Source organism: Novosphingobium sp. TCA1, from assembly GCF_009811895.1.
GTDB classification, from domain to species: domain Bacteria; phylum Pseudomonadota; class Alphaproteobacteria; order Sphingomonadales; family Sphingomonadaceae; genus Novosphingobium; species Novosphingobium panipatense_A.
Genome location: NZ_BLJH01000031.1, coordinates 1 through 45,805 on the forward strand (window position 1 = coordinate 1; position 45,805 = coordinate 45,805).

Below are 45,805 nucleotides of genomic sequence, written 5' to 3' on the forward strand. Positions count from 1 at the left end.
CACGAAAAGCGGCGCTGGCGCGGCCGCCCACAACATAATCGGACGCTCAACATACTACGGGCTGGCCGATCTCGGTTTCGGCTATCCGGAACTCGGCATCTTCTCGCTGCGCGAGATCGAGGCCATCGACCTGCCGCTTGGGCTGAAGATCGCGCGCGATCTCGCCTTCACTACCCGGCACCGCCTGTCGGTCTGGGCCGAGGCATCGCGGCTTGCCGGGTCGATCCCCGATGCCGCTGATCTCTTGAACCGCCTGACCCGCGAGGATCCGGGCGCCATCAGGCTTCTGCCCCGCTGAGGGGCCGATGACGCGGGCAGGCGTTTTCCTGCCCATCTGAAAGCCGGTCCACCATATCCCATCACGAACGGGTGGACCGGCACTCTCTTGAGGAGTGCTATCCATGAAACTCGAATTCATAGCCCTTGGCAACCTGTCGGTCAGCAAATCCAATATGCGTTACGCGCGCAAGGCTCCGGATGTTTCCGACATCCTGCCGACCGTGCGGGCGCGCGGCGTCCTCCAGCCGATCCTCGTGCGGCCCAGCAACCAGCCCGGCGAAGAAGGGCAGTGTTATGAAATCGTCGCCGGGTGCCGCCGCTTCCATGCGGCCCGCATTGTCGCCGCCGAGCGGGAGGAAGCCCGCATCGGGGCAGGGGAGCTGGACGAGCCGGGTGGGCCTGACGGGCCGGATTCCGGTGCAGCCATGTTGCCATGTGCCGTGCTCGACGAGACGGACGATGCCAGCGCGGTAGAGGCCTCGCTGATCGAGAACATCGCCCGGCTCGATCCGGACGAAGTCTCGCGCTGGGCCTGCTTCACCCGGCTGGTGAAGGAAGGGCGCAGCATTGCCGAGATCGGTTCGACCTTCGGCCTGCCCGATCTGGCGGTGCGCCGCGCGCTGGCGCTCGGCAACCTCCTGCCGCGCATCCGCGAGATGTACCGGCGCGAGGAAATCGATGCCGTGACCATCCGCCATCTGACGCTGGCCTCGAAGAGCCGGCAGAAGGCCTGGCTCGCGCTCGTCGATGATCCTGATGCCTATGCGCCGCGCGGGCATCAGTTGAAATCGTGGCTGTTCAATGGGGCGTCGATTCCCGCGCGGCATGCCCTTTTCGATCTCGCGGCCAGCGGACTTGCGACAGTGTCCGACCTGTTCGGGGAGGATGCCTATTTCGCGGAAAGCGAGGCCTTCTGGGCCTTGCAGAATGCCGCCATCGCGGAGCGCCGGGCGGCCTTGATCGACGCGGGCTGGTCCGATGCGGTGATCGTCTCTGCGGACGAGCACTTCCATTCGTGGGAATACGAGAAGACCGCCAAGCGCAAGGGCGGGCGGGTCTATCTCGATGTGCGCGGGAACGGTGAAGTCGTCGTCCACGAGGGCTATCTCTCGCGCAAGGAAGAGGCGCGCCTCGCCAAGGGCGGGAACGCGGGACCGGAGGGCGAAGGCGACAAGCCGGTGCGCGCCGAACTGACCTCGCTCACCCAGACTTACGTGGATCTCCACCGCCATGCCACCGTGCGGACGGAACTGCTCGCCAGCCCGCGTCTCGCCCTGCGGCTGATGGTGGCGCATGTGATCGCCGGGTCGCCGCTGTGGCGCGTTCAGCCCGAGCCGCAGGCGGTGAAGAGCGATGCCGTGCGGCAGAGCCTCGACGAGTGCCGCGCGGAAAGCGTGTTCGACGCGCGGCGGCGTGAGGTTCTCGCCGCGCTGGGCCTCGGCGGTGACGATGCCACCGTGACGGGAAGCGGCTACGGCGCGCCGGGCCGGAATGTCCGCAGCCTGCTCGCCCGCATCGTGCAACTGCCCGATGCCGAGGTGCTCGATGTTCTTGCTCTCGTCATGGGCGAGACGCTTGCCGCCGGAACGCCCGAAATCGAAGTGCTAGGTCCCATGCTGGGGCTCTCGATGGCCGACTGGTGGGAGGCGGACGATGCCTTCCTTGATGGCCTGCACGACCGCGAAGTGCTGCTCGCGATGGTCGCGGAAGTGGCGGGGGAACAGATCGCTGCCGCCAATGCCAAGGAAAAAGGCAAGACCCTGAAAGCGATCATCCGCGCGCATCTTGCAGGCGAAGGCGGGCGGACGAAGAAGGAAGGCTGGGTGCCGCGCTGGATGGCTTTCCCGCCGTCGGCATATACGCTGCGCGGCGGTGTCGGCACGGTGGCGGCGCATGCGCGGGCCATGACGGCGATGGAGGACGTCGGAAAAGACGCCGGGGAAAGCGATGGCTGCGAGAGGGCTTCCGATCCGACCGATGCTGCGCTGGATGCAGAAGTGCCCGTCGAACTGGTCGGTGCTGACGGATCCCCGTCGGATCAGGTGACCACGCAGCAGGCTGCGTGACCACGACGCCCGGCAGGACCACTTAATCCTGCCGGGCGTTCCTTTTGCCCGCCGGATCAGGTCGGGTGATGACCCGGTCGGGGCAGGATCGCTGGCAACGGTGACCCGCCATGGGCGCAGGGAAATTGGGCAGGGGAAAATTCCGGCGCGCCCGCACGCCTTGCGGCGCACGGGCGCGTGCCGGGAGGCGCATGGATCTCCTGCCGATTGCACCGCAGCCTTTCAGGTGGCACGGACCAGGGCATGGATGAAGTCCCCGAAATCACGGCAGTAATCGAACGCCGCGCGGTGCGCGCCATCCTGCTGACGCCGGATCGGGAAGTGCTGCTTATCCGTATCCAGCCGCCCGAAGGGGCGGCGTTCTGGGTCATGCCGGGCGGCGGCATCGAGCCGGGCGAGGACCCGGCAGCTGCCTTGCGGCGGGAGCTGTGTGAGGAACTCGGTCTTGCGCAGTGCGAACCCGGCCGGGTGGTCTGGCTGCGCCATCACACCTTCGACTGGGATGGCAGGCGTCTTTCGCAGCGCGAGGAATATCGCATCGTGCCGATCCAGCGGTTCGACGCGCGCATGCTGGATGCCGACGAAGCTCGATTTGTCACCGAATTGAAGTGGTGGAAAGTGGCCGATCTCGCCCGCGCCGCCGAACGGCTGACGCCGCTCGCCGTCGCGGACATCGTGCAGGGGTATCTGGCAAATGGCGCACTCGACCCGCTGCCGCCAGAGGAAGTCCTGATCGACTAAGGTTTACTCCTTCCCGGCAAATCCCCGCGCCCGAAGGCAGGGGGCGGCGTATCAGTCTGCCGGGACCAGTGTGGGCACGCATCTTCATCGCCCGGGGAGGCAGCGCGGGAAAGGATGTGGTTAGACACCGGGGCCCGAATTCCGGGGCGGCAAGGCTCGCGGGTAGCAGCGCAGCACGTTTCGCTGCGGCGGATCCGGCCTGCCCCAGGCGGTGCCGAGGGCGGTGTCGGTATCCGGGCTGGGCGTCGCCCGACCTGGCGGGGCAAGGGCATTTCGATGGACGGCGCGGACCAAGCGGGTGCAGTTCGCCCAGCATCGAAACCGCGGCCATCGCGGCCGGCATATCGAGGCGGGCAAGTCCGTCTCCTGTTGGAAAGCGGATCGCAAGCGAGCCATTTCCGGCTGCAAGGGGCATCGACCTGGAACGGTCGCGGCCATCCGAAACCATCGATCCTGCCCTTATTTCCCCGCCTGCCCAGGGCAGGCTCCTCGCGGCCGCTTCGCTGCAAATAAGGGCCGGTCTCCGGTCCTGCGCTGATGCTACGGCCTGGCGGTTCGGATGCCCGCTGCAACCGTTCCCGAAGGTCTGCCCATCGCCCGGAAATGGCTCTGCGGCGAATGCTTCAAGGAGACGAAAGATGCCCGCAATCGGATATGTCACCCGCGATGGCCGCAGCTTCAAGGGCCAGCTTCGCACCCTCTCGATCCGCGCCGAGATCGAGATCACCCCCAATACCGCCAAGTCCGCCGACACCCAGCCCGACTACCGCGTCACCTGCGGCGGCGCCGAAGTCGGGGCAGGCTGGATCCGCCGCAGCGAAGCCTCCGGCAACGACTACGTGTCGCTGAGCCTCGCCGCCCCGGAATTCGGACCCCGGAGGCTCTACGCCAACCTCGGCCGCGCCGCTGGCCGTGACGATGAGGACAGCTTCGCCATCATCTGGAATCCGGCGGACTGACCCGCCGCACCCCGCGCCTTCGGGCGCGGGGTTTCGCCGTCCGGCCCTGCTGTACCGACCCGGATTCAATGTCGGCGGCGGCATCGAATCCCAAGCTGGATGCGCTCTCCCGTCTTTTGAATCGGGGAGGAACGTTGCACACGTTTGCGCCGGGACCGCGTGAAGAGAACGGTTGTCCCCGGCCCGAACTCGTCTAGAATCAGGCGATTATGAAGACCGATCTCGACCATTTGCCGGAGCAGAAACGCGCCGATCTGAAGCGCGCGGTCGAGATCATCTTTGCCGAATTCGAGGACGTGCTGGCGCTCGCCACCCAGGGGTGGAAGCGCCACGGCCGGATCATGAAAGTGATCCTCTATGGCTCCTATGCGCGCGGCGACTGGGTGTCCGATCCGGTCGGCGGCTACTTCTCCGACTACGACATTCTCGTGGTGGTCAACGACGAACGTCTTGCCGACGAGGCAGAATATTGGGGCAGGGCCAAGGACCACCTCAATCGCGAATACGATATCGCGAAAAAGCTATCCGCGCCGGTCGGCCTGGTCGTCCATTCGATGAAGGACGTGAACTTCCAGCTGTCGCGCGGACGGCCCTTCTTTGTCGACGTGGTGCGCGAGGGCATCGTGCTCTACGAACTTGCCGCGGAACAGTTCGAAGTGCCCAAGCCGCTCGATACCGGCCTCGCCCACGTCGAGGCGGAGACTTACTTCAAGCAGTGGTTTGAAAGCGGCACAGAGTTTCTCGAGTTCGCCAAATTCGGCATGTCGAAAGGCTATCATAACCGAACAGTTTTCCAGCTGCATCAAGCGACCGAACATTTCTACCACATGGTCCTGCTCGTCCTGAAACTGTACTCGCCCAAATCGCATAACATCAATTTCTTGCGCAATCGGGCTGAAGATGTTGCCCGTGATCTGATCACTGTATGGCCGCGCGACACCAAGTTCACCCGGCGCTGCTACGAACTTTTGCAGCAGGCCTATGTAAAGGGCCGCTACTCTCCGCACTATGTCATTCGCGACGTCGAACTGGAATGGCTGCTCGAGCGCGTCGAACTGCTTCAGGAAGAGGTCAAAGCGGTCGCTGAGCGTCGACTTGACCGCAGGTAAGGGTGATGCCTCCGATGTGGCGATATCACTCGCCAATGGGGCATTCGTCGTCCGTGAGTACGCGTCTCAGGCAGTGACCGTAATCCGAGTTGCCGAGCCGGTCGATCACACCTTCGATCTATCTTGCATCGATGAAGCAGAGAACGGTTGTTCGCGGCCCGAACTCGTCTAGAATCAGGCGATTATGAAAACCGATCTCGACCATTTGCCGGAGCAGAAACGCGCCGATCTGAAGCGTGCGGTCGAGATCATCTTTTCCGAATTCGAGGACGTTCTGGCGCTCGCGACCCAGGGGTGGAAACGCCAGGGCCGGATCATGAAAGTGATCCTCTACGGCTCCTATGCGCGCGGCGACTGGGTGTCCGATCCGGTCGGCGGCTACTTCTCCGACTACGACATTCTCGTGGTGGTCAACGACGAGCGTCTTGCCGACGAGGCGGAATATTGGGGCAGGGCCAAGGACCACCTCAATCGCGAATACGATATCGCGAAAAGGCTATCCGCGCCGGTCGGCCTGGTTGTCCATTCGATGAAGGACGTGAACTTCCAGCTGTCGCGCGGGCGTCCCTTCTTCGTCGACGTGGTGCGCGAGGGCATCGTGCTCTACGAACTGGCCGCGGAACAGTTCGAAGCGCCCAAGCCGCTCGATACCGGCCTCGCACATGTCGAGGCGGAGAACTATTTCAATAAGTGGTTTAATAGTTCTGCAGCATATCTGCGAGGCGCAAAGTTTTTTATCTCGGAGGGTTCGAGAAACGAAGCTGCATTCCTTCTTCATCAATCGACAGAGCATTTCTATCACACGATTTTGCTCGTGATGAAGTTGTACTCGCCCAAATCGCATAACATAAAATTTTTGCGGGGACGAGCTGAGGACGTTGCTCGCGATCTCATCTCAGTTTGGCCGCGAAACACCAAGTTTGGACAGCGATGTTTTGAGCTCCTTTATCAAGCCTATGTGAAGGGAAGATACTCGGAGCATTATGTCATTCGCGACGTCGAACTGGAGTGGTTGCTTGAACGCGTTGAGTTGCTTCAGGCAGAGGTCAAAGCCGTTGCCGAGCGCCGCTTGAGCCGCACGTAACGCGCAGAGTCCACAAGCAGACTGCAGGCCGCGTCAACCCCTATTTTCCGGGCGACTGACCTTGGTCAGCCCGTAGTTTGCGAATTCCAGTCAGCCGTTCAGGCATCGAACCTCAAGGGGGGTCGGAAACGGCTATAGCCGTTTCCGACCCTGTCTGACTGCCCCATTCTGCCTCAGATCGAGTGTCCCTCGCGGACGGCACGGTGCCGCCGCGCGCAACGAGGCAGGGACATCATGAAAAGATCGAACGAAATCGACAGGGCGCAGCGCGCGAAGAGCGGTTCGCCCTTCCTCAATACAGATCAGGCGGCCGCCTATCTCAAGATATCGAACCGCCTTCTCAGGCAGCTTCGCCGCAACGGAGGCGGTCCGATCTTTCGGTATCACTGCCGCTTCATCCAGTACCACATCGACGATCTCGATGCCTGGAGCGAGGCCAATTCCGGCCGGGCGTTTCGGCGATGAGTTTGCACCGGACTTCCGCGACCGAGGCGCCGTTGCGCGCCTTCGGCGAGGCGCTTCGTCAGGCAGGGCGGCGCCGTGATCGGAACCGGCGCGTTTTACTGGCAGCAGGCGCAGCCCTATGCGCGGTCGGCCTCACGCTGGCCTTTCCACCGGCGCCTCGCCTGGTGTGGAATGCAAGTCCCAGTGCTCGGTTAGGCCTGTATCTAGTGGAGCCCGGTGGGCGCGTCACCGCCGGGGAAACGGTGATCGCAAGGCTTCCCGCCCCTTGGCGCGGCTTTGCCGCTGGCCGGCGCTATCTGCCCGAACGGGTTCCGCTCGTGAAGCGCATTGCCGCCGGTCCGGGCGATGAAGTCTGCGCACTTGGTCCCCGTCTCTTCGTGAACGGGGAGCCGGTCGTCCACCGGTTGAGGCGCGATGGCAAGGCGCGCCTGCTCCCGTGGTGGGAAGGATGCCGTCGGCTTCGTGGCAGTGAGTATTTCCTGCTCATGGCCGGACAACCCAAATCGTTCGACGGCCGCTATTTCGGGGTGACCAGGGCGTCGGATATCGTCGGTCCCGCGAGGCTGATATGGGCACTCTGAAGCCCATCATCGGCGCCGGGGCGGTCGTTGCCGCGCTGCTGGCTGCCGCTCCGCTCCAGGCGGACGAAGTGGACCGTTGGCGGCCACAAATATCCGAGGCCTCAGTTCGCTTCGGCGTACCTGCCCACTGGATCGAGCGGGTGATGCGCGCGGAAAGCCGGGGTAGAACCCGGCTTTCCGGCCGCCCGATTCGAAGTCCGAAAGGCGCGATCGGCCTCATGCAGCTTATGCCGGGCACATGGGCGGAAATACGCGATCGGCTGGCGCTCGGCAGCGATCCGGACGACCCGCGCGACAATATACTGGCGGGGACATTCTACTTGCGCCAGCTCTATGATCGCTTCGGTTATCCGGGACTTTTCGCGGCCTACAACGCCGGGCCGGGGCGCTATGAAAAGTACCTTGCCGGGCGACCGCTGCCCTCCGAAACGGTGGCATATCTTGCGGAAATAACCGGCGCGGGGACGACTAAGGTGCCGCGGAAATCTACTCCGCTTTTTGCAGATGGGGCGGCGTCCGAGCAGCTGCGGGAAACGGGAGAGGCGGCAGTGCAGGAACCCCGGACCGGTTCTCTCTTTGCCATCCGGCGAAATGTTCCCTGAGTGCATGAAGAGTGGGGCGCTGGTGAAGCGCGGAAGCGGAAAGCCAAAGGGGCTGTGCCGTGTGTGCAGCCCCGGTTTTTAAGGCTGCGGGAGAATTCGGGCAGGTCGGGGGCGGAGTGCAAGATAGAAGCAGTGCCTCCCGCCACAGCTTTTTTCCTGTCTGCACATCAGCTTAGCGGGAGGCATGTGTTTTCCCGGATAGCGTGATCGGAGCATTGCGGTTCGGAGGCGTGGAAATGGCGAAGGACGACGAATTCGAGCCCAGGCTGGGGCGGCAGCGCGGTACGGGCGGGAGGACCCCTGATCGCTATGCCTCCCGTGTCGCCCATGCTGCCGGTTTGCTCGGGAAGGCGCGGAGATCGGGGAACCGGGGCTACGACGGCAGCAGGATCGGTCGCGGTGCGGCAACCGGGCGTCTGCTGTCGACTCGCGACAGGCTGGTTGGCCTTCGCTCGCGGCGCGTCGTGGTGAAGACCCGGCTCGCGGTACTGCGCGGCAAGGGGCTTGGAGCAGCCCGGGCTCACCTCCATTACATACAGCGAGATGGGGTTACCCGGGAAGGCAAGCCCGGAGAGCTTTACGGTCCCGCGAATGACCGCGTTGACGGGAAGTATTTTCTCGAGCGCAGCAAGGGAGATCGGCATCAGTTCCGCTTCATCGTCTCGGCAGAAGACGGCGATCGGTTCGAGGACCTCAAGCCGGTCATTCGGCGGCTGATGGAGCAGGTCGGCGATGACCTCGGTACGAAGCTCGACTGGGTTGCCGTCGATCACTTCAATACCGGCCATCCCCACACCCACGTCGTGCTGCGCGGCGTGGACGACCGGGCCCGCGATCTCGTGATTGCCCGGGAGTATATCGCCCACGGATTTCGGGAGCGAGCTGCCGAGATCGTTTCGCTTGAACTTGGCCCGCGTAGCGAACACGAAATCGAGACTCGGCTCCGTATGGAAATCGAGCAGGAGCGGCTCACCAGTCTCGATCGCCGGCTGATCGGGCGGATGAACGAGGAGCATGTTGTCGCGCCGAGTGCTGCGGACCCACTGTTCCACGCTCTGGAGACCGGGCGTCTTCAGGCATTGCGGCGCATGGGACTGGCGGAGGATCTGGGCGGCGGCCGCTGGCAGCTTGGCGAGGACATGGAGGAGACGCTCCGGACCATGGCCGAGCGCGGCGACATCATCCGCCAGATGCAGCGGGAGATATCCCGAGCAAGGCTCGATCGACCCGAGCAGAACATTTTCGTGCCGGAGAATGGACCACTCGTGGGACGTGTGGTGACCCGAGGCCTTGCCGACGAACATCGCGACCGTCATTTTCTGGTGATCGACGGCGTCGACGGTCGAGCACATTATGTGGATATCGGCGCTGCATCAGCTGTCGATCCGGTGCCGGGGAGGGCGACGGTCCGCATCGATCCTCGTGTGCCTGCGGTAAGGGCGATGGACCGGACGGTGCTGGAAGTGGCGCAAGCGAATGACGGGCGCTATTCCGTAGCTCTGCACCGGCGTCATGATACGCGCGCCAGCGAAGCGTTCGCCGAGACACATGTCAGGCGCCTCGAGGCCATGCGGCGGGCACGCGTTGATATCGAGCGCGAGGCTGACGGCACCTGGCGCATTTCACCGGACCATTTGCAGCAGGTGAAGTGTTTCGAGCACGGACTTGTTGCGGATCGTCCCGTCGACATCGAGGTTCTCTCGGCTCTACCTGTCGACAAGCTGACCGGTGTCGAAGGTGCCAGCTGGCTTGATCGCGAACTGGCATCGCCGTCCGGCCTCAACTTCCGGGATGGCGGATTTGGCGGCGAGGTGCGTGCCGCCGTAACCGCGCGTCGGCAATGGCTGGTCGAGCAGGGATTGGCCGACGGGGAAGGCGAGAGCTTCGCGTTGAAACAGAACGCATTGGCGTCACTTCAAAGGCGGGAGCTGCTGCGGATCGCGGCGGGACTTTCGGATGAGCTGGGCAAGGAATTTGCAGAGGCGCGCCATGGAGATTGGATCGAGGGCAGCGTGGCGCGGCGGGTCGAGGGCATTTCCGGCTCCTACGCCCTGATCGAAAAAAGCCGTGAATTTACGCTCGTTCCCTGGAGGCCGGTGCTGGAGAAACAGATCGGTCAGGAGGCCGGCGGCATCATGCGCGAAAACGGCATAAGCTGGCAATTCGGGAGGGGACGGGCAGGGCCGGAAATCTCCTAGAGCCTGTTCGGGAAGGCAGAACGGAAAAAGGCAGATCGGGGATCGCGGCAGCAGCGCTCAGCCGCCTCAGTGCGGGTCCAGTTCCGGCATTCGTTCCAGAATGGCGCTGGTCACTCCGTTGGTCCATCCGAAGCCGTCTTGCAGGGGATATTCGCCGCCGCCGCCGGGAAGTCGTGCCTCGACATCGTACTTTTCCAGCATCTTGCCGTTCTCGCGGTAAGTCACGTCCACCGTCCGTATCCAGCGCTTCGCGATATCTTGCGCCAGTTCCCTCTGGCCGTATCGCTCGAGGCCGTCGATCGCGACCCACTGGAGAGGCGCCCAGCCGTTCGGCGCATCCCATTGCTGATGAGGTGGATGGCTCCCGCTCACGGCATCTAAGTGCCAAGATGGGTTGCTGTCCTGCAAACCCAAGCAAAGGAGCCATCCGCCATGGAGATTACCACGATCGGCCTGGATGTGGCCAAGAATGTTTTCCAAGTTCACGGCATTAATGCGGCAGGTGAGGTGCTTGTCCGCAAAACGCTACGCCGAGCCCAGCTGTTGCCGTTCTTTGCCAAGCTTTCGCCCTGTCTCGTCGGAATTGAGGCGTGCGGCACGTCGCATCATTGGGCGCGGGAGTTGGTTGGTCTTGGACATAAGGTACGTCTAATGCCGCCAGCCTACGTCAAACCCTATGTGAAACGAGGCAAGAACGATGCTGCCGACGCCGAGGCGATCTGCGAAGCCGTAACCCGCCCGACGATGCGCTTCGTCGCTGTTAAATCTCGCGAGCAGCAGTCCGCTTTATCATTGCATCGCGCGCGGAGCTTGTTGGTGGGGCAGCGGACGCAGCTCGTGAACATGATACGCGCCACGCTTGCAGAGTTTGGCATTGCAATTCCCGAAGGTGTTGAAAAGGCGCTGTCCATGGGGCGTCAAATTGTCGATCGAGAGATTGACTTAGGCCTGCCGACAGAGGCGACGATGGTCGTCGCCATGCTGTCTCAGCAAACCCTGGACACCCATGTCCGACTTCGAGAAATCGACAAGGCGCTCACGGCTCTGCAACGCAGCGATGATGTCGCGCGGCGGTTGTCCACCATTCCGGGCATCGGACCCATCGGTGCTACAGCCCTGTCAGCGTCCGTTACCGACCCTCACCAGTTTAAATCAGGGCGTCAGTTTGCAGCCTGGCTTGGCTTGACACCGCTTCAGAACTCTACTGGCGGCAAAGAGCGTCTCGGTCGGATCACAAAAATGGGAGACAAATATCTGCGTCAGTTGCTTGTGATCGGCGCGACCGCACTGGTCCGATACGCGAAATCGAAACCGCAGACCGCAGATCCACGCCTTCTTGCTCTCTTAGCGCGAAAGCCGGCAAGAGTGGCGACCGTGGCTATGGCCAATAAGATGGCGCGCATCGTATGGGCACTCATGACACGCGGTCAGACCTACCAAGCACATCATGCCTCAGCATTAGCGGGCTAAAGGACTTAGCTGACGCAGATCAGCTTCACGATGTTGTAAGCGCGATGCGATGTGATGGCGATACCGGTAGACCGGGAGTTGGGACACCCCGAGGACTGGCGGAGGCATAATAGCCTGCAAAGCTGATTGGAACCAACTCGCGAACCCCATCAGGGCCAGCAGTCTCCACCGACTGCAAAAACAGGCCGGACAGATGACTGCAACCAACCGGGCGTCAAGCATCAATTTGTACTTGCAACGCGGGAGCCATCCACAGATGACCGGTCCGCAGCCCCGTCGTGCGCAGACCGCCCGGTGCAACCAGCTCGCCGCGCGTCGTGCGGACAACCGCTTTGCCCTGGGCGGAAGATGCCATGCCGACGAACAGCGGAAAGAGAGTTGCGCTCGAGACCACCGAGGTGGGCTTGCGGTCGGTCAGGGACCAATCGGCATAGCGGCTCTCTCTGCTGACCCAGAGGTGACCGTCAACAGACGCCTTTCGCTGGTCTGCTCGCCGGGTGAATTCGATTCGGCAGGGTGTGTCGGCGACTTGACGGCAGCCATCGGCGATACGGGTTTCCAGGCCCCAGAGCAGCGCATTGAGGTCGACCGGAACTATCGAGGTCGTCCGTATCGTCGATAGGTCCTGCGGATCGGCCAACCAGCGAGAACTGAAATCCCACCCGCTTTCCGCACCGGCACGCAAGTCGCGATAGACCGCCTCGGGGGCTCGCGCGGGAGCCTGCGCGGCTGTGTCGCGGTCTTCCGCGAAAGACTCGTCCCTCGGCGTATCGCGATCGTCCCAGTAGCGGTTCAGCAGGCTGCCGTCGGGCATCGGCACGACGCGTTCGCAAGGCTGTCTCGTTTTGCGTGCGCAGGTCTCGCCGGCCATCCAGTACGCATGTTCCCGGCGCAGCGCAGCAAGACGGCGGGCGCGGACCGCTGGATCCTTTTGTTCGGACAGGTCAACCATGAGGGCGAAAAAGGGTGGTTGCGATCGGCTGGCATAATAGGTTCGCGTGCCATTCGGAATGTGGCCGAAGCGCTCGACGAGTTCGGTGAAATTGCCGAGCATGCTCTCGACCAGATCGGCGCGCCCGTCCGCCTGCAGACCGAGCATGGTGAAATAGGAGTCCCAGTAATAGGATTCCCGAAAGCGTCCGCCGGGCACCACATAAGGGTGCATGGCGCGGATCAGCGAGGAATTCCCCACCGCAGGGGACGTGGCATCGTCGCGCGTCAATTGCGGCCATAGCCCCCTGACATGGTCACGCAGCGCAACCTTCGCGTTGTCGTTCACGCCGGGAACGGTGAAATGCTCCAGCACGAAACGTCGCAACTCGGATTTGGACTTCGGCGCCTGGGTAGCGAACAGTCGCATGATCTCCGCCGGCGCCGTCGTGGGCGACGCGTCGACGAAGGTCTTGCCGTCGCCGAAGATCCGCTGCTCCTGGACCGCGGTGAACAGGTCGCCATATTGATCGGCGGGAGTGGGCGGGCTGCCGTTCGCACACAAGGCAAGGACCAGGGCCGCGGCGCAGAGATGGCGAATGGGCGAGGGTATCATGACTGCTCCCTTCGGCATTGCTTGGTTGCATATCCCTGTCTTGATGATTGATATGTCACGCAATGGGCAACGCCTGGCATCCCTGGAAGGTGCCTGCCATGTCTATGAGTTCATCACCTGGGAGACGGAAAAATGGTCCCAACCAAAGCCGGCATTGCCCTCTGCATGCTCGTGGCGCCAATTCTGGCGCTAGCCGTTTCGTCTTCGGCATCGCACGCGACCGGGGGAGGTGAAAGTCCGACCACAGCCGATCAGACCCGCATTCTCGACAAGAGAAACACGGAGAGGCTGCTCGCCAACAAGGGCCTGACGCTCCAGTGGATAGACTGGGATCACCGCGGCACAGCGACCGTCACGCGGCGGGCCGGTGTATGGAGTCTGCATCGCCGTCAGGCGGACGTCAACGGTCCCGGACTGCTCGCGCTCGACGGCACCATCACCGAAATCGGCCCGGACTATTTCACGTTTCAGGGGAAGATCACGATCAGTAACACGCCGGATCCGGGCCGTACCTGCTCGGCGGACAAGACCTGGCATTTCGCCGTCACGCAGAACCGGCGTTACTATCGGCTGCGCGAGTTCGAGTGGTGCGACAGCTTGACGGATTACGTTGATATCTACTTCTGAGCGATACGCGGCGATGCACCTCGGTCCGGCAATGGCCCGAATGCTTGACGTGATGATCGGGCATTTTGACGATCTTTGTCAGCCTGTCGTTCGCATCCTCGGCACCGATCACCGCCCAATTCCAGCTGATGGATGCCGCGAGCGGCACGCGTACTGATTCGCACCACTCTTCGCGTTGAAACTGCAAACCGAGCCTGAGTTGCCGCAAAAACGTACCTGGGTGCCTCAGACAGGGTCTGTCGGCGGATTTGGAATTCCGGGATTGTAAGCACTGCTCCTGCGGCCATCGCTGCGACGGGCGGAGGCTTTCATGACCCCAACCAAACTCCTGATCGGCCAGATGCTGGTGGTGTTCGCCATTGTCCTGGCCGGCGTGTGGTTCGCGACCCAGTGGGCCGCGGCTGAGCTCGCCTATCAGCCTGAACTCGGCCAGCCATGGTTCTACCTTGGAATCTGGCGGGTCTACGAACCCTGGGCGCTGTTCATCTGGTGGTTCGAGTTCGATGCCTATGCTCCTGTCGTCTTCGATGAAGCCGGGGGGCTGGCCGCCGCGAGCGGGCTGATGGGTTGCGGCGCCGCGATCTTCGGTTCGGTCTGGCGCGCACGGCAGCAGCGCAATGTCACCACGTATGGGTCAGCCCGCTGGGCTGGCCGGATGGATCTTCGTAAAGGCGGTTTGCTTGCCGGACAGGGTGTGTTCCTTGGCCGGGTCGGCGGAGACTATCTTCGGCATGACGGACCGGAGCACGTCATGGCTTTTGCGCCGACGCGCTCCGGCAAAGGTGTCGGCCTCGTGGTGCCGACGCTGCTCGGTTGGCCGGGTTCGGCAGTCATCCATGACATCAAGGGAGAGAACTGGCATCTGACCGCCGGCTGGCGCTCGCTCTTTTCGCACTGCCTGCTGTTCAACCCGACAGACCCGCTCTCCGCCCGCTACAATCCGCTGCTTGAAGTGCGCCGCGGTGAGCACGAGGTGCGCGATGTCCAGAACATCGCCGACATCCTGGTCGATCCCGAAGGGGCGCTGGAGCGCCGCAATCACTGGGAAAAGACCAGTCATGCGCTGCTCGTGGGCGCGATCCTTCACGTGCTCTACGCCGAAAAGGACAAGACCCTGTCCGGTGTCGCGAAGTTCCTGTCGGATCCGGGGCGCGACTTCGAGAAGACCCTGAATGCGATGATGTCGGTCAACCACATCGGCACGCCTGAGCGGCCCATGGTCCACCCCGTGGTCGCCTCGGCTGCGCGCGAGGTCCTGAACAAGTCGGTCAACGAGCGCTCGGGCGTGCTGTCGACCGCCATGTCCTTTCTCGGGCTCTACCGTGACCCCACCGTCTCCGCCGTTACGGCAGTTTCGGACTGGCGGATTGCCGATCTGGTCGAGGGCAAGCATCCCGCCTCGCTTTACCTTGTCGTTCCGCCTTCGGACATCAGCCGGACCAAGCCGCTGATCCGCCTCATTCTCAACCAGATCGGCCGGCGGTTGACCGAGGAGCTGCACGACCACGGCGCAGGTGGAAACAGCGGTTCGAGGCGTCACAAGCTGCTCATGATGCTCGACGAGTTTCCGGCGCTCGGGCGGCTCGACTTCTTCGAGACCAGCCTTGCCTTTCTCGCAGGCTACGGGGTGCGCGCCTTTCTCATCGCCCAGAGTCTGAACCAGATCGAGAAAGCCTACGGCGAGCACAATTCAATCCTGGATAACTGCCATATCCGGGTGGCCTTCGCGACCAACGATGAGCGTACCGCCAAGCGGCTGTCCGATGCTCTGGGCACTGCGACCGAACAGCGCTCGATGCGCAATTACGCAGGCCACCGACTGGCTCCCTGGCTTTCTCATGTGATGGTCAGCCGCCAGGAGACGGCACGGCCGCTGCTTACGCCTGGTGAAGTCATGCAGCTGCCTGCGAGTGACGAACTGGTGCTTGCCTCCGGCATGCCCCCGGTTCGCGCGGCTAAGCTTCGCTATTTCGAGGAGGCGGTGTTCGCCGAGCGCATGCTGCCGGCGCCGCAGCTTTCGAAGGGCGCCTATCACGACGCGCCTCCCCCGCGGCCCGATGACTGGCAGGACCGGGTCAGGGACAGCGACTTGCGCCTGGCATCGATGATCGTCGGACCGGCACCGGAGCTGCCGCGCACGCCCGGCAAGGGAGAGAAGCAGCAGCCCGACGACACCGGCGATGCCCGAGCGCACGCCCAGCAACTCGAACTGGACATTCCCCTCACCGGGCCGGCGGCGCAGGTCCGTATCGATGAGCTCGGGTTCGAAGCGGAAGCCGACGATCCGGCTGTGGACAGGCGCGCCATGGAACTCTCGCAGCAAAGGCTCGCACGCGCGGCTTACGCGATGGGTTCGCCCGAGCATCCCGACCAGATCCAGTTGGAGGTTTGACCATGGCTCCGAAGATCCGTCACCAGTTCCTTCTGCCGAAGGCCACGAGCGACAGGCTGGTCGAGCTTGCGCGAAAGGGCGGCGTGACCAAGTCCGATATCCTGGCGCAGGCGCTTGCCTATTGGCTGGACCGCAAGGGGGTGTCCGAGCTCGACGAACGTTTCGGGCGCCGGCTCGACCGCCTTGCAGACAGCCTCGACCGGCTGGTTCGCGACAGCCACATCGAACTGGAAACGCTGGCCCTGTTCATCCGCTACGAGCTTGCGATCCATCCCCCGCTCGCGGAAAGCGATCAGGCAGGTCGGGCGGCGGGAGCATTGCGGTTTGAAGCGTTTCTCAATCAGGTTGCGCGGCAGGTCGGGAAAGGCAAGCGCACGCTCGAGGGCGGAGATGCACGTTGACCGGCGCGGAAACCAACCTGCGCAAGCGCGCCATGCTGCGCACTGCCATGGGACCCGCGATTGAAGCGGCGCTGGGCGACCCCCGCGTCATCGAGATCATGGTCAATCCCGACGGCGTGCTGCGCATCGATCTGCTGGGCGAAGGCAGGGTGGACACGCAGGTGCGGATCGCGCCGGACCAGATCGAGCGAATCATCCGCCTTGTCGCCAGCCATGTCCGCAGCGAAGTGCATGGCGACCGGCCGATCGTTTCGGCGGAGCTTCCCGCGCATGGCGAAGGGGCCGGCGAGCGGTTCGAGGGCATCCTGCCTCCCGTGGCAACGGCCCCCTGCTTCGCAATCCGAAAGCCCGCGGCCCGGATTCATTCGCTCGGCGACTACGTGGCCGACGGCATCATGAGCCGGGATGTCGCGGAACTCCTCCGGCAGGCCGTGCTCCACCGCGCCAATATCCTGGTCGCCGGGGGCACATCGTCGGGCAAGACCACCCTGGCCAATGCCCTGCTCAATGAAATGGCCGAGATAGATGAGCGTGTTGTCGTCATCGAGGATACCCGGGAGCTCCAGTGCCCGGCGGCCGATACGGTCGCCCTGCGCACCAGGGCGGGGCACGTTACGATAGGCGACCTGGTCCGATCGACGCTGCGGCTGCGGCCTGATCGCATCATCGTCGGCGAAGTGCGCGGACCCGAGGCGCTCGACATGCTGAAGGCCTGGAACACCGGGCATCCGGGCGGCATCGCAACGGTTCATGCAAACGGCGCGGCAGCGGCGCTCCATCGCCTCGAAAGTCTGGTGCAGGAAGCAGTGGTCACCGTGCCTCGCCGGCTCATCGCCGAGGCCATCGATCTCGTCGTGTTCATTTCCGGTCGAGGTCTCGCGCGCCGGATAGCGGCGGTTACGCAGCTTGACGGGCTGGACGGCGCAAGCGGCGAATACCGGCTCACGGAACTTCTGTCCCCCTCAACCCCAGAAGGAGAATGACGCCATGAAGTCACTGCCTTTCCGCCTGATCCGCTCGCCTGGGACATCGATGTCGCTGCTGGGAGCTAGCGCTGCTCTATTCCTTGCATCGCGTGCTTCGGCGTCCGGCTCAGGCATGCCGTGGGAGCAACCGCTCGAGCAGGTGCTTGAATCGGTGCAGGGACCGGTCGCCAAGATCGTGGCCGTCATCATCATTATCGCAACCGGGCTTACCCTGGCGTTCGGCGAAACGGCCGGCGGATTCCGGCGGCTCATCCAGATCGTGTTCGGCCTCTCGATCGCGTTCGCCGCGTCGAGCTTCTTCCTCTCCTTCTTCAGCTTCGGCGGCGGAGCACTGGTCGCATGAGCGGGGCCGGCCAGCACATCGATGGTTTCGAGGTCCCGATCCACGCGAGCCTCAGCACCGCGATCCTGCTCGGCGGCGCGCCGCGCGGCATTGCCATCGTCAATGGTACGCTTGCGGTGGCGGTGGGGCTCGGACTCCAGCAGTGGCTGGCCGGTCTCGTCATCTGGGCGGCGGGGCACAGCCTCGCCGTGCTCGCCGCGCGGCGCGATCCCGATTTCGCGCCGGTCCTTCTCCGCCACCTCCGCCAGAAGGGATACTACGGATGCTGAATCTTTCCGAGTATCGCAGGAAACCCGCGTGCCTTGCCGACCATCTGCCCTGGGCGGCGCTCGTCGCCCCCGGCGTGATGTTGAACAAGGACGGTTCTTTCCTCCGGGTGCTTTCCTTCCGGGGGCCGGATCTCGAATCCTCGACGTCCGGCGGCCTTATCTCGATCGCAGCGCGGGCCAATAATGTACTGCGGCGGTTCGGCTCGGGCTGGGCGCTGTTCTTCGAAGCGGAGCGCCGCAAGGCAACGGCCTATCCGGACGATGCCTTTCCCGATCCTGCCAGCTGGCTCGTCGAGCGCGAGCGGCGCGAAGCCTTCCTGGCCGAAGGAACGCATTTCGAAAGTGCCTTCTACCTGACCCTCACCTGGTTGCCGCCGGCCGACAGCCAGGACGCTGCGGGACGCCGTCTCGTCGAGCGCGCGGACAATGCGAAAGGGCGCGACTGGCGGGAAGCGCTGGACGGCTTTGTTACCGAGACCGACCGCGCGCTCGATCTCATGAGCGGTTTCATGCCGGAGGTCCGCGGCCTCACCAGCGGCGAGCTACTGACTTATCTGCATGCGACCATCTCCGATTCCCGCCATCCGGTCCGGGTGCCCGACACGGCGATGTACCTCGACGGTCTCATCTTCGACACGCCGCTGACCGGGGGACTCGAGCCGCAACTCGGGGACCGGCACCTGCGCACGATCTCGGTTCTGGGTTTCCCGAACATGAGCCATCCCGGAATGCTCGATGCGCTCAACAGCCAGGATTTTCCTTATCGCTGGGTCACCCGGTTCATTGCCATGGACAAGGCCGAAGCGGTGAAGGAGCTTACCTCGCTGCGGCGCCAGTGGTTCAACAAGCGCAAGTCCCTGACGGCCATGCTGCGCGAAGTGCTCTACAACAGCCCTTCCCAGCTTCTCGACAGCGATGCCGACAACAAGGTCGCCGATGCCGACCTCGCGCTTCAGGCCCTGGGGGGCGATCATGTATCGTTCGGCTACCTCACCACGACGATCACGGTCAGCGATCCAGGCCGGGACGTGGTCGAAGGCCGCATGCGGCAGGTGGAGCGCATTCTCGGCGGCCTCGGTTTCACGACGATCCGCGAACGGGTGAACGCTGTCGAGGCCTGGCTCTCCTCGTTGCCCGGACATGTCTATGCGAATGTGCGGCAGCCGCTGGTGCATACGCTCAATCTGGCGCACCTCATGCCGCTTTCCGCGATATGGGCAGGCCCCGCGTCCAACGATCACCTTGGCGGTGCGCCGCTGCTGCATGCCAGAACATCCGGATCGACGCCGTTCCGCCTTTCGACCCATGTCGGTGATGTCGGCCATATGTTCGTGGCCGGTCCGACCGGCGCGGGCAAATCCGTGCTCCTGGCTTTGATGATCCTGCAGTTCCGGCGCTATGCGAACGCGCAGATTTTCGTGTTCGACAAAGGCCTTTCTGCGCGGGCGGCGGTGCTCGGCTGCGGCGGCGTACATCATGTGCTCGGCCTCGGCACGGACGCCGCATCCGCACTCGCGTTTCAGCCGCTCCGCGGAATCGACGATCCGGCGGAGCGGGCCTGGGCCGCAGAGTGGATCGCCGCGCTGCTGGCGCAGGAAAACATGACCGTCACTCCGGAGGTGAAGGACCAGGTCTGGTCGGCGCTGACGAGCCTTTCAACGGCGCCCGCCGCCGAGCGGACCATCACCGGGCTGACCTTGCTGCTGCAATCCAATGCCCTGCGTACCGCGCTGTCGCCTTACACGGTCGAAGGGCCTTATGGGCGGATGCTGGACGCGGCCGAGGACACGCTGCGCTTTGCGGATATTCAGTGCTTCGAAACCGAGGCGCTGATGGGGCACACGGGCGTTGTCGCGCCGGTCCTCACCTATCTTTTTCACCGCCTCGAAAAGAGCTTCGACGGCAGGCCGACGCTGTTGGTGCTCGATGAGGCCTGGATATTCCTCGACCATCCGCTGTTCGCCGCCCGCATCCGTGAGTGGCTCAAGGTTCTGCGCAAACGCAATGTCTCGGTCCTGTTCGCGACGCAGAGCCTGGCCGATATCGCGGGCTCGCCGATCGCGCCTGCAATTCTCGAAAGCTGCCCGCAGCGCATCCTCTTGCCCAACGACCGCGCGGAAGAACCGCAGACCCGCGAGATCTATGAGCGCTTCGGCCTCAATGCGCGGCAGATCGAGCTTATCAGCCGCGCCGCGCCGAAGCGGGACTATTACTTGCAATCAGCTCGGGGAAACCGGCTCTTCGAACTTGGCCTCGGGCCGCTGGCGCTCACCTTGTGTGGCGCGTCCGATCCTGCCGTCCAAGCCCGGATCGATGGGCTGCTGGCCGAGGGAGGTTCCAGCGCCTTTCTCTCCCGTTTTCTTGCCGGGACCGGAGCGGCGTGGGCGGCCGACCTGATCGGCCTGTTTCCAGGGCCGCAGGATTAGGGCCGGACGGGCAAATTCCTTTCTCATCTGACGACGAAGTTCCAATTCCAGGAGAATCGCTATGTTGAAGGTGTCCGTTTTCCGCCGCCGCCACCGCTGCGCAATTGCACAGGCTCTCCTTGCGGTCTCGGCGGTCGGCGCGGGTATCGGAGTCCATCCGGCACCCGCGCATGCGCTGGTTGTCTACGATCCCACCAACCATGCGCAGAACGTGCTGACGGCAGCCCGGGCGCTGCAGCAGGTCAACAATCAGATCCAGTCACTCCAGAACCAGGCCCAGAGCCTCGTCAACCAGGCGAGGAACCTCTCGAGCGTACGCTTTCCGGAACTCCAGGCGCTCACCGATACCCTACGCAAGATCGATGTGCTGATGGGGCAGGCCCAGGGGATCGAGTTCAAGGTTGCATCCGCGGACCAGCAGTTCGCGCAGCTCTATCCCGATGCCTATCGCCAATCGCTAAAGCTCGACGACAGGGTCGCCGCGTCACGCGCACGGATGGATGCGCAGGTCGCGGCCTACCGCAAGACCGTCACGCTCCAGGCGCAGATCGCCGAAAACGTCGCCGCCGATGCCGCGACGCTCAATTCGCTCGTCGAGCGCAGCCAGGGGGCGGAAGGCGCCCTGCAGGTCCAGCAGGCGGCCAACCAGCTGCTCGCCCTTACGGCCAAGCAGCAATTCCAGATCCAGCAGATGATGGCCGCGCAGTACCGCGCCGATGCGGTGCGCGAGAGCAACCGGGCGCAGGAAGCGGCCGAGGCCCAGGCGGCGACGACGAAGTTCCTCGGGTCCGGCAGCGCCTACACGCCGAACTAGCGGCTTCGAGCCGGTCGGCTCGATCCAGCCAGCGGCGGCGGACCGCCTCTCCCGCCGCCGCGTCGCGGGGCGCGTGCCTATCTTCCTCCGGCAGCGCGCCCCGCGACACCCCTCTTCATTGCGGCAGGAAGGCCAGCAAGCATGGGTAATCTCAACATCATCGACGCCTTTCTGGCGACGTTCATCCGCTACATAGACAGCGGGTTCGGGCTGCTCGGGGGCGATGTACGCTTCCTGACCGGCACGTTGATCGCGATTGACGTGACCCTGGCCGCGCTGTTCTGGACTTTGGCCGGAGAGGACAATGTTCTCGCCAGGTTCGTGCGCAAAATTCTGTTCGTGGGCGCCTTTGCCTTCATTATCGGTAACTTCTCCGATCTTGCCGACATCCTCTTCCGCTCCTTTTCCCAGGCGGGATTGACGGCAGGCGGCGGGGCGCTTGGACAGGACGATCTCCTGAAGCCCGGCAGGCTTGCCGGTATTGGCTTCTCGGCGTCCTGGCCGCTACTCCTGCAAGCTTCCAAGATGCTGGGCTTCACCAGCTTCTTCAACAATTTCCTGACAATCGCGATCCTGCTTCTCGCCTGGCTGCTCGTGATCCTCGCCTTCTTCGTACTCGCTGTGCAGATGTTTGTCTGTATCCTCGAGTTCAAGCTAGTGAGCCTCGCCGGCTTCATCCTGGTGCCGTTCGCGCTGTGGAACCGGACCAGTTTCCTGGCAGAGCGCGTACTCGGGCACGTCGTTGGTTCGGGCATAAAGGTCATGGTGCTGGCGGTGATCGTCGGCATCGGCTCCACGTTTTTCGACGATCTGACGCAGGCGCTGAAGGGTCAGGAGCCGGATATCGGCCAGGCCATGAGCCTCGTGCTCGCGAGCCTGTCGCTCCTCGGTCTCGGGATTTTCGCGCCTTCGGTGGCCAGCGGCCTCGCCTCCGGGGCCCCGCAACTGGGGGCAGGCGCGGTGGCCGGTACCGCCATGGCGGCCGGCGGCACGGTGATGATGGTCGGCGGAGGCGCCGTTGCCGGTGTGCGGATGGCGGGCGCCGCACTCGGCGGCATTCGGGCCGGAACCTCCATGGGAGCAGCAGCGTCATCCGGCGTCTCCAGCGCCGCGACAAGTGCCAGCTCGCAGGGCGGATCTGGTTCGGGACATGGGGGAAGTTCGTTGGCCGGTCCCGCAGCGCCTCGTGCGAGCGCGCCCGGCCAGGCGGCGGCTCCCGCGCCCGCTTCCCACGCCGATACTGCACCGCCGAACACACCGGACACGAACTCTACGTCGCCGGCTTCCGGTGGCGGAGAGACGGAACCTGCGTGGGCGAAGTCGCTGCGCAGCGAGGAGAAGGCACGCCACCGCAGGCAGCTTGCCGTTCACGCCGTCCAGCAGGGTGATCGCGGCGGTGGGTCCACCACTCCCGACATAAGCGAAAGGAACGACTGACCATGCGCTTCAAACGCAGCGTCCCGCTCTATGGACGCACCCCCGAACCGGAGACCCCGTTTCAGCGTGCCGGGCAGCTATGGGACGAGCGGATCGGATCCGCGCGGGTCCAGGCTCGGGCATGGCGGATCATGGCGTTCGGATGTCTCGGCCTGACATGCGCGGTCACGACGGGGTTCGTCTGGCTCTCCGCGCAGAGCCGCGTCGTGCCCTACGTGGTCGAAGTCGATCGCCTCGGCGCGGCACGCACAGTCAGCGAAGCGGACCGTGCCTACAAGCCGACCGACCCGCAGATTGCCTGGGCCCTTTCAAAGTACATTGCCCATGTTCGCGGCGTCTCGCTCGATCCCGTCGTCATGCGCGCAGACTGGCTCGAGGCTTACGATTTCTCGACGGAACGCGGGGGGCGTGCGCTCAGTGAGTATGCTCGGGCTTCCGGTGCACTGACCCGGATCGGCGAGCGCACCGTGTCCGTGCAGGTCACCAGTGTCGTAAGGGCGTCGGAAGCCAGCTTTCAGGTGAAGTGGACCGAACGCGCGTTCGAACGCGGCAACGCCACCGGGACAAGCCGATGGACGGCGATCCTGACGCTTGTCGAGCGGCCGCCGCGCGATGCCGAAACCCTGCGGCGCAACCCGCTCGGGATTTACGTCGATGCGATCGACTGGAGCCAGGAACTGGAGCCCGCGGGGCAGGGCGCTTCCGTCGGCCCTGAGCCGGGCTCGGCCAAACCGCCGACACCTGAGATCGGTGAAGGTGCTTCTTCCCACGAAACCGAGGAGGTATTGCCATGAGGTCACGCATCACCGCCGCTGCGGCTCTCGTTGCAGCGATGTACCCTGTCTGCGCCTTAGCCGTGAGCCTGCCGAGGCCGGTAGCCACGGAGCGGCGCGGCTGGGTGGAGCCTGCTACCGGTTTACACATCAATGCGAGGCAGGTGTTCCTGTGGTCGGACGGCGCGGTCTACCGGGTCTACACCCAGCCGGGCATGATCACCGACATTGCGCTGCAGGTCGGTGAAGCGCTGGTTTCCGTCGCGGCAGGCGATACGGCGCGCTGGGTCATCGGCGACACGACCAGCGGTAGCGGGGAGGACCGGCGCACCCATGTCCTGGTCAAACCGTTCAGTGCAGGTCTTGCCACCAACATCGTCATTACCACCGACAAGCGGGTCTATCATGTCAGCGTGTCCAGCGCGGCAAGCGGCGGAATGGCGGCGCTCTCCTGGAATTATCCGCTCGACGAGATGATCGCTCTCAAAAGGTCGGAGGCCGCGGCGAAAGCAGCCGAGCCGGTTGCGGCGGGGCTCGGTATCGAACGGCTCTATTTCGGTTACCGGATCACCGGCGATCAGCCGTCCTGGCGGCCTGTACGGGCGTTCGATGACGGTAGGCAGACCTTCATCGAGTTTCCGACATCAATCGGGGTCGACGAGGCGCCGCCGCTGTTCCTGATCGGGGTAGGGGGAGCCGCAGAGCTCGTGAATTACCGCATGCGGGACCGCTTCTATGTGGTCGATCGCATTTTCAGTGTTGCCGAACTGCGGCTTGGGACCAGAAAGCAGCAGGTGGTTCGCATCACACGCGGTCCGGCGAAAAGGGGGCGCCCATGAGCGGGCCGGAAATCCCCGCACCGAAGGCAGCGGGGCGGCAGTCGTCCGATCGGCAGGGCGCCGGTCGCACCGTTCAGGACCTGACCGGTGAAGGACCGGAGAGGCGCGGCTCTAACGCATCTCTTGGAAACTCCGCAGATACAGCTCCACCCCGAGGCGCCAAGGTCGATCCAGAAACTCTCGTAATCCGGGGCCGAGTGCCCAGAGCGATCCGGTTTCGCAAGGACATCGTCATTGCAGGATCTACGGCCGCTGCGCTGGTGGTCGGCGGCATTGCCTGGGTTGCGTTAGGTGGAACCTTCAGGCGCGGCGGCCTCGAGACGACCGACCTGTCCCAGCCGAACCGGAAGCCGAATGAGACCATAGCAGCGCTTCCGACGAGCTATGGAAAGGTGCCGAAGCTCGGGCCGCCGCTGCCCGGCGATCTGGGGCGGCCGATCCTGCGAGCCCAGGAGAGGGGCAACCTGTCGCCCCCGATCTTGCCGAGCGAGGGGGCGCCCATTCGGGATGTCGATCGAGAACGTCGTGAGGCCGAGATTCGAACTGCCTTTCAGTCGGCGCTCATGGTCCAGAGCGGAAAAACCCCTGTTGGGATACCGGCTCCGCCAGCGAATGATACAAAAGCGGCGCCTTCGGAGGTGTCGGACAGCGAGAGCGCGGAAGGCAGCGAGCAGGACAGAAAAACGCAGTTTGCCGAGCGTCTCGATACGCGGGGGAATATCAACCCGCACGTTCTCTCGCCGGCGCCCTCGGCGAACATGCTCATGGCCGGTAGCGTCATCGCTGGCAGCTTGATCACAGGGATAAATTCCGATGTCCCGGGAATGGTCGTGGCGCAGGTGACGCAGCAGGTGTTCGACAGCGCCACAGGTGAAGTCCTGCTTATTCCGCAAGGTGCGCGGCTGATCGGAAACTATGACAGTGTGGTTGCCTATGGGCAAAGCCGAGCCTTGGTCGTGTGGCAGCGTCTCGTCATGCCGGACGGGCAATCGCTTCGGCTGGATAATATGCCCGCAACCGGGCCGTCCGGGCAGGCCGGACTGGTGGACAAGGTCGATTATCATTCAGGCCAACTGCTGAAAGGTGTCGCGATCGCGACCCTGTTAGGGGTGGGTACGGAACTCTCGATCAGCGGCGAAAGCGATCTCGTGCAGGCGATCCGGGAGTCGGCGCAATCCAGCACGTCCCGGGCAGGGGATCAGATCACGCAGCGAAACCTCGACATCCGGCCGACGATTACGATTCGTCCGGGCGCACCTGTACGTCTCATTGTCCGGGAGGATCTGATGCTCGCACCCTGGAAGGAACGGGAGGCGCGGCAGTGAATACGATCAAACTTCCGCAGCTCCCGGACAGGACGCCGATGAAGCTTTCGGTTTCCGTCACGCCGGACCTTCATCAGGACCTTCAGGAGTACGCTCTGGCTTACGCGGCCTCCTACGGGCGTGACGTTGCTGTTGCCGATCTGGTTCCTGCGATCTTGTCGGCGTTTCTGGAGAGTGATCGCGGTTTCAAGCAGCGAAGGAAAGGAACGGATGGCGCGTAGCAGGGCCTCATAAACCTATCGTCGGTCTCATTTTAATGGAAACTGGAAAGGACATCCAACATGAACATCATGCCCCGTGATCGCTTCCTGCGCATCAACGAAGTGGTTAGTCGCACCAGTCTCTCGCGTGCGACACTCTACCGCAAGATTGAGGCCGGCACGTTTCCGGGACAGGTCCGTATTTCCGAGCGCCGCTGCGGATGGCGGGAAAGCACCATCACGGAATGGATACGCGATCCAGCCGCCTACTCGGTTGACGACTTTTCGCTTGAAGACTGAACAACATATATTTCAAAATTGATGACCGGGGGCGCCATTTAGTCGGGCGCTCCCCGGTCTATAACGGACAAGGTATAGCGATCTGGAAGGTCACCTATCGGCGCATACAATCGCTGAGACCTCCTCTGGCGCGATTTCAAGATCGGTTCGCCGGCGCTGAAAACCATCTCGGGCGATATGATGTTGAGTGTCGCCTGATGGCGTTCTGGCGTGTGGAACCGCGAGTTTGCGCTCTACCGGTCTTGTCCCGCAAGGTCATGAAAGCCGGTTAAAATTCTTGTTACTTCTTGATTTGATTGGTGCTTCGCAAAGACTTCGCTATCGGGAGCGATGTAGCCGGATTTTGGGCAATTATCCGGCGGAAATGCGACTTGGGGGCATTCTTTACGTGATGGCAGTTTCGAAGCGGGTTCGCGCGCAGCTTTTTCTTGCGTGCAGTGTCGGTGCAATGGTCGGGGTTTCCGGAGCTGCGCGCGCGCAGTGCGTTCCCGATCCGACGATTACCGCCGGCACTACGGTCTGCTCAGGGGTAGACCGAAACGGCTTGATCGTTTCGACCAACAGTTCCGTCGTGGATGTTCCGGTGGGGGGCATCGTTTCGAACGGAAATGGTCCGGCCATTGCCGTTTCGATTACTGCGGGTGCCGGCGAAATCTCGCGTAAATCGACGATCTCGGTCGGTGGGACTGTCGACGGCGTCGGCAACGCCGGCATCGCTGTGGATACGGGGCCGCTTCAGAACAGCGTTTATGGGGCCGTACCAAACTATGTGAGTGTGAATGTTGCTGAAGGCGGGCTCGTCACCGGGGCCACAGGCATCAGCATCGCACCGTTGGCGGCTAATCGTTACGGGTATGCTTCCGTGTCGCTTGATAACGCCGGAACCATCTGGGGCACCAGCGGACTCGCGTTGCTGGCAACAGCAGGAAGCAGCACCTCGTTTGCCGTGACCAATCGGTCGACCGGCGTCATCGGAGGCATGTCCGGTGCGTTCAGCAAGATCGAGAACGAGGGATCGATTGACGGCGGCACCGGAAGTGCGATCAACGGCACTGAAAACTCCACCTGGCTGATCAATTCGGGGAAGATCACGTCCTCGGGAAGCAGCGCCACGGTCGCTGGCAAAAGCAAGACGATCGTGAACTCCGGCACGATTTCCAATCTCGGCAGCGGTGCCGCCATCAGCGGCGGCGTGATTGACGTAACGAATGAAGAGGGGGGCCTCATTTCGGCGGCAACCGGACCTGCCATCACCACCAGCAGCCTCATCACCCTCAAAAATAGCGGCACGATCTCGACAGGAGGCACGGGGCCTGCAGTCGACGGCTGGAGCGTGACGATCTCCAATTCGGCTGGTGGCACGATCCTGTCGAATGGAACCGCGATCAACAGTTCGATTAGTTTGAACATGCGCAACGAGGGCGAGATCGTCGGCGACGTCTATGCCGGCCGCGACAACACGTTCACGGGGTCGGCGAGCTATGTCGATTCGACAGCGGGTTCCATGAAAGGCAATCTGATTTTCGGTGGCGGCGACGACCTGCTTTACGCCGTCTACACCGATGACGGTGGCTTTTCGACGGGTGTTACCGGCCTGATCGATGGCGGTGCGGGCACGAACACGCTCATGACGCGCTTTCTTGCCGATGCGACGGTTTCAAGCGCGCTTGTCCTGCCGAAGAACTTCCAGAAGTTCGAGTTCATCACCGCTGCGGACAGCACTGTAACGCTGGACCAGGGATTCTCCGCGCCGGGCACCATTCAGGCTTCAGGCCAGGGTTCGATCGTCAATCGCGCGGATATCACCGGCACGGGTACGATCCTTTCAGCGGCCTTGTCTGACAATGGCGGTTTCACCAATTCGGGGACTATCTCGGCTACGGGATTATCCGGCGACTACGCCGTAAAGTTCGTGGCCGGAGCCAGTTTCGACAACCGGGGGACGATCAGCGCGGTGTCTGATGCGCTGGCTGTGAACGCAACATCCTTCTCGAATTCGGGAACGATCCGCTCGACCGATGGAACCGCGCTGAAACTGGATTCCTATTCATACAATTTCGGCGAACAGACTGCGAGGAATACAGGCAGCATCGAAGGCGGCCGCGTCGGAGTGAGCCTCAATGGGGCCCTGATCAATGACGGGGACATTGCATCGGCAGGCCAGGCCGTGGCGATCGGAAGCTACGGAAAATTCTACAACCGCGCCGATGGGGTCGTGACCGGGGGAAGCCTCGCCATCGGCGGTATGCCCGGCAGCTCGGTTTCCAGTGCGACGATTATCAATGCCGGAACGATTAACGGCGATGTATCGCTAGGCAGTTCCACCGGAACTTGGTTCACGAACAACCGCTTCTTCATCGAGGATGGCGGCCTTCTCAATGGCAATCTCTCGCTTGGATATGGGGACACGCTCGTGCTCGGCCTTGGAGAAGGGGCGAGCGGCCAGTTTGCGGGCATAAACGGTTCCGTCACTGGAAACGGGTCGAACCTGCGTTACGTTGTGAAAGCGGATGCGCAGGCGTCGGTAGCTCCCATCACCGGTTTCAATTCGATCGGGTTCGACCTTTACGATGGCGCCACGCTGACCTTGACCGGTGCGAAAGCAATCGATCAGCAACTGACCTTTGCCGGAGCGGGAAGCGCTGTGCTGAACGCCGATTTCAATGTTGGCACCGGACCCGCGATCACGACCAGTTATGTGCTTGATGCCTACAGCACGTCCTACGATCCCAGTGCCGCGTCGATCGTCAGTAACGGCGATATCACTCTCACGCGTGCGGAAACGGCTTCTTACTTCGGCGCAGCGGTACAGATCGGATCGGAAGACAGCTTTACCAACAACGGTGTCATCACGGTCAGTGATCCTTTGGGGCTTTCGCGCGGATCGCTCGCCGCCATCAGTGGCGGCACGATCGTCAACGCCGGTACGATATCCGTTGATGGCGGGACCGGCGTGTCCAATGCGGTCTCGCTGACCAACAGCGGCACGGTGACTGCGACCGGGGCTGCGGTCATGCTGGCGTCCCAAAGCAGCGTCGTGAACAGCGGGACATTGGAGAGCACAGGCGCGGCCGCGATTGGTGCCTCCTATTCCTATGGAACTACGATCGAAAACCTCGCGGGAGGTACGATCGCGGGCAAGGGAACGGCAATTCGGCTTGAGGGCGCGACGGTAATCAATGCTGGCACCATCAAGGGCAATGTCGATCTCGCCTCGGCCTCTTACGGCATCTCCTGGCAGGACAGTGCCTATGTAGCTGCTGGGGGAACGCTGGAAGGAAACCTCCTGTTCGGTCAGGGCAATGACGCGCTGATCGAAACCGGCTCGGGATTCGGCGTAACCGGCACGATCGATGGCGGCGGCGGTTTCGATTACATCGGCCACGAACGGGCGCAGGATGCGACCGTCAAGCTTGGTGCTGCTTTGCCCGATAGTTTCGAGGGCGAGTTCGTCGTGTCGCGCGGCGGCCAAACCACGGTAACGATCGATGCCGAAGCTGACCTGGATGGCGACATCCTCCTTGCGGGTGACGGAAAGTTCGTCAACCATGCGGCGACTTCGGGCCGGATCACGGGGCTTGGCGATACGGGCCTGTCCATCTCCTATCTGGAAGACCTCCAGCTCGTCTCGCTGACCAACACGGCCGACGCAGCCGGTGGGATCGGGCTTGGCGTAGCATCGCTGATCAACTCCGGTGCAGTCGGTTCCGCCGACCTATCTTCGCGAGCGCTCGACCAGCGCGCTACGGGGGAGATTTCCTTTGATAACTCCGGCAACATTCGCTCGAGCGGCTGGGACTACACTGCCTGGGTCTCCGGTGATGACCTGACATCCGCACATATCTCGAACTCCGGGATAATCGATGGCAGCGGGTTTGTCGTTTCCCTCTCGTTCGCAGAGAACGCTTCGGCATCGTCGGGCACTTTCACGAATAGCGGAACGATCACCGGAAAAGTCGGCGCTGTGATCTCCGTAAGCGAGACATCCGACGAAAGCGCGGCTCGCGGTCTCTTCAAGATCGTCAACAGCGGCACGATCGAAGCGACAGCGTCCGGCGGCAGGGCGTTGGAAACCTCGTCTCCAAAGGGAGAGGCCTTCTCGATCACGAACTCGGGAACGATCCGCGCAAATGGTGGCGGCAGCCTATTCGAGAATCTTTACTTCGATCCCGGCTGCACCAATTATTTCAACCCGTTCGAGTGCTATGGGACGGTTTACGAGACGGTGCCGGCCGTGGCGATCGACAGCTACGGTATCGTTTATTCGGGCGAAAACGGAGAAAGCCTGCAAAATCCGGTCTCTACGACGATCACCAATGAAGCCTCCGGTCTGATCGAGGCGAGCGGTGGGCTTTCGACAGCGATTCGTTCACACGGACCACTAACTCTAGTGAACTTGGGGACCATTGTCGGGACCGACGGGTACGTGGTTGATGCCAGTGACCTGAGCTTGAAGTATTTCGGTACGACCGAGTTTGCCGGTGCGGTTCAGACTTTCGGTGATGCGGCGGACAGCATCGTCAATAGCGGCGCTATCATTGGTTCGATCGCTCTAGGCGGAGGCAACGACACCATCGTCAATACCGGCTCGATCATCGGCGACGTCTACTTCGGCGCCGGCGACGATCGCTTCGTTCAGGGAATATCGGCCAAGCTGGGGGGGACGGTATATGGCGGTGAAGGCAACGACACCGCAATCGTCGATCTGACCGGCGGCGGCGTGTTGGACTCTTCCTTCTTTGCGTCGTTCTCCGGCTTCGAAAACTTCGGCGTCACCGGTTCCGGCAGCGTTTCGGTGAACGGTATTCTGCCGGTCCAGACCTTGCTGGTCGACACGGGGGCGACTTTTGAACTCCAGGCAGGCTCGACCTTGCAGACGCTGGGAAAAGTCGCGCTCACCGGCACGGGCGGATCTGAGCGGATTATCAATCGCGGTAGTATTGTCGGCGATGTGATGCTGGGCAGCGGTGACGATGTGTTCGAAGCCTATGCGGGCTCTTCGGTGACCGGTGTCGTCGATGCCGGGGCAGGGGTGGATCGGCTCGCATTCCATCTCGGCGAAACTTCGAACACGCCGACGGCCATCGATCTCGCGACTTATACCGGCTTCGAGCAGCTTGCGATGGAAAGCGGGATTGGTTCGCTGGCTGGCCGGGCGGATTTCGATTCGATCTGGGTGAACGGTGGCCGCCTCATCGGCCTTGCCGGTTCGACGATCAATGCGGCGACCGGCATCACCGTCGCACGCGGCGCCACCTTCGGCAGCGCCGGGACGGTAAACGGCGACATCGTGGTGCACGGCACCCTCTCTCCCGGCGCTTCGCCGGGAACTTTGACCGTGAATGGTAACGTCGCATTGGCTGCTGAATCGACGACGCTGTTCGAGATGACGCCGACGTTGAGTGATGCCCTTGTGATTGGCGGAACGCTGACCATCGCGAACGGCTCGACGCTGCAGATCGTCGGCGAGCGCCCATTGACCCCCGGTGTAACCTATCACCTGATCTCCACCACCGGAGGTATCACCGGCACCTTCTCGACCATCGACAAGGCGCAGACCGTCCTGGGATATATCGTGCAGACTGCCGATAGTCTGGATTTGCTCAGCACTCTCCAGGTTCGTTCCGGTGCGGGGAGGCCTGTTTCGGCTGCCATGGCCTACATCAACGATTTGTTGATTGGCGGCAACGCGAGCGCTCAGATGATTGCTGCCCTGCCGCAGCTCACTGATGCAGATGGCTATGTAGATGCCAGGCTGGCGGGTACGCTTCATCCTGAGGCTTATGCCGCAGCCAGCCAGATCGGGATCGACAACGGCTTGGCGATTTCTTCGGCGCTTCGTTCTGCGCAGCGCATCGGCGCAGATGATCGTTCCAGCTTCTTCATGCTGGGGCAGGGCCTGGGCAGTTGGCAGAATCTGCGAGCCAGTGCTGCTCGCGGTACGGCCAGGGTCAATCAGAGCAGCGGGGGCTTCCTGGGAGGCATCGGCTACCGGGCTGGCGAATTCGCGGTTTCCGCGTTCGCGGGCCGGATTTACACGAATCAGTCCATTGCGACCCTTGGGGCGAAGACAAAGGCCGACGGCACATTTGCCGGTGCTGCGGCGGCCTTTACCCGCGGCGGGTTCGATATCGGCGGCGCAGTTATTTGGGATGGCAGTTCGGCAAAGACCAGTCGCGCTTTGTTCGACGGCACAACGGCAGTTGGCCACTATGATCTGCATAGCCTTACATTCGATGCCCATGGCGGTTACGGCTTCGCTCTCGGCAAGGGGGGATGGCGTCTTGGACCGGAACTGGGCGTGACACACATCCGGGTGAAGCGGGGCCAGACGCAGGAGAGCGGTAATGCCGTCTTCGCGCTCGACGTGGAAAGCCGGAAGCAGGACGCCACGTTCCTGAGCGCTGACGTTCGGCTGGATATGGCGTCTTCCGAACGACTGCGGCCTTGGCTGACCGCTGGCTGGCGTCGCCGTATCAGTGGCGATACGACACTCGCCACCGCAGGTTTCACCGGCGTATCCGGACAGTTTTCCGTGTTCGGTGCTGAACGAGATCGGGATTATGCCCAAGTCGGCGGTGGTTTCGATTGGACCGTGACGCCAGGTATTACCCTGTTCGCCCGTGGAAGCTCCACTTTCGCAGGCGCCAATGGCGTAACCAACGTCAATGGTGGCGTGCGGCTTGGATTCTAAGTTGAGCCAGCTACGGGACGCCTAGTGAGGGCGTCTCGTAGCCTGTGCTATGGTTTGAATATGAATTTTATCACATAATGTTTATTTGTTGGTGTGGCGGAAGTGTTTGGCCGATGTGAGTATCTCGTCGCCAGATTTGGTTTATTGATAGGGTCGCCTAATCGTGCGTCATCGAGCACGCCCTTTCTGTGCTCACCTGATGATCAGTGTCATGGCGCCATCGCTGCCTACCGGCAGCAGGGACGTCTGCTCGGTCGGCATGTTATCAATCCCACCGCGAACCGGCCTCTCGAGATGTGCTTCTCTGGCGCCTTCTCGGGCTATAGCGCACCGCAGCCACTGCCCGGCTTTCGGCGCGGGATTGGACAATTTCGAGTCAAATGCTTGCCGCTGACTACAATTATGCGGAGCGCGTCGGCACCTATTGCATCGTTCTGACCGAGAATGCACAGAATAGGTTTGCCGACCCATTTTAGGCGCAGGACAGGAATTCTATGCACGCATCGTCAATGGAAAATATGGCTCGGTGCATCACGTCCTACATGGATCCCGAGGACATAACTGTCGTCGATCTCGGGGCCATGAACGTAAACGGATCTTATCGCGAATTGATGCCCGATCACGCGAACTATGTGGGGGTCGATCTCGAAGCGGGGAACGGCGTCGATGTGGTGCTGGAGGACGTCTACACCTTGCCCTTCGAGGACGGTTCCGTCGACATCGTGCTGTCCGGTCAGATGCTCGAGCATTGCGCGCATTTCTGGAAGGTCTTCAATGAGATCGCCCGCATCCTGAAGCCCGGTGGAAAGGCCTTCATCATCGCTCCGTCGAGCGGGCCGGTGCACCGCTACCCCGTGGATTGCTATCGTTTCTATCCCGATGCTTATCAGGCCCTGGCGGATTGGTCCGGGCTGCGCCTGATCCAGTCCTGGACCGATGAACGAGGGCCCTGGTACGATCTTATCGGCGTTTTCCAAAAAGGGGGAACCCGTCAGCCTTTGTTGCAGCAGGCGTCACTAAACCCGGTAGCGCAAAACTATCGGCAGGAACCGCATGTCGATCCGGCCGCAGAACGTACGCGCGGAGAGCGGCCTTACCTGGACGTACTCCGCGATCTCCACACGCTCGTGGCACCGGAGATCTATCTCGAAATCGGCGTACGCAAGGGGACCAGCCTGGCATTGTCGAAGGGCAGGGCTATTGCCATCGACCCGGACCCGCATGCGGACTTCAAGGTGGACAGGCCGGAAATCGATTTTCACCGCTGCACCAGCGATGACTTCTTCTTCTTTAACCCTGATGCCATCGAACCCGGATCGATCGACCTTGCCTTTATCGACGGCATGCATCTGGCCGAATACGTCTTGCGCGATTTCATGAATGTCGAGCGATTGATGAGCCCGCGCGGCGTCATAGTGATCGACGACGTCTTGCCGATCCATCAGGTGCAGACCGAGCGTGCGCGTTGCTCGCAAGTCTGGACGGGCGATGTCTGGCGCTTCGTCGAACTGCTTGCCCAAACGCGGCCGGACCTCGGCCTTCACTGGCTCGATACGGAACCGACAGGACTGCTCGTGGTGACCAGGCCGTCTGCCCAGAACCGTGTGCTGTGGCAGGAGTACAACAAGTTCGCACGGCACCTTGGCGACACCATCGATGCACCTTTGCCGCAGGACATCATCGACCGAGGCCATGCCGTCACGCCGACGACGGCGATGCTGGCGGAAATTCTGGGCAGATGAACGGCATCATGGGAGAAGAGGCGCGGGGGGAAAAGGCCCGGATCGATCTCAGCATCATCGTTTGCGCCTATAACATGGGCCGCGAACTGCCTCGCACATTGTATTCCCTATCTCCCTCGTACCAGCGCAATCTCGAGAGCCTCAATTACGAGGTCGTCGTGCTCGATAACGGTTCGACACCGGCGATCGATCAATCCGCCCTGCAGGAGTTCCTGCCGGGCGTGCGGGTGGTGCGGCCCGAGGTCATCAGCATCTCACCCGCAGCTGCAATCAATACTCTAGCTGGCCAATTGCAAGGCAGGGCCATCGGATTGTGGATAGATGGTGCTCGTATCGCAAGCCCCGGACTCGTGCATCTGGCCATGGAAGCCTGGCGGACCGATCCTGCAAAAATCATTGGAACACTCGCTTTTCACCTCGGCCGCGATGTGCAGATGCGCAGCGTGTTCGAAGGCTATACGCCTGCGGTCGAGGACGATTTGCTGGCCTCGGTCGACTGGCGTAAAGACGGCTACTCCCTGTTCGACATTGCGGTTCTGGCCGGATCATCCATAAGTGGCTGGTTCGGCTGCATCAACGAAAGCAACGGCGTGTTCATGGACCGTTCGCTCTGGGATGAACTGGGCGGTCTCGACCCGCGCTTTGCAGCGCCGGGAGGCGGTTTCGTCAATCTCGATTTCTGGGAGCGTGCGGTCCAGGCATCCGGCGGAAGTCCGTGGATGATCCTTGGCGAGGGCACGTTCCACCAGGTGCATGGCGGCGCTGCGACCAACGGCACCGCAAACGATCGGACGCAAATGCAGAACGAATATGCCGCACTCCATGGCCGTCCGTTTAGGTCACCTTTCTACACGGCGCATTATGTGGGCACTCTCGATGCCGCCCGGTTTAAGGCCGGAAATGCCGTGCCGGTCGATCTTCATCGCAACGTGCACGCGGTGCGAGGCCGGCACTTTCGCGTGGATCTGCCGGCGGCGACGCTCGACAGTATCCAGCGAGGCACGCTCCGAACGCGCTACAAGGGTCTTCGGCTTGCCAAGAACCCGTTCGACCTCGCACTCTACACCAGCCTCCTCGATAGTCTGCGTCCGGCGACGATTATCGAGGTGGGGACATCGGAAGGCGGGAGCGCCGTCTGGCTTGCCGACCAGTGTCGCGCACTGGGACTGGATACGACGCAGATTCTGACCATCGATCTTTCTCCGCCAGATCTCGATTTGCCCAATATCACGTGCTTTTCCGGTAACGCCGATGCCCCGGAAGCGACATTTCCCGGCTCCGCTATCGCAACCGCTCCACACCCCTGGCTCGTCATCGAGGACAGTGCCCACACGTTCGAAGCGACGTTGAAGGTTCTCGACTTCTTCGACCCGCAACTGGTTTCCGGGGATATGATTGTCGTCGAGGATGGCGTCGTTGCCGATATCGAGGGACCGCATTATCGCGCGTTCGAGGACGGGCCGAACCGTGCCGTAGCCGAATTCCTGAAGCACACAGGGGACCGCTATAGGATTGACGAAGATCTATGTGATTTTTACGGTCACAACCTGACTTACGCGCCAAACGCCTGGTTGCTTCGCACTTGACGGGGGGGCGCTCATCCATTTATTTCGAGTTTCGTATAGTAATGAATGTTCAGGAAAATGTGTCCGTTTTCGTCTGCGGCGCACAAAAAGGGGGCACGACCAGCCTTTACGCTCACTTTCTCGAACATCCGGACCTGCAAGATCCGGACGAAAAGGAAATCCACTTCTTCGACGACGAAACGATAGATTGGCATGATCCCTGCTACGACCTGCTGCACGCCCGCTTCGATGGTTCGGCAGGCGCACGGTTGCGGTATGATATTACGCCAATCTACCAGTTTTGGCCCGACTCCTTACGTCGGATTGCCGACTACAATCCAGACGCGAAGCTGATATTCCTTTTTCGCGATCCGTACGAACGCGCGCTATCCCACTGGGCCATGGAGTTTGCCCGGCATGCCGAGGACCTGGATTTCCGCCGGGCGATCCGGGAGGGACGGGACAGGTTGTCCAACCTGCCACGGAACGCACCCGCATGGCGGGAATATTCATACCTCGAGCGCGGCTTGTACGGCGAGCAGATAGAAAGGGCGTTGCAGCTTTTTCCTGCGGGCCAAATGCTGTTTCTGCGGTCGGAAGGTTTACGTGACGATTATATGACTACGCTGAAGGCCATTCAGGACTTTCTTGGAATTTCACCATTTCCCGATACAGGCCCAAAACGCGAACACCAGCGTTACGCCACCCCAGGAACGGGCAAGACTGGACCCGACGATCTGGCACTCATTGCCAAGTTCGTAGCATCGGATTTAGATAAATTCTGCCAACTTTCAGGCTTGGACACGTCGGGTTGGCCGACGCGTAATGCGATTAGCCCGGTCCAATCTTCGGCGATCGAAATGGCTCTTTCAGCCTGAAAAACTTGGAAAACGCAGACTGTACGTTTCACTCGATCGGTCCAGCAGGCAATGATGGAGGGGGTCGGAGAAGGTCTCGCTGCCCCAGCGTGTTTGGAACTGGCGTAATTCCTCCATGTACCCCTCTAAGCGTTCCGGGGAGAAGTCATTAGAACGTGACTTGCTTTCGTGGTGCACTAACTTAGCTTGAGCGGCATAATAATTATGCCATCCTTTGACCCGAAGTCGCAGACACAAGTCCGTGTCGTTATAGGCTATCGGAAAACTTTCGGCATCAAGGCCGCCGATTGCGTCGAATTTTGCTTTTTCAACCAGCAGGCATGCTGCGGTGACCGCCGTCGCTTCATGTGAACAGTATGGACGAGCAAAATATCCAGCTTCACCATCTGCGAGCGCACGATGCGCATGTCCTGCTGCACCGCCCAATCCGACCACGACGCCCGCATGCTGTATGCTTGCGTCAGGATATAGCAATCGAGCACCGACCGCCCCCGCGTCTGTTCTCACAGCATAGCGCATCATTTCGGTGAGCCAACTATCGTCAATTATTTCTATGTCATTGTTTAATAGGCACAGGTATTCACCCTTTGCCTGTGCGGCCCCCAGGTTATTTATTTCTGAATAGTTGTACGGGCGTGGCCAAGAAACAACCTTAACTCGACTGTCGTGGGTGATGTCCTGAAAATATTCTAATGTGGATTTTTCAACGCTTCCATTGTCGACTATAATAATTTCGAGGTTATCGTAGTTCGTGCTCTTCAAAACTCCTTCGATACAAGTTGAGAGCAGTTCGACTCGGTCGCGGGTGGGAACGATCACGCTGACCATTGGCAATTTTTGCGGCAGCGGCCATTTCACCTTCGCGGTGCCAAACGGACCGGGTGCGACGGTGCCGCCCTGTCGCTCGACAAACCGCTCCACCATGTTGATCCATTCCGTCGAAGACCTCTGCCAGTGTCCTTCCGGTGTTGTGGACACTACTGCAGGAAGGTGGCGTACCTCGATACGCTGATTGCAAAGCAGTTCGAACAATAACGAATGAAATGTGCTCTGCTCATCTTCCATGCGTGCCAAGCACATCCGTGCCTCTGCAACCGGCAGGGCGCAGGCGTCAGAAATGAAGTCCTGTGCGAGGAATAGCTCCTCATTCCATTCGGGCTTGAGCCAAGGGTTCTTGCGCGTGCCATCTTCAAGCCGTTCGTCCTGATCGCCGAACACCGCCCCTTGGAATTCCGCTTCAAGCATCGCCCTGTCGATAAACCCGAGATATCGCCCAATAGCCCCCTTGGTCATCGTAGTTCCGGGCTCAAGCCGGATAAGCCATGCTCCTTCAGTCCGTTCCAACACCCTGGTGAGCGCTTCCAGCTCGCTCAGATCAGCCTTTTCAAGCAAAGTAACTCGCGGGCATTTACCCAACTCGTCCCTCATGGCTTTCGGCACGCACCCTGTCAGGAAAAGATCCCAGCGCGCGCCTTGTTGCGACATGATCGAGCGAAAAGTTAACAAGGCAGCCGCAGGGTCAGCGCCCGCTGCGATATGAACCGCGACGGTTATCGTCGCTTTCGGTTGTGGCGGATTCGTGCTGTAGAAGAGCTGCTCTTGCTCATGCGCACGGAGCCATTCCTTATAGGCGAACGGAGCCTTGGAAGCAGCAGCCCACAGCCGGTTCGCCGCACGCACCTTGCGCCGCGTGATCCACCACCATGCCACGCCAGCCGCCGCATACGGACGCCAAAAGGCAACTCTCAGAAAAGTATGAAAAATCGGAGGCATCCAGAAACTTTTAGTGTCCATACAACTTGAATGGAGCTTTATGGTTACAGCATCCTCTTAGCGTCTTGCGGGCAGGAAAAACCAGCCCCATTTCCAACAATATGTATTCTTGAAAACCGGATTCCGAATTGCGCCGGAAGGGCCAATTGGAGTTTGGTCGCGCCTGCTAAAACATAGTTACGGATCAGTCCGCCGTTAGCAATTGCGTTGCATATGAATCCGATGGTAAGGGCCGCCAACAAAGGTAATTTCCTTCGCAGTGCACGGACCAGTTTCTCGATGAAGTTTTCCAAATGCTGCGCGCTTGTCCTGCTGTCAGGCGTTGCAGGTTGTGCGTCCCTTCCTACGAGCGGTCCCACCGGCTCACAGATTCTGAAGTCCGCAGAAGCGCCTGAGGCGCGGCTGCCCATTTCGGTGGTCGAAATCGAAGATGTCGCCAGTCTGCCGGTTGATCCAGCTCCTCCTGCGGGCGAACTTCAGGATCTCCCGCCTCCACCGACCGATATGGTGGGCCCGGGGGATGTGCTGGATATCACCATCTACGAAGCAGGCGTCACGTTGTTTGGTGGTAGCGGCAGCGGCAGTTCGGTTGCCGCGGCAGCTGCCGCTGCCGGCTATGATCCTTCAGCCAAGGCCGAGCACTTGCCGGCAAGCCGGGTCGACGACGAAGGGTACATCGTCATCCCGTTTGCCGGGAAGATTCATGTTCTGGGCCGCACCTTGGGGGAAGTTTCCTCGATGGTGAAAAAATCCTTGGCTCGCTACTCGCAGAACCCGCAGGTATTAATTGCCTTTCGCGAAACCGTGACCAATTCGATCATGGTCGGGGGCGATATCGCACGGCCCGGGCGTCTCGTTCTGCAAACCAATCACGAGACACTTTCCGACGCCATCGCACTTGCCGGTGGATACCGTGGTGAGGCTCGAGACCTGACGGTCCGTGTCCTGCGGAACTCTCGCAGTGCAAGCTATCGGGTCAGTGATGTGATGAGCGGCTCTGCACGAGACGTCCAAGTATATCCGGGCGATCGCATCACGATTCTCCCCCAGCCACGGACCTACACTGTCCTAGGCGCTAGCGGCAAAGTCGATCGTCTTCCCTTTACCACGTCCGCAATGACGCTGGTTGAAGCCATGGGCAGCGCGGGTGGGAGCAGCCCATATATGGGCGACCCGAAGGCGATTTTTGTCTTTCGCTACGTCAAGGATGAGGCCGGAGAGGATCGCCCTGTGGTGTATCACCTCAACATGATGAAGGCCGGCTCGTATTTCCTTGCCCAGCGTTTCGAGATGCAAGACCACGATGTCCTGTACTTTGGCAACGCAAGTGCGAACCAGCCTGGCAAGCTGCTACAGCTTATCAGCCAGCTGTTCTCGCCGATCATGACCGTTACCGCCGCCGTGCAGACAGTTCAGAACTCGAGTAACTGAGCCCGTCCGCACTTTCGGAATCATATGGTCAATTTTGAGGTCCCGATCGTATGCAAGTTGAATCTTTCGACATCGCAGGCATAAAACTTCTTGTCCCGCGCCATATCGGCGATGAGCGGGGCTATTTTGCCGAGACATTTCGCGAGGACGTGTTCTTCAAGGAATGCGCCGATGTGAAATTCGTTCAAGATAACGAGTCCCGCAGCGTTCGCGCCGGGACAATTCGCGGGCTCCACTTTCAGAGCGAACCCCACGCGCAGGGTAAGCTGGTTCGCTGCACGGCAGGCGCGCTGTTCGACGTTGCCGTGGACATTCGCGAGGGTTCACCCACGTGCGGCCAATGGGTGGGCGAGATCCTGACGCCAGACAACGGCAAGCAGCTGTGGGTTCCTGTCGGCTTCGCGCATGGTTTCTGCACGCTCGAACCCGATACGGTCATCAGCTACAAGGTTACCGACTACTACAACGCCGGATGCGACAAGGGTCTGCGCTGGGACGATCCGGCAATCGGCATCCGCTGGCCCGAGGTAGCCGACAGCGAGACTTTGTCGCCCAAGGACCGGGTCCAACCCTTGCTTGCCGATCTGCCGGCCTATTTCACCTGGGAGCCGTAATTTCATGCGCGTTATCGTCACCGGCGGTGCCGGCTTCATCGGATCCGCACTCGTGCGCTATCTCGTGCTCGAGAAGGGCTACGATGTCCTCACGATTGATGCGCTGACATATGCCGGCTGCGAAGCCTCGCTGCGGGCGGTGGACGGCAAGCCGAACCATCGCTTCCTGAAGGCCGACATCTGCGACCGGGCGGCGATGGGCGCAGCCATCGGCAGCTTCCGGCCGGACCGGATCATGCATCTGGCAGCAGAGAGCCATGTCGACCGCTCCATCACCGGGGCCGCGGATTTTATCCAGACCAATATCGTGGGCACTTTCACTCTGCTGGAGGCGGCGCGCGGCTATTGGAGCGGGCTGGATGAGGCAGAAAAGTCAGCCTTTCGTTTCCTCCATGTCTCCACGGATGAGGTCTACGGATCGCTCGGCGACGAAGGCCTGTTCGAGGAAAGCACGCCCTACGATCCGAGCTCGCCCTATTCCGCCTCCAAGGCCGCCTCGGACCATCTGGCCAAGGCCTGGGAACGGACTTACGGTTTGCCGGTGGTCGTTTCCAACTGTTCGAACAACTACGGCCCTTACCACTTCCCTGAAAAGCTGATCCCGCTCGTCATTCTCAACGCGCTGGAGGGACGGGCACTGCCAGTCTACGGCAAGGGCGAAAACGTGCGTGATTGGCTGTTCGTGGAAGACCATGCCCGTGCGCTGGACATCATCATCGAGCGCGGCCGCGTGGGTGAGACCTACAATGTCGGCGGTCGCAACGAACGTCGCAACATCGATGTCGTGCGTCGTATTTGTTCGGTGCTCGACACGCTTGTCCCCGGCGATGCACCTCGCGAGCAGCTAATCGAGTACGTGACCGATCGCCCCGGGCACGATGCGCGCTATGCGATCGACGCCACCAAACTCGAAACCGAACTGGGCTGGCGCGCGCAGGAGACGTTCGAAACCGGCATCGAAAAGACCGTTCGCTGGTATCTGGAAAACGAATGGTGGTGGGTGCCGCTGCGCACCCGCTATGACGGTGAACGCCTCGGTCTCGCCACACTAGCCGAGCCCGAGCCGCAGGTATGAGGATCGCGGTAACCGGTAGGAGCGGGCAGGTCGTCAGTTGCCTGCATGAGCGAGGCAAGGCCGCCGGGCATGAGGTCATTGCTCTTGGTCGCCCCGAGCTTGACCTAGCGGATCCGGCGTCGGTGCATCGCGCGATCGTAGCTGCCCGCCCCGATGTCGTGGTCTCCGCCGCCGCCTACACCGCGGTGGACAAGGCTGAAAGCGAGGCCGGCATGGCCCATGCCATCAATGCCGCGGGGGCCGGTGCGGTCGCCGATGCCGCGCGTGAACTACAGGTTCCGTTGATCCATCTGTCGACTGACTATGTTTTCGATGGCAGGCTCGATCGTCCTTATGTCGAGGACGACCCCACTGGCCCCACCGGCATCTACGGTGCGTCGAAACTCGCCGGAGAGGAAGCTGTCCTTCGGTCATATCCTGACAATTCGGCCGTCCTCAGGGTCGCCTGGGTCTATTCCCCCTACGGCGGGAACTTCGTAAAGACGATGCTGCGTCTCGCGGCCGACCGGGACGAAATATCGGTCGTAGCCGACCAGATCGGCAATCCGACCAGCGCCCTCGATATCGCTGATGGCGTGTTGAAGGTTGCGACCAACCTTGTGGCCAGCAGCGACAGCGCCTTGCGCGGGATTTTCCACATGACCGCCACCGGCGAGGCCAGTTGGGCCGGTTTTGCCGAAGCGATCTTCGCTGCCTCGGCCGAGCGGGGAGGCCCTTCCGCTAGCGTCAAGCACATCGTCACCGCAGACTACCCAACGCCCGCTAAACGCCCGGCGAACTCACGCTTGGCATGTGCAAAGATCCTGGAGGCCCACGATGTCAGGTTACCGCAATGGCAGGAGTCTCTGCAAACAGTCGTCGAACATCTGTCGGCTCGCGCAGCCTGAACAGATCACCAACTAAGGAACGTGCGGACGTGAAGGGTATCATTCTTGCCGGAGGTAGCGGCACACGGCTCTATCCGATGACGCTGGCTACATCCAAGCAGCTGATGTCGGTCTATGACAAGCCGATGATCTATTATCCGCTCAGCACGCTGATGCTGGCCGGTATCCGCGAAGTGCTGATCATCTCCACGCCGCGTGATCTTCCCGCATTCCGCTCGCTGCTGGGTGACGGATCGCAGTGGGGCATGAGCTTCGAATACGCCGAGCAACCCAGCCCGGATGGACTCGCACAGGCCTATATCATCGGCGCAGACTTCGTTGCCGGCCAGCCGTCCGCCCTCGTTCTTGGCGACAATATTTTCCATGGCCACGGCCTGCCTCAGCTGCTGGAAAGTGCGAAGAACCGCGATGTCGGCGCCAGCGTCTTTGCCTACCACGTCCAAGATCCCGAACGTTACGGCGTCGTCGCCTTCGACCCTGACATGAAGGCGCTTTCCATTGAGGAAAAGCCATCCGTACCCCAGTCCAACTGGGCGGTCACAGGCCTCTACTTCTACGACGGAAAAGTGGTCGATATTGCAGCCGACCTCAAACCGTCGCCCCGGGGTGAACTCGAGATCACTGATATCAACCGTGCTTACCTCGAGCGGGGCGAACTGTCCGTCGAGATCATGGGCCGCGGCTATGCATGGCTCGACACGGGCACTCCCGATAGTCTGCTGGATGCTGCGGTCTTCGTCCGTGTTCTGGAGAAGCGCCAGGGCTTCAAGATCGCCAGCCCCGAAGAAATTGCCTTCCGTCAGCGCTTTATCGATGAAGCTACGATGGAACGGGCAATCGAGAAGCTCGGCAAGTCAGACTACGGCCGATACCTTAAGGCGGTAATGGCCGAGGCTTGAGCAAGGTCAAGCCTGAAAAATGCGGAGAGACGGTGACGTGCCCCCCGTATTTTCCTCCAAGCGTGATTAAGAGGAGGTCATCATTGTCGGCTGCCGTAAGCATACACCGCTACCACTGGATGACTTCTTCTATACCTTGCAGGCAACGATCCTCCACCTGATGTGTTGATCCCTGCATTGCCGCCTGCAGCGGCTCGTCATCAGCGGCCTGCGCGAGGTGACTGGCAACAAAGAGCCCAAAAGCGAATTCAACCTGTCCGATCGGCTACTCCCACAGGGGCCAGGCATCACGATGCCATGCGTATCTGAACCGGCTCAATAAGTCGAAGCGTATAAAAAATTCCGTCACGCCTCTGGAAGGGCTAGACACCCCCCCTCTCCTTTGGGCAGGGCTGCAATTAGGTAGCCACATATCTGTCACATACGGGGGTATTGTTTCATTGATTAGCCAGCAGGCTGCGCGAATAGCTGGTACTTTGTGTCCAGCTCAAGGACCACTGCGGTGGCCGTTGCATTGGCAGCGCCCTTGCGGACAGTGTCCCCCAAGCCAGACGGCAGCTTGGCATCACGCCGTTTATGAATCCTGAACGTCGATCCGGCCTAGCCATAATCGTCAAATATTGATGGATGATGCCGCTCCACGCCCTGCCGACCGGGGATCTCATAACTACGTGGCCTTAATGTTGGAAAATACACGGATATAAACGTGAAATTTCTCGAACATTTAGATGAATTACACCCATAACAATTAACGATTTTCAAATTTATTATACGCGGCGGACCGATGACTTTTATAAATCACCCAAATGCGACGTCATACTCTTACCACTTCAATAAGATTTCCGAATCCATTTCGATGGATGGGGGGATAAAAGAAAAATGTAAAAGTATGGATTATATTTTTATCTTATTTACAAATAGATCGGGTTCAAATCTACTTTCTGCTTGCATTTCGTCTTCGAGACAATTCAATACGCCTTCTGAATTCTTAAATCATGATGAGGTGGAAAAATCTTTAGAGATCGACAGTTCTCTAAAAACGGTAGGAGATTACTTCTCAGCCATCGCATTGAATGACAATGTTGATGGGACGTTCTGCGCCAAGCTATCGTGCGATCACCTCTTCATACTTTGCGCCACCGGCATCATGGCGCAAATTATTGATAAATCCACTTTCGTTTTGATCGAAAGATCTGACAAAGTCGATCAGGCAATATCCCTTAATCTTGCTGTAAAAAATAATATATGGTCTTCTTATCTAGAGAAAGAAGGTAGTAATTCCGAAGAGTGTGATATAAAAGAACAAGAAATTGTAGATATTTGCTATTCCATTATTGATCAAAACAATATTTTTGAATTTTTTATGGTTGATAGTATGGCGTCGTCAGTAAAGTTACTGTACGAAGACATTGTTGCCAATCCAAAATCTTGCTTAGATAGAATTGCAGAAAAGCTTGGAAAACCAATACCCTACATGGCGAGCAATGTTATAATAAAAAAGCAGGCTGATACCGGTAAAACGGCAAATAAAACTAAACTTCTTTCGGAAGTAAGGAGCAGGCTTATTAGCGCATAAATTGCCGCTCCGAAGACCTGCCTGTTTCTGGCATGATGGCCAGGTGAGGCTCTCGAGCGGAATATAAGCTTCGGTTTCGGGGGCTGATTTTCTTGGCGAGAACCGTCTACATAGTTCGTCTATGGCGGCACGCGGATGCAATTCGCCCCTCGAATCAGGTCTAGGCGCTGGAAGTTGTAGGCGAGGTTGGTCATGCTGATCTTGATGCGGGCACGAGCAATACTGATGGTACGCAACACGATGCTCATGCGATCTGGGCAGCCCTATTCACCGGTGACCCCACGCTGTGGCGTCATCGCGGGGCAGAGTCATCATCGCTGGGGCGGCCTAGCTTCTGGTCCTGTGCCCGTCTCCGGAAGAACGTAAGACCGTCGTCTAAGAGCCCGATTCAAAAGTTCCTCAGGCGTAGCAATACCTTGCGGTTCTGCGGATGAGCATG

General features: G+C 61.1%; 37 protein-coding genes and 1 pseudogene. 35 read left to right on the forward strand and 3 right to left on the reverse strand.

Annotated features, from left to right (window positions below):
- The 10 genes from NTCA1_RS23350 to rlxS all read left to right on the forward strand — a co-directional run.
- The coding region (locus NTCA1_RS23350; protein ID WP_159831988.1) for a DUF2958 domain-containing protein at positions 1 to 298 on the forward strand (298 nt) is incomplete at its 5' end.
- A gap of 103 nt (positions 299 to 401) precedes the next feature.
- Positions 402 to 2,345, forward strand: a complete 1,944-nt coding sequence (locus NTCA1_RS23355; protein WP_159831989.1) for a ParB N-terminal domain-containing protein — start codon at positions 402 to 404, stop codon at positions 2,343 to 2,345.
- A 243-nt stretch (positions 2,346 to 2,588) separates the two neighbouring features.
- The gene (locus NTCA1_RS23360) at positions 2,589 to 3,086 is read left to right on the forward strand and encodes an NUDIX domain-containing protein (protein ID WP_159831990.1); all 498 of its coding nucleotides are present in this window, start codon (positions 2,589 to 2,591) and stop codon (positions 3,084 to 3,086) included.
- Positions 3,087 to 3,724: 638 nt separating this feature from the next.
- The gene (locus tag NTCA1_RS23365) at positions 3,725 to 4,045 is read left to right on the forward strand and encodes a DUF736 family protein (protein ID WP_086493821.1); all 321 of its coding nucleotides are present in this window, start codon (positions 3,725 to 3,727) and stop codon (positions 4,043 to 4,045) included.
- A 209-nt stretch (positions 4,046 to 4,254) separates the two neighbouring features.
- A complete protein-coding gene (locus tag NTCA1_RS23370) occupies positions 4,255 to 5,154 on the forward strand; it encodes a HEPN domain-containing protein (protein WP_159831991.1) in 900 nt (299 codons plus the stop codon).
- A 184-nt stretch (positions 5,155 to 5,338) separates the two neighbouring features.
- The gene (locus tag NTCA1_RS23375; protein WP_159831992.1) at positions 5,339 to 6,238 is read left to right on the forward strand and encodes a HEPN domain-containing protein; all 900 of its coding nucleotides are present in this window, start codon (positions 5,339 to 5,341) and stop codon (positions 6,236 to 6,238) included.
- A 234-nt stretch (positions 6,239 to 6,472) separates the two neighbouring features.
- Complete coding sequence (locus tag NTCA1_RS23380) at positions 6,473 to 6,703, forward strand: helix-turn-helix domain-containing protein (RefSeq protein WP_159831993.1); 231 nt, start codon at positions 6,473 to 6,475, stop codon at positions 6,701 to 6,703.
- Positions 6,700 to 7,284 carry a S26 family signal peptidase gene (locus NTCA1_RS23385; protein ID WP_159831994.1) on the forward strand — a complete coding sequence of 195 codons (585 nt, stop codon included), beginning with the start codon at positions 6,700 to 6,702 and terminating at the stop codon, positions 7,282 to 7,284. Before NTCA1_RS23380 ends, NTCA1_RS23385 begins: the two co-directional genes overlap by 4 nt.
- Positions 7,272 to 7,886 carry a lytic transglycosylase domain-containing protein gene (locus tag NTCA1_RS23390; protein WP_159831995.1) on the forward strand — a complete coding sequence of 205 codons (615 nt, stop codon included), beginning with the start codon at positions 7,272 to 7,274 and terminating at the stop codon, positions 7,884 to 7,886. Before NTCA1_RS23385 ends, NTCA1_RS23390 begins: the two co-directional genes overlap by 13 nt.
- Before the next feature lie 236 nt (positions 7,887 to 8,122).
- On the forward strand, positions 8,123 to 10,084 hold the full coding sequence (gene rlxS, locus NTCA1_RS23395; RefSeq protein WP_159831996.1) for a relaxase/mobilization nuclease RlxS: 1,962 nt from the start codon (positions 8,123 to 8,125) through the stop codon (positions 10,082 to 10,084).
- 66 nt (positions 10,085 to 10,150) lie between these two features.
- Here the strand turns inward: rlxS and NTCA1_RS23400 are convergent.
- A pseudogene (locus NTCA1_RS23400) lies at positions 10,151 to 10,441 on the reverse strand (trehalase family glycosidase); the annotation flags it as partial.
- A gap of 75 nt (positions 10,442 to 10,516) precedes the next feature.
- On the opposite strand from NTCA1_RS23400, the gene NTCA1_RS23405 reads away from it, so the two are divergent.
- On the forward strand, positions 10,517 to 11,554 hold the full coding sequence (locus tag NTCA1_RS23405) for an IS110 family transposase (RefSeq protein ID WP_159831997.1): 1,038 nt from the start codon (positions 10,517 to 10,519) through the stop codon (positions 11,552 to 11,554).
- Positions 11,555 to 11,768: 214 nt separating this feature from the next.
- On the opposite strand, the gene NTCA1_RS23410 is transcribed toward NTCA1_RS23405, so the two are convergent.
- A complete protein-coding gene (locus NTCA1_RS23410) occupies positions 11,769 to 13,100 on the reverse strand; it encodes a trehalase family glycosidase (protein ID WP_159831998.1) in 1,332 nt (443 codons plus the stop codon).
- A 132-nt stretch (positions 13,101 to 13,232) separates the two neighbouring features.
- Between NTCA1_RS23410 and NTCA1_RS23415 the strand changes: the two genes are divergently transcribed.
- From NTCA1_RS23415 to NTCA1_RS23500, 18 genes are all read left to right on the forward strand, one after another.
- Entirely contained in the window at positions 13,233 to 13,727 is a 495-nt protein-coding gene (locus NTCA1_RS23415; protein ID WP_159831999.1) for a hypothetical protein, read from the forward strand.
- 310 nt (positions 13,728 to 14,037) lie between these two features.
- Positions 14,038 to 16,119, forward strand: a complete 2,082-nt coding sequence (locus NTCA1_RS23420; protein WP_159832000.1) for a conjugal transfer protein TraG — start codon at positions 14,038 to 14,040, stop codon at positions 16,117 to 16,119.
- A 2-nt stretch (positions 16,120 to 16,121) separates the two neighbouring features.
- Positions 16,122 to 16,520: a ribbon-helix-helix protein, CopG family gene (locus tag NTCA1_RS23425; protein ID WP_159832001.1), complete on the forward strand. Its 399-nt coding sequence runs from the start codon at positions 16,122 to 16,124 to the stop codon at positions 16,518 to 16,520.
- Between the two features lie 32 nt (positions 16,521 to 16,552).
- Entirely contained in the window at positions 16,553 to 17,503 is a 951-nt protein-coding gene (gene trbB, locus NTCA1_RS23430) for a P-type conjugative transfer ATPase TrbB (protein WP_159832022.1), read from the forward strand.
- Between the two features lie 49 nt (positions 17,504 to 17,552).
- Positions 17,553 to 17,849, forward strand: a complete 297-nt coding sequence (locus NTCA1_RS23435; protein ID WP_159832023.1) for a TrbC/VirB2 family protein — start codon at positions 17,553 to 17,555, stop codon at positions 17,847 to 17,849.
- On the forward strand, positions 17,846 to 18,118 hold the full coding sequence (locus NTCA1_RS23440; protein ID WP_159832002.1) for a VirB3 family type IV secretion system protein: 273 nt from the start codon (positions 17,846 to 17,848) through the stop codon (positions 18,116 to 18,118). The genes NTCA1_RS23435 and NTCA1_RS23440 overlap by 4 nt, the downstream gene beginning before the upstream one ends.
- Positions 18,112 to 20,544 (forward strand): conjugal transfer protein TrbE, encoded by a 2,433-nt coding sequence (gene trbE / locus NTCA1_RS23445; protein WP_159832003.1) that lies wholly within the window; start codon positions 18,112 to 18,114, stop codon positions 20,542 to 20,544. Before NTCA1_RS23440 ends, trbE begins: the two co-directional genes overlap by 7 nt.
- Before the next feature lie 61 nt (positions 20,545 to 20,605).
- Complete coding sequence (gene trbJ / locus NTCA1_RS23450; protein ID WP_159832004.1) at positions 20,606 to 21,358, forward strand: P-type conjugative transfer protein TrbJ; 753 nt, start codon at positions 20,606 to 20,608, stop codon at positions 21,356 to 21,358.
- A gap of 141 nt (positions 21,359 to 21,499) precedes the next feature.
- A complete protein-coding gene (gene trbL, locus NTCA1_RS23455; RefSeq protein WP_159832005.1) occupies positions 21,500 to 22,795 on the forward strand; it encodes a P-type conjugative transfer protein TrbL in 1,296 nt (431 codons plus the stop codon).
- Positions 22,796 to 22,797: 2 nt separating this feature from the next.
- Positions 22,798 to 23,589, forward strand: coding sequence for a conjugal transfer protein TrbF (gene trbF / locus NTCA1_RS23460; protein ID WP_159832006.1), 792 nt, complete (start codon positions 22,798 to 22,800; stop codon positions 23,587 to 23,589).
- The gene (trbG, locus tag NTCA1_RS23465) at positions 23,586 to 24,407 is read left to right on the forward strand and encodes a P-type conjugative transfer protein TrbG (protein ID WP_159832007.1); all 822 of its coding nucleotides are present in this window, start codon (positions 23,586 to 23,588) and stop codon (positions 24,405 to 24,407) included. Before trbF ends, trbG begins: the two co-directional genes overlap by 4 nt.
- Positions 24,404 to 25,732 carry a TrbI/VirB10 family protein gene (locus tag NTCA1_RS23470; RefSeq protein ID WP_159832008.1) on the forward strand — a complete coding sequence of 443 codons (1,329 nt, stop codon included), beginning with the start codon at positions 24,404 to 24,406 and terminating at the stop codon, positions 25,730 to 25,732. Before trbG ends, NTCA1_RS23470 begins: the two co-directional genes overlap by 4 nt.
- Positions 25,729 to 25,953 (forward strand): DUF2274 domain-containing protein, encoded by a 225-nt coding sequence (locus NTCA1_RS23475; RefSeq protein WP_159832009.1) that lies wholly within the window; start codon positions 25,729 to 25,731, stop codon positions 25,951 to 25,953. Before NTCA1_RS23470 ends, NTCA1_RS23475 begins: the two co-directional genes overlap by 4 nt.
- Before the next feature lie 60 nt (positions 25,954 to 26,013).
- Positions 26,014 to 26,232, forward strand: coding sequence for an AlpA family transcriptional regulator (locus tag NTCA1_RS23480; RefSeq protein WP_133084893.1), 219 nt, complete (start codon positions 26,014 to 26,016; stop codon positions 26,230 to 26,232).
- Between the two features lie 277 nt (positions 26,233 to 26,509).
- On the forward strand, positions 26,510 to 32,926 hold the full coding sequence (locus tag NTCA1_RS23485; RefSeq protein WP_159832010.1) for an autotransporter domain-containing protein: 6,417 nt from the start codon (positions 26,510 to 26,512) through the stop codon (positions 32,924 to 32,926).
- A 494-nt stretch (positions 32,927 to 33,420) separates the two neighbouring features.
- Positions 33,421 to 34,668, forward strand: coding sequence for a methyltransferase domain-containing protein (locus NTCA1_RS23490; RefSeq protein WP_159832011.1), 1,248 nt, complete (start codon positions 33,421 to 33,423; stop codon positions 34,666 to 34,668).
- Entirely contained in the window at positions 34,665 to 36,254 is a 1,590-nt protein-coding gene (locus NTCA1_RS23495; protein ID WP_159832012.1) for a CmcI family methyltransferase, read from the forward strand. The genes NTCA1_RS23490 and NTCA1_RS23495 overlap by 4 nt, the downstream gene beginning before the upstream one ends.
- 59 nt (positions 36,255 to 36,313) lie before the next feature.
- On the forward strand, positions 36,314 to 37,111 hold the full coding sequence (locus NTCA1_RS23500) for a sulfotransferase domain-containing protein (protein ID WP_159832013.1): 798 nt from the start codon (positions 36,314 to 36,316) through the stop codon (positions 37,109 to 37,111).
- Here NTCA1_RS23500 and NTCA1_RS23505 read toward each other — a convergent pair.
- Complete coding sequence (locus NTCA1_RS23505; RefSeq protein ID WP_159832014.1) at positions 37,103 to 38,884, reverse strand: glycosyltransferase family 2 protein; 1,782 nt, start codon at positions 38,882 to 38,884, stop codon at positions 37,103 to 37,105. The genes NTCA1_RS23500 and NTCA1_RS23505 overlap by 9 nt on opposite strands.
- A gap of 279 nt (positions 38,885 to 39,163) precedes the next feature.
- Between NTCA1_RS23505 and NTCA1_RS23510 the strand changes: the two genes are divergently transcribed.
- From NTCA1_RS23510 to NTCA1_RS23535, 6 genes are all read left to right on the forward strand, one after another.
- Entirely contained in the window at positions 39,164 to 40,315 is a 1,152-nt protein-coding gene (locus NTCA1_RS23510; RefSeq protein ID WP_159832015.1) for a polysaccharide biosynthesis/export family protein, read from the forward strand.
- 50 nt (positions 40,316 to 40,365) lie between these two features.
- Positions 40,366 to 40,929: a dTDP-4-dehydrorhamnose 3,5-epimerase gene (gene rfbC / locus NTCA1_RS23515; protein WP_159832016.1), complete on the forward strand. Its 564-nt coding sequence runs from the start codon at positions 40,366 to 40,368 to the stop codon at positions 40,927 to 40,929.
- 4 nt (positions 40,930 to 40,933) lie between these two features.
- The gene (rfbB, locus tag NTCA1_RS23520) at positions 40,934 to 42,004 is read left to right on the forward strand and encodes a dTDP-glucose 4,6-dehydratase (protein WP_159832017.1); all 1,071 of its coding nucleotides are present in this window, start codon (positions 40,934 to 40,936) and stop codon (positions 42,002 to 42,004) included.
- Positions 42,001 to 42,891 (forward strand): dTDP-4-dehydrorhamnose reductase, encoded by an 891-nt coding sequence (gene rfbD, locus NTCA1_RS23525; protein ID WP_159832018.1) that lies wholly within the window; start codon positions 42,001 to 42,003, stop codon positions 42,889 to 42,891. Before rfbB ends, rfbD begins: the two co-directional genes overlap by 4 nt.
- Before the next feature lie 29 nt (positions 42,892 to 42,920).
- Entirely contained in the window at positions 42,921 to 43,790 is an 870-nt protein-coding gene (gene rfbA / locus NTCA1_RS23530) for a glucose-1-phosphate thymidylyltransferase RfbA (RefSeq protein ID WP_159832019.1), read from the forward strand.
- A 784-nt stretch (positions 43,791 to 44,574) separates the two neighbouring features.
- Complete coding sequence (locus NTCA1_RS23535; RefSeq protein ID WP_159832020.1) at positions 44,575 to 45,366, forward strand: Stf0 family sulfotransferase; 792 nt, start codon at positions 44,575 to 44,577, stop codon at positions 45,364 to 45,366.
- Positions 45,367 to 45,805 lie beyond the last annotated feature (439 nt).

Bases quoted from the DNA above. Each gene is read 5' to 3' on its own strand.
- NTCA1_RS23355 (WP_159831989.1), top strand. From the start codon at position 402: ATGAAACTCGAATTCATAGCCCTTGGCAACCTGTCGGTCAGCAAATCC.
- NTCA1_RS23360 (WP_159831990.1), top strand. From the start codon at position 2,589: ATGGATGAAGTCCCCGAAATCACGGCAGTAATCGAACGCCGCGCGGTG.
- NTCA1_RS23365 (WP_086493821.1), top strand. From the start codon at position 3,725: ATGCCCGCAATCGGATATGTCACCCGCGATGGCCGCAGCTTCAAGGGC.
- NTCA1_RS23370 (WP_159831991.1), top strand. From the start codon at position 4,255: ATGAAGACCGATCTCGACCATTTGCCGGAGCAGAAACGCGCCGATCTG.
- NTCA1_RS23375 (WP_159831992.1), top strand. From the start codon at position 5,339: ATGAAAACCGATCTCGACCATTTGCCGGAGCAGAAACGCGCCGATCTG.
- NTCA1_RS23380 (WP_159831993.1), top strand. From the start codon at position 6,473: ATGAAAAGATCGAACGAAATCGACAGGGCGCAGCGCGCGAAGAGCGGT.
- NTCA1_RS23385 (WP_159831994.1), top strand. From the start codon at position 6,700: ATGAGTTTGCACCGGACTTCCGCGACCGAGGCGCCGTTGCGCGCCTTC.
- NTCA1_RS23390 (WP_159831995.1), top strand. From the start codon at position 7,272: ATGGGCACTCTGAAGCCCATCATCGGCGCCGGGGCGGTCGTTGCCGCG.
- rlxS (WP_159831996.1), top strand. From the start codon at position 8,123: ATGGCGAAGGACGACGAATTCGAGCCCAGGCTGGGGCGGCAGCGCGGT.
- NTCA1_RS23405 (WP_159831997.1), top strand. From the start codon at position 10,517: ATGGAGATTACCACGATCGGCCTGGATGTGGCCAAGAATGTTTTCCAA.
- NTCA1_RS23410 (WP_159831998.1), bottom strand. From the start codon at position 13,100: ATGATACCCTCGCCCATTCGCCATCTCTGCGCCGCGGCCCTGGTCCTT.
- NTCA1_RS23415 (WP_159831999.1), top strand. From the start codon at position 13,233: ATGGTCCCAACCAAAGCCGGCATTGCCCTCTGCATGCTCGTGGCGCCA.
- NTCA1_RS23420 (WP_159832000.1), top strand. From the start codon at position 14,038: ATGACCCCAACCAAACTCCTGATCGGCCAGATGCTGGTGGTGTTCGCC.
- NTCA1_RS23425 (WP_159832001.1), top strand. From the start codon at position 16,122: ATGGCTCCGAAGATCCGTCACCAGTTCCTTCTGCCGAAGGCCACGAGC.
- trbB (WP_159832022.1), top strand. From the start codon at position 16,553: ATGCTGCGCACTGCCATGGGACCCGCGATTGAAGCGGCGCTGGGCGAC.
- NTCA1_RS23435 (WP_159832023.1), top strand. From the start codon at position 17,553: ATGTCGCTGCTGGGAGCTAGCGCTGCTCTATTCCTTGCATCGCGTGCT.
- NTCA1_RS23440 (WP_159832002.1), top strand. From the start codon at position 17,846: ATGAGCGGGGCCGGCCAGCACATCGATGGTTTCGAGGTCCCGATCCAC.
- trbE (WP_159832003.1), top strand. From the start codon at position 18,112: ATGCTGAATCTTTCCGAGTATCGCAGGAAACCCGCGTGCCTTGCCGAC.
- trbJ (WP_159832004.1), top strand. From the start codon at position 20,606: ATGTTGAAGGTGTCCGTTTTCCGCCGCCGCCACCGCTGCGCAATTGCA.
- trbL (WP_159832005.1), top strand. From the start codon at position 21,500: ATGGGTAATCTCAACATCATCGACGCCTTTCTGGCGACGTTCATCCGC.
- trbF (WP_159832006.1), top strand. From the start codon at position 22,798: ATGCGCTTCAAACGCAGCGTCCCGCTCTATGGACGCACCCCCGAACCG.
- trbG (WP_159832007.1), top strand. From the start codon at position 23,586: ATGAGGTCACGCATCACCGCCGCTGCGGCTCTCGTTGCAGCGATGTAC.
- NTCA1_RS23470 (WP_159832008.1), top strand. From the start codon at position 24,404: ATGAGCGGGCCGGAAATCCCCGCACCGAAGGCAGCGGGGCGGCAGTCG.
- NTCA1_RS23480 (WP_133084893.1), top strand. From the start codon at position 26,014: ATGAACATCATGCCCCGTGATCGCTTCCTGCGCATCAACGAAGTGGTT.
- NTCA1_RS23490 (WP_159832011.1), top strand. From the start codon at position 33,421: ATGCACGCATCGTCAATGGAAAATATGGCTCGGTGCATCACGTCCTAC.
- NTCA1_RS23495 (WP_159832012.1), top strand. From the start codon at position 34,665: ATGAACGGCATCATGGGAGAAGAGGCGCGGGGGGAAAAGGCCCGGATC.
- NTCA1_RS23505 (WP_159832014.1), bottom strand. From the start codon at position 38,884: ATGCCTCCGATTTTTCATACTTTTCTGAGAGTTGCCTTTTGGCGTCCG.
- NTCA1_RS23510 (WP_159832015.1), top strand. From the start codon at position 39,164: ATGAAGTTTTCCAAATGCTGCGCGCTTGTCCTGCTGTCAGGCGTTGCA.
- rfbC (WP_159832016.1), top strand. From the start codon at position 40,366: ATGCAAGTTGAATCTTTCGACATCGCAGGCATAAAACTTCTTGTCCCG.
- rfbB (WP_159832017.1), top strand. From the start codon at position 40,934: ATGCGCGTTATCGTCACCGGCGGTGCCGGCTTCATCGGATCCGCACTC.
- rfbD (WP_159832018.1), top strand. From the start codon at position 42,001: ATGAGGATCGCGGTAACCGGTAGGAGCGGGCAGGTCGTCAGTTGCCTG.
- NTCA1_RS23535 (WP_159832020.1), top strand. From the start codon at position 44,575: ATGACTTTTATAAATCACCCAAATGCGACGTCATACTCTTACCACTTC.